This window comes from Ruegeria sp. HKCCD7221, from assembly GCF_013031225.1.
Lineage (GTDB): Bacteria > Pseudomonadota > Alphaproteobacteria > Rhodobacterales > Rhodobacteraceae > Ruegeria.
Genome location: NZ_WPZE01000006.1, coordinates 114,122 through 168,559 on the forward strand (window position 1 = coordinate 114,122; position 54,438 = coordinate 168,559).

Genomic DNA, 54,438 nt, shown 5'->3' on the forward strand with positions numbered 1-54,438 from the left:
TGTTGAACGGGCGATGATCCGTCTGGCGATGCTGGCACGGCCGCGTTAGCGCCCGGTTTCCAGCCACTCGCAAGCCCTGCGACCAGCCCAGCGCCCGGTTGCCAGACATGCCGTTAGCAAATAGCCCCCGGTCGGGGCCTCCCAATCCAGCATTTCACCAGCACAAAACACCCCCGGCAAAGACGTGAGCATAAGCTTGTCATCCACGGCGGCTTTGGCAACGCCTCCGGCTGTCGAGATCGCCTCATCCATGGGGCGCAAACCGGCGTGATGAATGGGTAAGCGTTTGATCGCAGAGATCAATTTCGCGGGCGCAAGAACTTCACCCTTTGTCATTTCGTGGAACAGCGCGACTTTTTGAGGGGGCAGTCGCAGTGATTTCTTCAACCACTGCGACACGGTTGTCTTGGACTTTTTGGCTGAAAGGCGTTCTGTCAGGACCGACGTGTTCAGGTCAGGCGTCAGATCGACAAACAACGAAGCACCTTGGCGCAGGGCTGGGGTCAATGAATACAACCCTCCGCCCTCCAGCCCATTGGCGGAAATCGTGGCCTCTCCCCGACTGGTGGCGTCCCCGGCCACCCATTGAATCGACTTCAGGGCCGCACCGAAATGAGGGCGCATGTGATGACTCCAATCCACCGAAAGGGCCGAATTCGACGGTTCAAACGGGGCAAGTGGAATCCCTTTGGCCGCCAGAATTGGGGCCCACTGCCCGTCAGAGCCCAACCGCGCCCAACTTGCACCGCCCAGTGCCAAAATCGTTGCATCCGAGTTTACGCTTTGTTTGCCGTCGGGGGTTTCGAATACCAGAGCTCCGTCCTCCCATCCGATCCACCTCCAGCGCGTTTTGATCTCAACGCCAGCCGACCCGAGCCGACCCAGCCATGCGCGCAGCAAGGGGGAGGCTTTCATCGCAGTTGGAAACACGCGCCCAGTAGACCCGGTAAACACTTCCTGCCCCAGATCACGGGCCCAGTCCTGAACATGGGTTGCGTCAAATTCGGCCACGATAGGACGCAGCCACCGGGCAGCGGGACCATAGAATTGCATCAGGTCCTCGAATGGCTCATCCTTGGTCAGGTTCAAGCCAGACTTCCCGGCCATCAGGAACTTGCGCGCGACCGATGGCTTGGCCTCGGCCACTAATACGTCATGACCAGCCGCTGCAAGCTCTTGCGCAGCAATCAGGCCAGCGGGCCCTGCCCCGATCACCACTGCCTGTGCCATTCCTGTCCTATTGCCTTCTGCCGAATCCGACGCAACTCTTGCCAAGTTATGTCAGAAATTGATCCAATCTGCCCACTTTGCGACCGTCCGATACCAGATGGGCACGGCAGCCTGCACCATCTGATCCCAAAACTCAAAGGGGGCAAGGGCGGGCCCACCGTTTTACTGCACGTGATCTGCCACAAAGAAATCCACGCAACCCTGACCGAGGGCCAGTTGGCGCGGGAATTCAATACAGTAGAGGCTTTGCGCGCTCATCCAAGGTTGGAAAAATTCCTGACTTGGGTTCGCAAGCGCCCGCCCAGTTTTCGCTCGAAAGTGCCGGGGCGCAGGCGTGCGCGATAGTTATTCGGGCCAAACTTGATCCCCAAACGCGTCCCGTACCGGGGACGAAAGCCCGCTGACCTCAAGCCCGCGATAGTCCGGGGAAGGCGCGAACGTTCCACCGGCAACATGCTGAAACTCCAGAGTGGTATACGGCCTTTTCCACAGCCATTCCCGGTTTTCGACAGCCCATAAATCCGCATTTGGGGGCGTTTCATCCGTGAACGCATAGAAATGCAGGTCAAACCCGTATTGCGCAACATCCTGCATAGACAACAAGCGCATCCCCTGCACGCGGCAAAATGCATCCTCGGCAGCGATATCGCCCGTGCGCAGCGTGATCTGACCAAGACGCGCTTCTGTAAAGGGGTGTGACGAAGTGGCCGCATTTTCAGGCCGATTACCTTCAAAATCCCACTGCAAGAGTTCGATCACGAAGCCCTCGGGGTCTTTGAGATGGCACATGTAACCGATATCCAGAAATTGCTTCGGCTCCGAAACCTCCACCCCCTTTTCACGCAGGAAGGTTGCCGCCAGATCCACATCCGGCAGGGTTATTCCGATCTTCCAATATCGTTGCCCCTGATCGTGGCTGTATTTGCCGCCACCCGGCATCATGACCACGTCGGCGTCAGGGCCGCCGTAGCCGACACGTTGGCACACCCCTTGGCCTTGGACAGTCATGCCAAGAATGTCCCGGTAAAATGCCGACAATCGTTCCGGATCAGACACGCGCAACCGAAGGGCGGATAACCTCATTCGCACAGCCTTGCGATACCCTGCGCGATTCTGAGATCGGCCTGCACACTGTCGGCAACCAGCTCATGCGCCGTTTGCATCAGCAGGTCAGGTTCTACAACGCGATCCACCAGACCAAAGGAATACGCCTCATCCGCAGTTATCTTTTGTCCCGCCATCAAAATCATCTTGGTGCGTGCCGGGCCGATCAATGCCGCCATACGCTTTGGGTCCGAAGGTTGCGGCAGAAATCCAAGCTTCATCACCGGGTAAAAGAACTTGGCCGATGGCACCGCAATACGCAGATCGCAGGCCAGAACCATACCATTGGCACCACCGGCCAATGTGCCGTTCAGTGCAGCGACTGTCAGGCATGGCAAGGCGGCGATGGCACCTGACAAACGCTCCCACAGGTCCGAGGTCGCAAGGCCCGCGCGGGCTTCGTCCAGATCGGCACCGGCGCTGAAAACCTTTCCTGCACCGGTCAGGATCAGGGCGCGAGCCTCAGTCGCATTTTCTGCGATTTCACACAGTTCGGCTAGCATCGCCCCGGTCAATGCATTGGCCTTGCCCGGGTTGTTCAGAGTGACGGTCCACAACCCGTTAGTCTTGGTCAGTTGGATCACGTCAGCCCCACCCTTTGCCGAATGTCTTCGCGCCTAAGCGAAATTTCAGTGCCCAGAAACTCATCCGCATCCTCGGAACACATCCAAAGCAACGCACGGGCAGGCCAATCAGCCGGGATATGATCGCTCCAATCAAGTTGGCTTACCGCGTTGATGCCGCTTGCCTTGATGACGCGCTGCATATCGGTGGCGACGGTTCCGGGCGACAACCCCATCGCGCGGATGCCGTGAATAGCTTCTTCAAGATGCAAGCACTCAGTCAGCATCTTCGCCCCCGCTTTCGAGGCGCAATAATGGCTCCACGCCTCGATAGGGTTTGAAGCCGCGCCTGAGGATACGGTCAGCACAGTGCCGCCACCGGCCGCACGCATCACGGGCAGTGCCGCGCGCATTCCGTAAAAGACCCCCTTCAGGTTGATGTCGATCGCACTGCTCCACGCCGCGACATCGGCGCTGGACATGTGAAAGATCGGGTCAATAACACCTGCATTCCCGATTAAAACGTCCAATCCACCAAACCTGTCCACGCAATCGGCAACGGCTTGTTCCACCTGAGCAAAATCGCTCACGTCGCATTGCAGTGCCAGTGCGTTTTCGCCCAGCGCGTCGGCCAAAGTTGCAATTTCATCGCGGCTGCGCGCGACCAGAGCGACGTTTGCCCCGGCTGCGGCAAAAACACGCCCTGCCTCGGCCCCGATGCCGCGGCTTGCCCCTGTGATCAGTACGGTTTTCCCTTGCATGTGAACCCTGTACCTCCGTTGTTTTTAAATTGTGTGAACCTCTACCGTGCGAAGGGGGAAAGGGTCCACCCCTTGCCCCTTGACGCCCGCCGCCACAGACACGACGATGCGCGCAAGATTTATCAAGAAGGGTTCTATAATGTCCGTTTTTCTTCGCCGTAGCTGCGGCGCAGTATTTGCCTATGCCATTGTGACTCAGGGCGCGCTGGCCGATTTGACCGCGCGGGATGTCTGGAACGACTGGCAGTCCTATCTTACCCAGATGGGATATACCGTGTCCGGCGAACAATCCGTCGACGGAAACGTGACAAGCGTCAGCGACATGAGCATCGCGATGGCTCTGCCAGAGGAAGACGCCACATTCCAGATGCTGGTTCCGCAGATGACCCTTACCGAAAACGGGGACGGGACTGTCAACATCGGTTTCCCCGAAAGCTTCCCCATGACCGTTTCAGGCGAGGGTGAGGGCGAGACTTTCTCGGCCAATATTCTCTACACCCATAGCGGCCTTGAAATGGTTGTATCCGGCGCGCCCGAAGATATGACCTATGACTATTCCGCGGCGTCGCTTGGCATCAAACTGGATGGTGTAGAGGTCAACGGTGAAGAAATGCCAGGCGATATCCTTGGCGCCAATATGGAAATGAACGGCCTGACCGGCAGTTCGCGGATGAAGGTTGGCGAAAACCGTAGTGTTGATCAGACGTTCAAGGCCGCTGGACTGACCTATGGTCTGGTATTCGAAGATCCCGAAAGCGACGAAACCGCAAAGATCGACGGCAACCTCAGCCAGCTTGATTTTGAAGGCACCAGCGTGATCCCGTCCGATTTTGACATGTCGGACCCGCAAGCCTTTTACGACGCCGGGTTCGAGTTTTCGGGCCTGTTCACATACGGCTCTGGCACGACCGCGATGGCGGGCACCAGCGATGGCGAGGCGTTCTCGTTGGGCAGCGAGTCCGAGGGCGGCCGCTTTGCCGCCAGCTTTGACGCACAGCGGCTGGCCTATGACGTTGAACAAAACAGCGCAAAACTGGCCGTGACAACTGCTGACCTTCCTTTCCCGATCGAAATAGCGATGGCCAATGCCGGGCTGAAGTTCGAGTTTCCCATTCAGCAGTCCGAAGAAATCCAGCCCTTTGGATTTGCCATCAACATGACCGATTTCACCATGTCCGACGTGTTGTGGAGCATGTTTGATCCGGCGGGCGCACTTCCGCGCGATCCGGCTACGATTTCGATTGATACGTCGGGCACGGCCAAGGTCTTGACCAACTTCTTCGATCCCGAAGCCGTAGAATCGCTGGAATTCGCCGAAGATGCACCGGGCGAACTGCACTCTCTCAAGATCAACGAACTGCTGATCTCGCTGGTCGGGGCAAAGCTGACGGGTACCGGTGACTTTACCTTCGACAACAGCAACACCGAAGAACTAGGCGGATTGCCTAACCCGACAGGGGCTGCAAACCTGACGCTGACTGGCGCGAATACACTGATCGACAAACTGATCGGCATGGGCCTGATTTCGGACAGCGACGCACTGGGCGCGAGGATGATGATGGGTTTGATGGCTGTTCCCGGTGAAGAACCCGATACGCTGAACTCGAAAATCGAGTTTACCGAAGACGGGCATATCGTGGCCAACGGTCAACGCCTCAAGTAACCATTTGCGAGAGAAGGCCAACCGGCCTTCTCTCGACGCTGCTGCCAGGCTGTCAGATCAAATTGACGGACGAAGGCACAGGCCCGATCCGGCAGGCTGATTTCCATAGTTTCAGGCAATGTGCCGTGATCAGCGACCCTTGGAGCTTCGTCGAAAACCTCACCAGGGTCCAATTTGCACCATAGTTTGAATTCCGGATTCGCCCTTGCCCGGCTTCAGGTCTTGCGAGCGGCGCGGTGCAACGCTAGGTCCAATGTATACAGACCGGAGACCTCATGACCCGAACACCTGAAGACATCAGCCAAGTCCTGTTGGAAACGGCCATAAAAGCCGGAGCCGAAGCAGCAGATACCATCGTGCTTGACGGATCATCGGTCTCGGTCGAGGTCCGTGGCGGGGCGCTGGAACATGCGGAACGGTCGGAAGGTACCGATTTGGGGCTGCGCGTTTTTCTCGGGAAACGCCAAGCTATTGTTTCCAGCTCGGACAGCCGCCCGGAAACCCTGAAGGCTATGGCCGAACGCGCTGTTGCCATGGCGCGTGAAGCACCCGAAGACCCCTATACAGGCCTTGCCCAATCTGACCAGCTTGCAACGGATTGGGACATTGAGGCACTGGAACTCTTTGACCCCACAGCCGAACCTTCTGCCGAAGATCTGATGCAGGACGCGCTGGCGGCCGAGGCAGCGGCGCTTTCCGTTCAGGGCGTTACTCAAGTTTCTGACGCGGCCGCCTCATACAGGACGCATCGCGTCCATCTGGCCGCCACGAACGGGTTTTCCGGCGGCTATGTGCGCAGCAGCCGATCCACATCCTGCGTTGCGATCTCCGGTGAAGGCACCGGGATGGAGCGTGATTACGACGGCGACAGCCGCACGTTCCAGTCAGACCTGCGCAGCCCGACTGATATCGGCCAAAGTGCCGGAGAACGCGCCGTGCAACAGGTCGGCGCCCGCCAACCCGCAACAGGGACGTATCCGGTTCTGTTTGATGAGCGCATTTCGTCATCGCTGATTGGTCATCTTCTGGGGGCCAGCAACGGCGCGGCCATCGCGCGTGGCGCATCCTGGCTGTCCGATCGTCTGGGTGAACAGGTTCTGCCTGACCACCTGTCGCTGATCGAAGACCCGCACCGCCCGCGTATTTCGGGTTCGCGCCCCTTCGATGCCGAAGGTCTGCCCACCCGACGCAGGGCCATCGTTGAAGGCGGCACCCTGACCGGCTGGACCCTTGACCTGTCCAGTGCGCGCAAGCTTGATATGGCATCAACCGGGAACGCCGCGCGGGGCGTGTCCGGCCCACCATCGCCCAGCAACTGGAACCTGAGCCTGACACAAGGGGATCAAAGCCGAGCGGAATTGCTGCGCGACATGGGCACAGGGTTGCTTGTAACTTCAATGATCGGATCGACGATCAACCCGAACACGGGCGACTATTCGCGCGGTGCATCCGGTTTCTGGGTCGAAAACGGCGAGATTGCCTATCCGGTCAACGAATGCACCATCGCAGGCAACTTACGCGATATGCTCAAACGGATCATTCCGGCAAACGACGCGCGGACATACCTGTCCCGTGTGGTTCCGTCCTTGCTGATCGAAGGAATGACACTTGCCGGCAACTGACCTGCCTCTGCTGATTGATGCCGCACTGGAGGCCGGAAAGATCGCCACGCGCTACACGGGCAGTTCTGCGCGGCGCTGGGACAAACCGGATGGCGCAGGACCGGTCACCGAGGCTGATCTGGCCGTCAACGCGATGCTTGAACGGGATCTTCCTGCCGCCCGGCCCGGTTACGGTTGGCTCAGCGAAGAGACCGAGGATTCGCAGGACCGGTTGAGCAAATCCCGCGTGTTCATCATCGACCCGATTGATGGCACACGCAGTTTTGCCGAAGGGTCACGCACATGGGCGCATTCTCTGGCCATTGCCGAAGATGGCGAGGTGACGGCGGCGGTGATCTACCTGCCGCGTCGCGATTTGCTGTATGCGGCCGCCAAGGGACAAGGCGCGACGCTGAACGGCGCGCCGATCCGGGTATCTGGCGTCACTGATTTGAAGTCCGCCGAAATACTGGCTGCAAAACCCAATCTGGACGCACGCCATTGGCTGCACGGTCACCCGCCCGAGTTCCTTCGCAATTATCGGCCTTCGCTGGCCTATCGTCTGGCGCTTGTGGCTCAGGGCCGGTTCGACGGAATGCTGACGCTTCGCCCCAGTTGGGAATGGGATATCGCCGCCGGGGACCTGATCATTCGTGAGGCGGGCGGGGTATGCTCCGACCGTGCTGGACAGCCGTTGCGGTTCAACAACCCCCATCCCCGACTGACCGGAGTTATTGCGGCTGGCACTGCCGTTCACGATCTGCTTTTCGAACAGCTTGACCCGCGGGGCTCGGGGATTATCCCATGAGCAAGCCGCGCTCACTCAGCCTTGCAGCGTATCGCATCCTGTCCTGGGGCGTGCCCAACGCGACAGACGATCCCTATATTCCCAGACCTGATGGTGAGGTGATCTGGATCCACGTCGGAGCACAGGACCGGCAACGCGCGGCCGTCGACTTTTGCCAGCGGTTGCGGCAATCCCGCCCTACACTTTCGATCATCATGTCTGCACCGCCCGAGGCGGATCTTTCCAGATGGGATGCCTGCCCGCATCCGTTGGTTAATCTGCCTGCGGAACAAACCGGTGCGGCCCGCGCTTTTCTGGACCATTGGCGCCCGGATATCGGGCTTTGGATCGGCGGCGGGCTTATGCCCAACCTGATCACCCGCGCATCCGAGCGGGATATTCCGCTGATCCTGATCGAGGCTGAAGTCGACATCAAAGTCGCACGCGGTGGGCGCTGGCTGCCGGACATTACCCGATATACGTTTGACTGTTTCCACACGATCCTTGCGACCACGCCGGACGTCGTGCGCCATATTCGCCGGTTGGGTGTCTCCTCGTCCAAGGCCGAGGTCTCTCCGCCCCTGCATGTCAGCCCCAACCCACGCCCCTGGCCGGAAGACGAGTTGATCGAGATGACGCATGCCTTTTCGGGCCGACCGGTCTGGCTGGCGGCATGGGTTCAGGACAAAGAGTTCATCTCGGTCCTCAGCGCGCATCGTCAGGCCATGCGGATGCTGCCCCGACTGGCGCTTGTCCTTCACGTCGCCGACATTTCCGAAGCCGGTCCGTTGCACAGACGCCTGGAATCCATGGACCTGCGCTGTATTAACTGGGACGATGGCGGAACCATCGAAGACAACACTCAGGTCATCCTGTCGGCAGAGCCTGAAGATCTGGGTCTTTGGCAACGTGTCTCACCTGTGACCTTCATGGCCAGTTCTCTGGAACGCGGCGCGGGCGGACAGGATCCGCTGATCGCGACCGCGCTTGGCTCTGCGGTCATTCACGGCCCATTTGTGCATCGCCATCAGCAACTGTACGATCAATTGGACCGGGCAAATGCGGCACGAACCGTAAAATCCGCGACTGAGCTTGGTGATGCCGTTGTCTCTCTTCTGGCCCCGGATTGCGCAGCGGACATGGCCTTGGCCGGATGGCAGATCGTGACCGAGGGCGCACCCCAGGCAGATCACCTGATCGACATCGTGCAAGATTGTCTGGATCAGCGGAGTTGAGTTGATGCGAGCACCTGACTTCTGGAACACCACCCCTGACAGATTGAACTTGCAAGCGCGGGTTCTGTCACCGCTGGGGCGTATTTATGCAGCCGCCACCGCGCGCCGGGTAGCCTCGGGGCCGGGTCTGAACCCCGGTGTGCCCGTCATTTGCGTCGGTAACCTGAACGCGGGTGGAACGGGCAAAACCCCAACCGTGATCTGGATCATCGAACAGTTGCGCGACGCATGGCACACAACGCATGTGGTTACTCGTGGACATGGGGGCGCGCTGGAAGGCCCGGTTCGGGTTGATCCCGCCAAACATTCCGCCGCCGAAGTTGGTGACGAACCGCTGCTCCTTGCAGCATTTGCAGATGTTTGGGTCGCCAAGGACCGCGCGGCAGGTGCGCGCGCTGCCGCAGCCGAAGGCGCCACGGTCATCGTCCTTGATGACGGGTTTCAAAACCCGTCTGTTGCCAAAGATTTCTCGATCATCGTTGTGGACGCGGAGCGGGGTTTTGGAAACGGCCTGTGTCTTCCTGCTGGCCCCCTTCGGGAACCCGTCGACATTGGCCTGAAACGCGCCGATCTTGTGCTTTCGTTGGGACAGCAAAACGCGCAGAACCAGTTCGCGGATACTTGGGGAAACGCCCTGACCGTACCCCATGCGACCGGCGCGGTTGCCCCTTTGCAAACAGGAATGGACTGGGCCGATACGCCTGTGCTGGCCTTTGCTGGTATTGGCCATCCCGAGAAATTCTTTGCAACCCTTCGCCAGCAGGGTGCCACCCTTTTGCGTGCCGAAGCGTTGGATGATCACCAGCCCTTGACGCCAGCACTAATGACGCGGCTCGAGACTGAGGCGCGCGCGCTTGGAGCGCAGATGGTCACGACAGAGAAGGATGCCGTGCGCCTGCCAGTCGCGTTTCGCAGCAAAGTCATAACCCTGCCGGTGCGCCTGAACGTGAACGAGGGCGACAAAGTCAAGCAATTGCTTCTGCAAGCCGCCCCTTCACCTTGATCTGTGGCCGGTCCAAAGACCGGCCATCCCAAGACTTAGCTTCCCAGCTCGTCTTCGATCAGCTTTTTGAAGTCATCGTAAGACTGGTTGTCGACCTTATTGCCATTCACAAGGAACGACGGGGTTGCCTGGATGCCATCGCGTTCGGCATTTTCCTGATACCAGGCCACCAGCGTCTGCGCGCGTGTTCCGTCCTGAAGGCAGGCTTCCAACTGGTCATTGTCTATACCGGCCAGACGACCGATCTTGCGCAGCTCATCCACGATTTCAGCCGGGCCGCCAGCGCGGGTCCATTCGGGCTGGCCATCATAAATCAGATCGGAAATAGCAAAGAACTTCTCGGGCCCGCCGCAGCGCGCCACCATTGAAGCCCAAAGGCCGTAGCGGTCAAAATACACTTCGCGGTAGATGAACTTGACCTTACCGGTGTCGATAAAGTCTTTCTTCAGTTGCTTGTACGGCCCAGCATGAAAATTTGCACAATGCGGGCAGGTATAGGAAGCGTATTCTATGATCTCCACAGGTGCGTCCTCGGCGCCCAGTGTCATTTCCACGATGGTCGATGTGTCCAGATCAGCCTCTTGCGCTTCGGCGCTGCTGATCAGCGGATAGGCAGAGTTTGAATTGGACAGCGACAGCCAATAGCCGCCAGCGGCTATGGCGACAGCCGCGCAGATTCCGGTTGCAATACGGCTCATGTCATGGCCCTTTCTCAGCGTTTTTGTTTGGTTAATACGTTACGGCCCAGACGTTCAAGGGCTGCGCGCAGATCACCGTCGTTAACATCCCGCGCGGCGCGGTCCGCCTCGGCCGCAATCTCTGGTTCGATCTTGGGTTTTGGCGCTTTCGGCTTGTGGTCGAAACTAGCCTGCCCCTCGGCAAATCCGGTCGGAGCTGTCTGCGTGATACGTACCCGACTGATCGCGTTATAGCCGTAGACAGCGTTCACTTTACCGCGCAATTGTTCCTTTTGCATTTCCAGCATCGGAGCCTGCGGCCCGGTGGTCAGCACAGTCAGCGTGGCCCCCATCCCGCCTTTTCCATAGCCAACCTTCACAGGTCGCGCGATCGCGGCCATGTCCTGACCCACAATTTCGGCCCAATGAGTCAAAAGGCGTGTTACGGCGAACCCCCGGCTTTCACCGGCGTGCCTGATCTGGTCGTTCAGCAATGTCGCGGTGCGTTTGAACCCGCGGGTCGAAGAACGTCTGCGCTGCATCTGGTTTCCAACTCTTGCGCCGCTATTGTAAAGGGCAGGACACTGGGCGCCAGCGAAACCCGACACGGAGATACATAAAACTTGCGTGACTCTGCCGATTTGAACGTAAGCAAGGAATTGCTGGCCTGGTATGACCGCCATGCGCGGGAAATGCCGTGGCGGGTCGGGCCTGCGGACAGGGCTGCGGGGGTGCAGCCCGATCCCTATCGCGTCTGGCTGTCCGAAGTGATGTTGCAGCAAACCACGGTTGCTGCCGTGCGGGACTATTTCCTGCGCTTCACGACCCGCTGGCCATCCGTTCAGGCTCTGGCATCAGCGCCCGACGATCAAGTCATGGCAGAGTGGGCCGGGCTGGGCTATTACGCCCGCGCCCGCAATCTGTTGAAATGCGCGCGCGTGGTGACAGATGATTACGGTGGAACGTTCCCCGACACCTATGACGCCCTGCTGAAACTGCCCGGTATCGGCCCATATACGGCTGCCGCAATCTCGGCGATTGCGTTTGACCGGCCCGAAACTGTGCTCGACGGGAATGTCGAACGCGTCATGTCCCGCCTTTACGATATTCACGATCCCCTGCCGGGTTCAAAACCGGTATTGAAGGAACATGCCACCGTGTTGACGCCCGACAGCAGACCCGGCGACTATGCGCAGGCGGTGATGGATCTGGGGGCAACAATCTGCACGCCAAAGTCCCCGGCTTGCGGCATCTGTCCTTTGCGCGACCCCTGCCAGGCGCGCAGCGCCGGAACTCAGGCTGACCTGCCTCGGAAGATCCCCAAGAAACCGAAACCAACGCGATTCGGGCATATCTATATTGCTCAGGCCGAAAATGGCGACATGCTGATGGAACGGCGTCCGGACAAAGGCCTGTTAGGTGGCATGTTGGGCTGGCCGGGCTCGGACTGGTCCGACGCGCCCGAGAATTCCCCTCCGTTTCCAGCAGAATGGCAGCAGCTATCGGGTGAGGTGCGCCACACGTTCACCCATTTCCACCTGATCCTGCAAATTTGGACCACCCAGCTTCCCCGAGGTTTGCATCCCGAAGACCTGATTGTCGTGGAAAAACATAGGTTTCAACCCAGCGATCTGCCGACCGTCATGCGCAAAGCGCATGACCTTTGGCGCGCACGGTAACCCATTGTGCGGAATACCAGACTAGGACTAATCTTGGCGCAATCGTTCGGAGCCACTCGATGATCGCAGCAGAAACCCTCAGTCGCTGGCAATCTGCCCTCCCGTTCTGGGTATCTTTCCTGCTGATCCCGCTGATCTGGATCACCGCATTTGCGGGCGGATGGTGGGTCTTGCTGGTGCCGCTGTCGACTTGGTGGGCCTTTGCACTATTGGACCGGCTGACGGGGCTTGAGCTGGGGAACGCAGAACCCGACACCTCTGACGCAACCTTGCAATGGTATATCCTGTTGACCAAAGCGTGGGTTCCGGCGCAGTTTCTGACCCTCTATGGCCTGATCTGGTACGCATCGCATACGGATCACCTGTCATCACTGTCAAAAATCGGCCTGTTCTTTGGCATGGGTGTACTTTCAGGCACGATCGGCATCAACTACAGCCACGAACTGATGCACCAGAAGGGCCGAATGGAACGCTGGCTGGGCGACATCCTTTTGGCGATGGTCCTGTATTCTCATTTCCGGTCCGAACACCTGCTGGTCCATCACCGTTATGTCGGCACCCCGCGGGACCCCGTAACCGCGCGCTATAACGAGGGGTTTCACCGGTTCTACCCCCGCGTTTTGTGGCAATGCCTGATGTCGGCGTTTCGCGCCGAAAAGGACAAGCTGACGCGCAAGAGCCGCCCCTGGACCGACCTCGCCAACCCCTTCTGGCGGTATTGGGCATTACAAGGCGGGATGCTGTTGCTGGCATTTCTGATTGGTGGCTGGTCGGGCTTGGCCCTGTTCCTGCTTCAGGCAGGCGTCGCTATCTGGCAGCTTGAGCTGGTCAACTATGTCGAACACTATGGCCTGACGCGCAAACACCTGGGTGATGGAAAATACGAACACGTTCTGCCGCGCCATTCGTGGAACGCATCGCAAAAGGCGTCCAACTGGCTGCTGATCAACCTGCAAAGGCACTCGGATCACCATTACAAACCCAACCGCCGGTTTCCGCTGTTGCAACATCACTCGGAAGACACCGCGCCGCAACTTCCATTTGGCTATCCGGTGATGACGGTCGCCGCGATGGTCCCACCACTTTGGCGCCGGGTCATGAACCCGCGTGTTCGGGCCTGGCGACGGCAATATTATCCAGAAATCACCGATTGGGCGCCCTACAACGCGTCCCGAAATCCTTTGCCAAGGGCCTGACCGCAGCGCGCATCAGCGCGCTGCCGGGCCCAACGAATTTGTTTGCATCTTTGATGCACATGAAATCGGCGGGAGACCGCCCCTATAGCACCCAGACGTCCATCGGCTCCTCGACACCGCGTACTGTCTGGTTTTCGTACTTGGCAAAACCTTCCATCACTTCCGGTAGGTTTTGGCCTTCTTGTTGCAATTGCACGTTTATTGCATCACTCAGAACGGCACGCGCGCCGAACTCGCGGGTCAATGCCTCCAGCTTGGCGGCAACGTTGACCGCATCGCCAATGACGGCGAACTCCAGCCTGTTTGCCCCGATGTCACCCAGTACGACCGAACCATAGTGGACACCAATGCCCACTTGAATTTCGGGCTCACCCTGACGTTTTCGTTCGACGTTCCAACGGTCGACTACACGCACCATGTCGCGGGCGCAGGCCACAGCGTTCGTGGCATCCAGCGGGGTTGGGACCGGAGTTCCAAACGTGGCCATCAACCCGTCGCCCAGATACTTGTCCAATGTCCCATGATGCCGAAAGACCTCGGTCTCCATGCGGGCGTGAAAACCGCGTAGAACTTCGATCACCTCATAAGGGTCCCGCCCGGCGGCGTATTTGGTAAATCCGACAATATCAATGAACAGAACCGCAATGTTTTCCTTACGCACCTGTTTGAGGGGTTCGTCATTCTGGCTTAACTGATCGACGACATTTGGCGAGAAATACCGGGACAGGTTTGCACGCTCTCGCTCCAGACCGGCATTGGTCAACAGCAGTTGATTGAGACGCCGCATCGAGATGCCAAGCGTTACAGCAACCATCATAAACACGATCACCTGTTGAACCCGCTGCGACGGCATAAAGCTGTTGGGGTCAAGCAGTTCAGCCACATCCGGGTAACCTGACAAAGCCTGCGCGACACGTTCACTAATGCCCGGTATCGGGGTCGAGACCCACCACGCAATCACCCATCCCACCGTCCACATCAACGCAGTCCACGACCCGATTGCAACAACCGTGCGCCATGAATAGGCCAGCGTACCTGCGGCCAAAATAATGAAGAAATACTGAAAGTTGTCGAACCGGTACTGCATGGCCAATGGCCGCACGTCATCGCTGAACGGGTTGGGCACGATCATGCCCAAGGTCATGATCACAAGGTCCACGAAGATCAGCAGAAGTTCGGTGCGCGATTGCCCAACCTGACCAGCCCTGCGGATCAACCAGCCGTTTGCGCAAATCAATAGTAGAATGAAATGATACCACATCACTTCCCAATGCGGGTTCAGGAAGATCAGCAATATTCCCGTCAGACCCATGGCGATCCAACGCGCCCTGACCGCCAACTCCAGCCCTTCGCGCTTGTGCCGTTCTAACGCGGCTTCGGTATATTTGTTATCCAGATCGTACTGATCCGGGCGCGTCACAAAAAATCGACTGAACCGAGTTTCGTTTGCTGCGGTGTCCGACATGACTGAAGCTCCTTCGGTGCATTGCACATCCTAGAAGTCTCACATCGAAAGGGGAATGCGAAAAACAAAAGACCCCGCCGAGATCGGCGGGGCAAGGCTTAGTGCCTTGTGTCAGGCCACAGGCACCGGCGGTATTCGTGAAATCAGTTATGCATCTCTGATCGGATCTGCTGACGCAGCACGTCGATCGGTACGGTCTTTCCGTCGCGCTTGAAGCACCAATAGGTCCAGCCGTTGCAGGACGGCGCGTTTTCCAGATGCGCCCCGACCTGATGGATCGAGCCTTTGACGTTGTCGCCCACCAACGTGCCATCGGCGCGGACCTTGGCCTTGTGGCGCTGGTTCATAGAATACAATTCCTCACCCGGGCGTAGCATCCCGCGCTCGACCAACTGGCCGAACGGTACGCGCGGCTCGGCGCGTTTGCTGGTGCTGACCTCCAACGCCTCGCGGTCAAATTTACGGACCTTGGCGATGCGTTTCTCGGCCACCTTGCGATAGCTTTCCTCGCGTTCGATGCCGATAAACTCACGCCCCAACATCTTGGCCACGGCACCAGTCGTCCCCGTGCCGAAGAACGGATCCAGCACCACATCACCGGGATTGGTCGACCCGATCAGAACCCGGTGCAACAGCGATTCCGGCTTTTGCGTCGGATGTGCCTTGTCGCCGTTTTCATCTTTCAGACGTTCATGCCCAGTGCAGATCGGCAGCACCCAGTCGCTGCGCATCTGAACGCCTTCGTTCAGGGCCTTCAGCGCCTCATAATTGAACGTGTATTTCGCGCCCTCGCGCTTGGACGCCCAGATCATCGTCTCATGCGCGTTGGTGAACCGCTTGCCACGGAAATTTGGCATCGGGTTCGACTTGCGCCACACCACGTCGTTCAAAATCCAGTATCCCGCGTCCTGCAGGGCCGAGCCCACACGGAAGATGTTGTGATACGAGCCGATCACCCAGATCGCGCCGTTAGGCTTTAGCAGCCGATGCGCTGCCTTCAGCCAATCGCGTGTGAATTGGTCATAGACCGCAAAGCTGGAAAACTGATCCCAGTGGTCATCAACCGCATCCACCTGACTGTTATCAGGCCGATGTAACTGACCTTTCAACTGCAAATTATAGGGTGGGTCCGCAAAGATCAGGTCAACCGATGCCTCGGGCAGACTGTTCATCACGTCGATGCAGTCCCCGGATAGAATCGTGTTTAAAGGGAGCGCTTTCGCGCCCTTTTTGGTGGTTGTCGTCATTATACTGCCTCAAGTATCCACGGCGCTTTTGCGCTCATTTGGTTGATACAAGGATGAGTCAAAGACGATTCGCCGTCAATTTCTTTTTTGAATCAGCGACTTACGATTTACTCTTGATACAAGATATTGTGTACAGGTTTAAACGAACGTCTATGGTGTGGGGTCACACCAAGATTTTGCAGCGCTTCTCTGTGTTGTTTTGACGGATAACCGGCGTTTGTCTCCCAGCCATAGCCCGGATGCTGTTGCGCCAAATCCACCATCAGTTGATCGCGCCAGTTTTTGGCGATGATCGACGCCGCTGCTATCGACACCGAATGCGCATCGCCTTTGACCACAGCCTCGGCCGGAATCGTCAGACCGCGCGGGATCAAGTTTCCGTCGATCAACAGATAGTCCGGCGGCGGGTCCAACGACGCGACTGCGCGCTCCATCGCCAAGTGCGATGCACGCAAGATGTTGTGTTCGTCGATCTCACCAACACTTGCTTCGGCTATTGCGAACTCAGCCCGCGCGCGTATTTCGGCATCCAGACCGGCACGGCGCTTGGCAGTCAGCTTCTTTGAATCGTTCAGCCCCTCGGGGATGTCATCGGCGTTCAGGATCACCGCCGCAGCAACCACCGGGCCTGCCAACGGACCACGGCCAACCTCATCCACACCCGCGATCCGTTTATAGCCCTGCGCAATGGTGGCTTTTTCCAATTCGTAATCAGGTTTCGCCATGCCTTGGAAAGACCGTGTTTCAAGACCGATCGCAAGCAAAAAGGAGGGGGCAGACTGCGCTGCCCCCTTCCCCGCGGCGCTTCTGTGACGCCGCTCCTGCTCGAACGCGATTACTGGTAAACCACGCGGTATCCTTTTTGGCGTAGGCAGGTAGGCTCATAAGCGCGCTTGACTTTTTTGCCGTTCCAGAAACCGACCTTGCACTCTGGCGGCAGGCTTTTGACATGCTTGTAATGCTTCTTCAGACACCCAGGCCCCAGCAGCGGACGCTTTGCCGAATATCTATCGAATGTGCGCAGGCATTTTTGTGGCAAGTCGTATTTGGCAACACGGCCCGGTAGCGGACGCACAGGATAATAAGAGGGGTCGGGCTTGGCCTTGTAGACAGGTGCCCGGTTTCGGCTGGCGCGCTCTTTGTCTTTCTCTTTGTTGTAGTAGTGGACACCAGCGCCGATCAGCGCGATGGCGGCCAACCCTCCGAGTATATCCCTGGCATCTGCGGCCCGCGCCTGAGACACAGAAACGCCGGTGATGGCAATTGCCGTGGCCACGATCAGAGCAATGAATTTCCGGTGCATGGTATTTGTCCTTTTCCAAGTGCTAGGGCGATCCGGCGCGGTGGCCGTTTTCCTTACCTCAACACTGGTCGCAGCCCTGAAAGACACGCAATAACGGGCGGGTGTTATCAAATATCAGCGCCCCGAAACCCCTTGAGTTATTGAATATCGCGCCGAGCCATGCGCAGGATGCAGCCTATGAAACAGATCTTCTCTTCTCTGGCTGTCTGCGCCCTGATATCGGTCGGTACTGCCGCATCCGCGGCGGGATGCTATGCCGATTACAAGGCCAAACAGGACAATCCTTTGCGCCTGCACTACGGCGTCATGCAGGTATCCGCCTGCGACAAGGGCAAGGCAAAAAAAGAGATCTCGCAACGCCTGCGCGGCTCAGGATGGACCTTGCTGAACGTGATGTCGGTGTTTGGGCCGGATGGGTTGGACAAAAGGAAGGCCAATGCCGGAAAATTCTATCTCCGTTACTGAAGCGCGGCGATCCGGGACACGGCTGGTCGGCGTCGGCATTGCGGCGATCGTTCTGATTCTGATAACCGCCGCCATTTTTCTGTTCTGGACCTTGCCCGACGCCAACGCCTTTAACGCGCGCGTTGAGCGGCTGTTTGTCGAAAGCGACCTGACCTCGCCGGCCGAGATCCGCCTGCTGGAAATTCTCGCACAATCGGGAACAGCCTTTGCGGATACTCTGTCCAGCTACAGGATGGTTATTTTTGTTCTGTTGGTCTTCGCCAGCACCATGCTCGTCACGGCGCTGGTGTTTCTGGTGATGCTCGTGCTGCTGAACCGACGGATGGCGCAGATCGAAAGGACGGGCATTCAGGTGACCTCGTTGCTGATCAGCCGCGAAGAAAACACGGTTTATCTGAACAATATGGACTTCAAACTGACACCTGCCGCGATGGAAACGCTGGCGGTTCTGGCCGAGTCCAGACTGGACGACGAAATGCTGTCCGGCGCCCAGATTGAGGCCGTCATTTCCGGCAAAGACGCCTCGGATTGCGAAGAAGCCGCTGGTGCGACGCGGATCAAGCGGCTGCGTGATGCCTTAGGAAACCAGATGGTCAGTGAGTTGCTGGTCAAGAATATCGCTAAGAAAGGCTATATGTTGTCGATCGACAAAGATGTAATTCAGATGGTCTGACCAAACGGTTCCGCACACTGGTTATCCGGGAAACCGTCATCTCTGCCCCTTGGAAATTCGGGAAAAATGCCCATCATTAGGGAACATGCGCCTCGGAGGTTGATCATGAACGTCCACGCCACACCGCAATCCACAGGGTATCGAATTTCGGTCGAATCGTTGAACGGATCGGTCGCGATCTACCGCGGCGATGTACTTTTGGCCAAAAGCGATAATGCCAAGGTCATGTATGAAACCCGGCTGTCCCCAACAATCTATATCCCCCGCGAGGACGTATGTGTGGATCTTGGAGAAGAGACCGAGTTGCAGACCTTTTGCCCATTCAAAGGAACCGCGACCTATCACGACGTCGTATTGAATGGTCAACGCCTGCAAAACAGTGTCTGGGCCTACGAAGAAGCTTTGCCGGAAAGCAAAGCGATTCAGGGTCATATCGGTTTCCTGTCGTCAGCCTATGACCGGATCGACCTGGGCGAAAATCGACTTCGGGAACCCGATGATGGCAGTATCAGCGGCCCTTTGATTGACTGGCTGATGCGCGGCGCGTCCGAGCTTACGACCTCTGAAGACTTCACCAAGGCGCTGGCCGAGAAGATGCTGGAACACGGGATAGCGATTCAGCGCCTCAGCATTCTGGTCTGGTCGCTACACCCCCTGATCGCAGGTAAACACTATATCTGGGAAAAGGGTGAAGCCGAAATCTCAACCAACGTGCCCACATACGAAATTCACGATCACCCGGCCTATATCAACAGCCCGCTTCGGCATGTTTCGAACGGGCAGGGTGGTGTGCGCCAAAGGCTGAATGACGACAACCCTCACAACAGCTTTCCAATTATGGAGGATTTGCGCGCCAAGGGGGCAACCGACTATGTCGCAATGCCCCTTCCCTTTTCGGACGGCCGCACCAATGTTCTGACGTTGACCTGCGATCATCCCGATGGCTTCACCACTGAAAATCTGGGTTTGGTGTTTGAATGCTCATCGGTCATTGCACGGTTCTACGAAGTCTTCATGCAGCGTGAAAACGCACAGGTTCTGCTAGAGACCTATGTTGGCAAGCGATCGGGCGCACGCGTTCTGGGGGGCGAAATCCGGCGTGGCGATGGTGACGAAATCGACGCGGCCATCATGTTTTGTGATCTTCGCAACTCGACCATCCTGGAAGAGCAGCTTGGGCGAACGGACTATATTGTCCTGCTGAATGATTTTTTCGACACCGTGTCGGACATTGTGCACGATAATGGCGGCGAGGTTCTGAAATTCATCGGCGACGCGGTTCTGGCCGTTTTTCCGGAAGGTGACGATGCGATGACCGCCCGCAGCAACGCGCAGCGTACGGCCGTTGAAATCGTCGAGAAGCTGGGCGATCTGCGTCAGGCGGGCTCTGACCTGCATTGTGACTGTTCTATTGGCGTTGCTTACGGACGTGTGACATACGGCAATGTCGGCTCACGCGAACGGCTGGACTTTACCGTTATTGGGCAGGCCGCAAACATCGCGGCGCGGTTAGGTGAATACGGCAAGACGGTGGATCACCGGATCGTCGTGTCGGCTGACATAGCACCCGCCTGCGCCGACGCCGTGCCATTGGGGGACGTTAAGCTTCACAATGTTTCACGGCCTGTGTCGTCCTTCGCGCTCAGAACTTCGGCGGATGCTGTGCTGAATTCCTGAGCCAGTCGCAGTCCTGCAGCATGGTGGTGTCTGGCCAAAGCGGAAACAACTGAACGGCCCGGCCCTTAAGACGAGCGCGTTGATGAATTCAGCCCCCAAGAAGAATTAACGCAGTTTGTGCGGGTGATATCGTGCTTTGGAGCTGTGCGACCTGGCTTCGCGCCAGAAATTGGTCCGTCAGCCGATTGATCGCCGCCTTATCCGAAAACTGCGCCAGATCATCTGAACCAGTGAGACCTTTTAACCTGTCCTTGAACTCAACAAGCTGTTTGTCGATATCCAACTGAGCAAAGCTTGAAGGAAGGCCAAGCGCTGTTTCCATCATGTTGCGCAATGGCGGCAGGCCCATCAAGTCGAACCATTTGGTGTCAGCCCCACTTTCCTGAACTGCCAATTCCGCCAGAGCATGTTGCGCATACAGTGATATGCGCATTGTCTCATCACGCTCACCCACGGCGACCTCAAACCGTGAGACCAAGTTGTCCTGCGCGATATCTTCCATAAAACTCTGAAGACCGGTTCGGCGAATTTCACCCGGACCCAGACCGAAAGCCTCGGAAAATTCGCGATATCGTTTGTCCGACAACCGATTGGACAGCGCGTCCTCGGCGGATGTGCCGTCAGACAGCACTTTTTGAATGAAAAAACGGTTATTCAGATCACCTTCCAAACCGAAAGCGCCCAGCGCCACCTGCAGCAACCGGCGATCCGAGACCAGATCTTCGGCTGTCAGAACCTTCCCGATGTTTTCCAGAAAGTACCGGGTTTCTCGTTCGTTAACCGCCGACGAAGAAAAGCTTTCTAGCTGAGTGTCGTAGCTAAGTTGAAGAAAGCGTCACCCCACGATGCCCCCGACCGGTACAACAGGTTGAAACGTCATTGCCGGTAAGCCATCAACCGCTCTTCCCTCGGCAGCAGCACGCGAAGAGACTTAAGACACTTGTAATACTGCTCTGCCAGCAGCGTGTCAGTGGCTTCCGAAAGGACCTTGCGGCTGTCTGCATCCGTGAACACCTGGCTCAACTCTTCAACGCGGCGCAATAATTGCTGTCTTGCGTCCTCAGGCTCCATGTCTCCTGACAAGACTAGCTGCGCGGCATAGCATACGCGGCGCACAGGTGTATTGACCTCGTCAGGGTGAATAGCATCGCGCAGGCGCAAGACATTCGCTTGCGGCGTCATAATTGAAAACCGACTGCGCCGATCCCCGTTTTCCAAGACGACTCCGTTGATCAACACCCGCTCTTTTGGGGCGAGTTTCAAAACCAGCCCGCCCATTAAGTTGCCCTCATCTGTCGCAAACCGCGCAGGACGGCCATGTTGATTTCAAGCAACGGATCGACACTTGCCTTCTTTCCCAACACCTGACTGCTGTGCTGCTCTGTGAACTCGGCCAGATAGAAAATCCGCGCGCGCAGTTCGTTCGGAAGAGCATTTTCTGAATCCGCAACGCCGCTAGCCAGAACTGACCACAAACGACGATTTTCATGCAATGCCTGAACAAATCCGCCAAAGTCGGATTTCTGTCGGGCGGCAGCGGCTTTGAGGCGATGTGTGATTTTCGAAATGGCCTCGTATTCGGTATCCCGTGGCGTACGTGTCGGAGCCGCGGTTTGGGCATAGGCGCGGTGTGCCATGGTTTGCGGTGTCACTTGAAATCCTTCCAATAGTCCGTCTTTTGGCAATCAGAGTCGGGGCGCCTTTCTAACGCCCCGACCAGGGTTTTAAGATTAACGGAACAACGACAGGACCGACTGCGGAGCCTGGTTCGCGATCGACAGAGACTGCGTGGCCAACTGCTGTTGAACCTGCAAGGCCTGTAGACGGGCCGAGGTCTCTTCCATGTCGGCGTCCACCAGCGAGCCGATACCGGACTTAAATGAATCTGCCAGATTCGAGATGAACTCTTTCTGGGTTTCAATCCGGCCCTGCGACGAGCCAAAGGCCGCCGAGGCGTCAATAGCGGTGTCGATCAGACCTTCGATGGTGCCCAGAGCAGCGGTTGCGCCCGCTGCGGTGGATACATCGATGCCAGCCAGCGCACCCAGACCGCCGGAACCGGCATTGGCAAACTGGCCACTGACAGTCAGGTCATTGCCACCAGCGTTAGTGAAATCAAGGCTGCCCGGCGTGCCGCTGTCATAGTCCACGGTCAAACCGGTGATGCCCAGATCATCAATCTTGCCTTTCAGGGCAACGGCAACGATATCAGCCGTGGTTGTTGCCGCCGCATCGTCTGCAGTCACGGTGTAAGACACAGTCTGATCGCCGACGGTCAGGCTGACACTGTCCCCGGCAGCAAAGGCCGTGGCGTTTTCTGCAATTTCAATCTGCTCGTTGCCGCCACCATTATCCAGCGCGATAGCTACGGTATCACCGTTTGCAGACGCCCCCGCCGAACTGCCCGAGAAGATGTCATTGGCTGTGTAACCACCAACCGACAGATCCTGTCCAGCTACGGTGATCGACGAGGCGGTCACGGCACCAGTCGAATCGCGGTCCAGCGAGGACAAGATCGAGGCCGAGGCCGCCGATCCGTTGACAAGGTTGAGCCCGTTGAACTGGGCTGCCCCAACAACGGCAGTGATCTGATCGCGCAGGGCGGTCACGTCCGCATTGATTTTGCCGCGATCCACGTTGTCTTCCTGCGCCGCGACTATCTTGCCCTTCATCTGGTTCAGAAGGTCGGTCACAGTTTCCGAGGCATTCCGCGCCACCGCAACGGTCGATTCACCCAGCGCCAGACTGTCCTTGATCGCGTTAAAACCCTTCACATCGGATTCCATGACTTTCGAGATGGCCCAGACTGCCGAATTGTCCTTGGCCGTCGCCACATCTTTACCGGTCGAGATCGCGTTCTGGGTCGTGGCCAGGTTCTTGTTGACCGATTTCAGGGTTTGCAGCGCAACCATAGCGCCGTTGTTGGTCAGAATGGACATAACGTCTTCCTTTTTTCGTATGGGCCCTTTGTGCCCGTGCCAACCCCGCACCACCTGCGGGCTTTAACGTCTTTCTGATCACTGCGATCGGCCGTCCGGCTGTTCGCGCCACCTGCCGTTTCAGGTGCGTCGCCACCATTGCCGCCGATCCCCTAACGGAGTGCTAAGACCCGCAATCCGGAAAATTCGGATTTGAATCAAACCCGACGCTAGGCGCGTTTCTCCGACGTGGCGTTGCTGCGAACCGCAAAACCCTTGCGTTGCCCGTCGGCGCTGTAGGTGCTGAGCTCGTTTCGAATGCGGCGAAGTTCGGCCATACGATCGGCAACGGCCCGAATCCCATCGGCCGCACTGTTAAGAAGCGCCTGATTCCTTTCGACCTTCCTCTGAAGCCGAACAAGTTCATCGCTTTCCCGAACCGGAAACTGGTTGAGCGCGCCAATCAACTTTTCCTTTTCGGGCATCATTTGACTCAACCGATCCAGATCGCCCTGCACAAGCGCGTTCCGCTCAAGATCCAGAACCTCTTCAAGTGAGGTGATCACGTCAGACTCGGATTTACTCGGCATGGGCCTTCTCCATCAGGGACTAGAACAGAACGTCTTGCAGGCCGACCCCACCGGCCTTGGCCAACTGATGCGCCTGCTGCTGAACCAATAAAGTCGAAAACTGGTCCTCACCGGCCCCACCGCCAAAAGACTGGCGACCCTCGCCCAGCCCTGCGGATTTCAGCATCTCGGTCAGAAAAGTTGCCTCAAGCTCAACCGCTGCGGTTTTTAGTCTTTCGACCGAGGACGGGGGCATTGGTTGAGAAACGGGGACAGATACTTTCATCACTTTCTCCGAAATTTGCATCGAACTTTGTCGAACAAAGATGAAAGCGGTTAAAATAAACGTAACTTCCTGCGGTCAGAATTCGGTTCACACAACCGGAGTCGGAGCAAAATGCCCAACCCTCTTTTGACAGCGATCGCCCCGTCCAACGCCAATGCCAAATCCGGCGGATCGTCCACTGATATGCCTGAGCAAAAGGCGGAAAGATCGTTTGAAGCCGTTTTGGAAGAACAGATCATACAACAGGCTGAAGACGCCCATCCTGCTGAAGATCCTGTTCCGGAAACCGGGGAGGACCCGTCGGAAACGGTCGAAGACGACGAGCCGATGGACGCAACACCTAACATCGTGGCCATTCCAGACGTCGCGTCGCGACAGGTTTCATTGCCCGAACCAAAGGGCGAGGTTCAGGGCAAAAGCCTTGCCGTTTGGGCAGCCGACGACCATTCAAACGATTCTGTTTCGGACCAGAAAAACGGGGTGGAAATTCCGTCAGGTGGCCTTTCCAAAGACAGCCCTAAAGTTTCTGCAGATGATCCTGTGACAGAGGTTCAGCCTGTCCGAACGGAAAGCCTAGCGCGTAACGCTCCAGCGTCTGCTGAGGGTAGACTCTTGCACAGCGCAAGGTTTGGTATGCAGCCCACCCCGGACCAAGCCAGGCCCGCACCCGCTGAGTTGCCGAAAACGGATGCTGTTCCCAGCCCTGAGACAGCGGACGGCACACCGCAGGTAAAGGCCCCTTCCGCGCCGGACAAGGCGCAGCAATTGGTCCAAATGCAATTGATGGCAAGGCAGGACACCCAAGCTGAGGCTGAGGTTCCGGACATGGAGGCACCTCAACAGCTAAGGGACAATTCCCCTTTGCAGACTACTCGGGAATCCACCTCAGCCGTGCATGCGCTTGGGGCAAACGTTCGCGCTGAAGTGGCGCGCGCCATTGCCGGGCAGATGGCCGCCGTCATACATACGCGACCTCAGGCCGGGGCGATAGAAATAGCATTGAACCCCGAAGAGCTGGGGCGCGTTTCTATCGTACTGAATGGCCGCGACGATGGCGTCCACCTGACAATCGCGGCCGAGCGCCCGGAAACGCTGGACATCATGCGCCGCCATATTTCCGTTCTTGAGGGAGAGTTCAGGGCCCTTGGTTTCGGCGATCTGTCTTTCGACTTGGGATATTCATCTGATGCCCAACAGAATGGTCAGGACGACATGGCCCAATCGCCATTTGAACCAGAGCGGGAGGCCCCCTCCCCTTCAAATACACAGGTCCCATCGCGCGTTGGTGCGTCTGGGCGCATCGACATAAGGCTTTGACATGATCAAATCGACCACCTCCACCATACAAACCGGCGCTCAGACACCGGCCTCTCAGCCTCAGACAACGGGGTTAGAATCAGATTTTGAGACATTCCTTTTGATGCTGACCACTCAGGCGAAAAACCAGGACCCACTGGAGCCTTTGGATTCATCGGAATACGCGTCGCAACTGGCACAATTTTCAATGGTCGAGCAGCAGGCACAAACCAACGCGTTGCTGTCCGGCCTGTCCGTGTCGATGGGCAATGTCGGGTTGGAACAACTTGCGGGCTGGGTTGGAATGGATGTGCGATCGGCCTCGGCCTTTCAATTTGACGGTGCGCCGGTCAAACTGTTCGCGCAACCCGACGTCGCCGCAAGCTCAGCATCTATCGTGGTTCGGGACGCCAATGGAACGGTCGTCGACCGCGTCCCGGCATCCCCCAGCAATTCCGAGTTCGTGTGGACCGGGACAGACAGCGCTGACAATTCAGTTCCTGCAGGGACCTATTCCGCCACGTTGGAAAGCTATGATGGAGAGGATCTGCTGTCCGAGCAGACAGCATCAGCGTATAACCGCGTCGTCGAAGCACAGGCCGTGGATGACACGCTGTTGCTAACGCTGGAAAGCGGGCAAGTTTTACCCGTCAGCATGGTAAGTGCCGTACGATCTGGAACTTGATCTGACGGCCAAGGCAGGCCAAAGCTTTGCCAGATTCGACTCGCTTACAGAACTGGTGAACCTTCTGCCCGACCAAACCGCCCCACCACGTGATCTTGTTGACCACCTCCGCAGCACGGGCATTGTCTACGCCAGTGCCCGGTTTCAGACATTGTATGGGGGCCGCACCAATCAGGTCTGGAAGGTTCTGGGCGGTGACGGAGACAAAGTGCTGAAACTCTATCGGTCCAAGCTGCGCAACCCGCTGTTTTGCAACGACGCCGAACTGGAAGCCCGATGCCTGAATGCGCTGGAACCGATGGGCTTTGCGCCACGCCTGCGGGCAACGGGCAAACACGACAACGGCCTTTGGGTGTTTTATGATCACGCGCCCGGGTCACCATGGCAGTCAGAAACAACCTGCGTTGCCGCTTTGCTGCGCAAACTGCACATGCTGAACATCTCGATAGACGTGCCCTCAGGGCGCAACGGCAGCGCCGATCTTGCGCATCAGACGCAACAAATTCTGGACATGTGCCGTTCGGATCAAAAGGCACAACTTGCGCGATTGCGCCCTGTCAGCCCGGTGCCTGCAACAAACCACACCTGTTTGGTTCACGGTGACCCGGTTGCCGGAAACATACTGGTGGATGCAACGGGGCTGACGCTCATTGATTGGCAGTGTCCGGCCCGTGGCGATCCCTGCGAGGATATCGCACTGTTCCTGTCGCCCGGGATGCAACAGCTTTATCGCGGTGCCCCGTTGCGCGCAGCCGAAGAGGCGCAGTTCCTGTCTGCCTATGACCAACCTGAGATAACGCACAGATACCGCGAACTACAAAAGTGGTTTGCGTGGCGGATGGCGGCATATTGTCTGTGGCGCGTAGAAAATGGTGCGACCGATTACTCAGCCGCATTGGATTTGGAAATCGCAGCCCTTGGGTAATATCAAATATCGGCAAGCCACATCATTGCATATGCCGGTGGAAGCAAAGCACGCCGCCAGAACCCAAGAGGGAAACGGCCGGGAATTTGGCCAATCACCTCTGGCAGCCCCGCATCCTGCCCCAAGACCAGTCGGGACAGGGCACGCCCGCAATAGGTGCCCATCGCGACACCATTTCCGTGATACGCAAACCCGGCAAATAACCCTGATTGCCCCGGCACCGCCCCGGCAAACGGAGTCAGATCGCGGGACAAACACACCATGCCGGACCACATATGCGTGACGTCGACATGCGCCCATTCGGGGAACATCTTCCGAAAGTCCGATTGAACCTTTTGACGAATTGCAGCTTCGGCCCTGGCCGATGACCGCAAACCACCGCGCATACCGAACAGGAACCTCCGGTCCGGCATAAGACGGAAGTAATGCAACAGGTTGCGCGTATCGTATGACATCTGATCCGTGGTCCAGCCCTGAGCTTGCAACTCACCCTCGGACATTGGGCGCGTCACAAGAACCGTTGACTGGGTGGGCATGTAGCGGCCTGCCATCCAGTTTGGGATATCTTCGCTTGAATATCCGTTGGTGCAGATCAGAACATTTTCAGCGCGCACCCGGCCTGCCGCTGTACGAAGGTCAAAACCGCGCGCGGATTTCTGTTGGGCGTGCACACCAGTTTTCTGAAACAGCTTCGCACCGGACTTAGCTGCCGCTTTCGCAAGTCCGAACAGGTATTTTCTAGGGTTCAGGCCGAAACCGACCGGATTTGTGTATCCGCCATAAAACGCCCCCCCGATGCCAAGCCCGGGAAGGTCCTGAGCCTCGTGCAGCACTCCGGATGCGTCTGCGTTTCGGCGAAGTTTTTCCATTGCACGCGCGGTGTGGGCCAGTTGGGTTTCCCCTTTTGAATGGGTTTCCGCGTTGATCCCGTGGGCGTCCAACAACTCGGCAACAAGGTGAACCGCCTCTGCTTCTGCCGCGTCATAGCGTTCAGCAGCCGGGGCTCCGTAAATCCGCGCCATCGCTTTGTGGCTGAGTTTCGAGCCACCGAGACAGCAAAACCCACCATTCCGGCCTGACGCGCCCCAACCGGGTGTTTCAGCCTCGAGCACGGCAACAGAAACCCCGGCGTTAGCCAGATGCAGGGCCGCAGACAGACCCGTGAACCCTGCCCCGACGATGGCTATGTCAACACTCAGATCGCCCTGCAGGTCCGGCCAATCCGGGGCGGCGATTGTCTCGTCCCACCAACAGCCCTCACGCGGGCCGGAGCCATAGGTGTAATCCGGGAACAGCCGTTTCATTCGGTACGGGCCGCCGCCATCTCATCCTGTTTCTGCCGCATCATGGCGCGTTTTGTGACCAAAGACGCGGTGATGACGCCCACGGTCACAACAGCAATCATCAACGTCGACAGCGCGTTGATCTCGGGGCTGACCCCCAGACGCACGGCCGAGAATATCTTGATCGGCAAGGTTGTCGCCGACGGCCCCGAGGTGAAGGACGCAATCACCAGATCGTCCAGCGACAGGGTAAAGGCCAGCAACCAGCCCGAGATCACGGCAGGCGCAATGATCGGCAACGTCACCAGGCGAAACGCCTGCGCGGGCGAACAACCAAGGTCCAGAGCGGCCTCTTCAAGCGACTGATCGAACGTCACCAAACGCGACGAGACAACGACCGAGACGAAACACATCGAAAATGTCGTATGCGCCAGCACGATGGTCAGGATACCGCGATCCAGTCCGATGCCGATGAACAACAGCAACAGCGATAGGCCCGTGATCACCTCGGGCATGACCAGCGGGGCGTAAATCATGCCGGAAAACAGCGTGCGCCCAAAGAACCGCCCGCCGCGCACCAACACATAGGCCGCGGCGGTACCCAAAACAGTCGCCAGCGTTGACGAAAAGACGGCCACCCGGATCGTGACCCAGGCGGCATCCAGAAATGCCTCGTTCTGGACCAGCTCACCATACCATTTGGTCGAGAATCCGGCCCAGACGGTGACCAGTTTGCTTTCGTTGAAGGAAAAGATGATCAGGATGATCATCGGGATGTAGAGGAACGCAAATCCCAGCGTCAGCGAGACCGCGTTGAACCAGCTTAACCTGTTCATTGCTCGGCCTCCGTCTGTTTCTGCTGGTTGCGCTGGAACAGCACGATCGGGATCACGAGGATCAGCAACAGCACAACGGCCACGGCGCTGGCAACGGGCCAGTCGCGGTTCGAGAAGAACTCCTCCCACAGCACCTTACCGATCATCAGCGTACCCGAACCGCCCAGAAGCGAGGGGATCACGAACTCACCGATCACCGGGATCATGACCAGGAAACAGCCCGCGATGATACCGGGGCGCGACAGTGGGATCGTCACCAGCCAGAATGCCTGCACGCGCGAACAGCCCAAATCTTCAGCGGCCTCGATCAGAGATTCATCCATCCGCTCCAGCGCCGAATAGATCGGCAGGATCATAAACGGCAGATAGGTGTAGACGATCCCGATATAGACCGCAGTCTGCGTGTTCAAAATGGTCAGCGGGGTCGAAATGATGCCCGTCCAAAGCAGAAGCTGGTTCAAGTAACCTTCATTCGACAGGATGCCCATCCACGCGTAAACGCGGATCAGGAATGAGGTCCAGAAGGGCAGGATCACCAGCATCATCAGCGTCGGTCGCCATTCGACCGGCGCGCGGGCCATGCCATAGGCGATGGGATAGCCCACCAGCAGCGTGAAAAACGTGGAAATCACAGCGATCTTGACGCTGGACAGGTACGCCTTCCAATACAGGTCGTCCTCGGTCAGCCAGATGAAGTTCTCAAAGTCCAACTGGCTGAAGAAATCCTTTATCCCCGCCCAGCCCTGCGAAAAGTCCAGAGTCGGTGTATAAGGCGGAATCGCCAACGCGATATCCGACAGCGAGATTTTCAGGACGATGAAGAACGGCACCAGAAACAGCGCTAGCAGCCAGACATAAGGAATGGCGATCAGGAACGCGCGGCGCATCAGTCGGCCAGCAGAACCGCAGCCGTTGCTGTCCAGGACAGCCAGACCGGGTCTTCCCAAGTGAATGAACGGCGTGAGATGCGGCGGGTATTGGCCGTCTGCGCCTTGATGATCGTGCCGTTGGGCAGCTCAACGTGATAGGTGGACAGGTTGCCCAGATAGGCGATGTCATGCACCTTGCCCTGCACAGCGTTGATCGCATCTGCCGGACGGTCGGCGGAAATCGTTACCTTTTCGGGTCGGATCGCCAGATGGCAAGCCTGCCCCTGCGAAAGCCCGTTGGCCGAGGTCGCTGTCAGCGGGGCTTGCCCTTCGGCCCAGTCGATCTGATAGGTATCCTCGCCATTGGCGGAGGCACGGCCCTCGATGATATTCACGTCTCCGATAAAGTCGGCGACATAGACCGAGTTCGGGTTCTCATATATCCGATCCGGGGTAGCGACCTGCATCAGTTTACCCTGATCCATAACGGCCACGCGGCTGGCCACGGTCATGGCCTCTTCCTGGTCGTGGGTCACGATGACAAAGGTGGTGCCGGTCTTTTCCTGAATATCCATCAGTTCAAACTGCGTGTCCTGCCGCAGTTTCTTGTCCAACGCACCCAGCGGTTCGTCCAACAGCAGCAGCTTGGGCGCCTTGGCCAGAGACCGGGCCAGCGCCACCCGCTGCCGCTGCCCGCCCGAGATCTGGTGCGGTTTGCGGCGCGCAAATTGCGTTAGCCGGGTCAGGCGCAGCATTTCCTCGACCCGATCTTCAAGATCGTGCTTGGGCATGTTGTCCCGGCGCAGGCCGAAAGCGATGTTTTCCCAGATGCTGAGGTGTGGAAACAGCGCATAGGACTGGAACATCATGTTCACCGCCCGTTTGTTCGGCGGGATCGGGTCGATATCCTGACCACCCAGCATGATGTGGCCTTCGGTGGGCGTTTCGAACCCCGCCAGCATCCGCATCATCGTGGTCTTGCCGCAGCCTGATGGCCCCAGCAGAGCGAAGAATTCTTTCTCGAAAATATCCAGAGACAGGTTGTCGATCGCCGTAAAGTCGCCAAATCGTTTGGTGACATTCTGGAACTGGATCAAGGGTTTCGCCTGCGGGTCCTCCCACGGCGCAAATACTTCAGAGTTCACTACGGCCCCCGTTCGGCAATCTGGAAAAAGGGCAAGGCGGACATGCCGCCCTGCCTTGGTAAATCGGATCAGGTGCCCGATTTGATCTTGGTCCACAGACGGGTCACGACCCGCTGCGTTTTCGCCGGATAAGGCGTGGTGATGTAGAGGTTCTGCATCGTCGCATCATCCGGATAGATCGCCGGATCACCGATCACGTCTTCCTCAAGGAACTCTTGCGACGCCTGGTTGCCGTTGGCGTAGTACACATAGTTCGACGCCGCAGCCATGTTGTTGGCATCCAGAATAAAGTTCAGGAACTTGTGTGCGCCCTCAGGGTTCGGAGCATCCGCCGGAATCGCCATCTGGTCGAACCACATCAGCGAGCCTTCGGCAAACGGGTGGTATTCGATCTCGACCCCGTTATCGGCCTCGGCCGCACGGTCACGCGCCTGCAGAATGTCACCAGACCAACCCACGGCCACGCAGATATCGCCATTCGCCAACGCATTGATGTATTCCGAGCTGTGGAACTTTTGGATATGCGGGCGGACACTGGTCAGAACTTCTTCGACCTTTTTGATGACGTCCGGATCATGGCTGTCCGGGTCTTCACCCAGATACTGCAAGGTCATCGGGATCATTTCCGCTGGTGCGTCCAGGAAATGCACACCGCACGCAGCCAGCTTTTCCATGTTTTCTGGCTTCAGCACCAGATCCATGCTGTTCAGGGCAACATCGTCGCCCAGCGCCTCTTTGACCTTGGCGACATTCACACCGATACCGGTGGTGCCCCACATGTAGTTGATCGAATAGGCGTTGTTCGGGTCGTATCCGGCGGTGCGTTCCTGAATGACGTCCCACAGATTGCCCGAGTTGGACAGTTGTGACGCGTCCAGTTCCTGAAACGCTCCGGCCTGAATCTGACGCTGAAGGAACGTGCCAGACGGGACAACCACGTCATAGCCCGACCCACCAGCCAGCATTTTGGTCTCCAGCACTTCGTTGCTGTCAAACACGTCGTAGATGAGTGTCAGACCGGTTTCTTCCTCGAATTTCGTCAGAAGCTCTTCGTCGATATAGTCGGACCAGTTATAGACGCGCACTTCTTCGGCGAAGGCTGCCGAAGTCCCCAGTGCGATGGCCGCTGTCATGGTCAGCGTTTTGATTGACATTTTATTCTCCCTGCAAGTGTCCGGGTATTTTCCCGTTTTTTTGGATTTGATCAAGTTTTGCGTTTTCCCCCGATCCCGCGTATGGTTTCACGAGGTCAGGCACCTGGCAAGTCAGCATCATTGGAAACAGGGCAAACCAATTGGATTTGATCAAAAATAAGGCGGTCGGGTCGTCCGGCAGTGGGCCAAAGCGGCCTGCACACGAACAGGTTTATCATTCACTCAGATCGCAGATCATGTATGGCGATCTGGTTCCCGGGCAGCCCGTCACCATTCAGGGGCTGACTGATTCGCTAAACGCCGGAATGACCCCCGTGCGTGAGGCTATCCGGCGGTTGATTTCCGACGGAGCACTGGTGTTCCAAGGAAATCGACGGGTCAGCGTGCCCATGCTGTCAACGCGTGACGTCAAGCAGATGATATATGCAAGAATATCAATAGAATCAGAGCTTTCACGGCAGGCAACGGCCAATCTAACACCTGCGGACGTCGATCATTTGGAACGCATTGATCAACAGTTGGATCAAACAATCGCCGATGGGGATGTCAGCGGCTACCTGCGTTTGAATCATCTGTTTCACGAAACGCTCTATGCTCATGCCGACGCGCCGATTCTCAATGATCTGGCGGAACGCCTGTGGCTCCGGTTCGGGCCGTCCCTGCGTGTGGTCTGTGGCCGATTCGGAACCCAGAGCCTTCCTGACCGCCACAAGGATATTATCCGGGCGCTTCGTGATCAAAACGCCGATCTTGTTGCAAAAGCAACCGCTCAGGACATCGAACAGGGGATGGAGCTCATGGCGGACTCACTTGCGAACGTCTAGATCAGCGCGATTCGATTGACAGGGAAAAATTTGATCATATTGTGATCACCAACCGCTCTTGCAGGAGATTCCCTGATGTCGACCATCACCAATCACATGCCAACCGCCGAATTGCAGGCGCTTGACGCAGCCCATCACATGCATCCGTTTTCAGCCAATGGCGCGCTGGGGAAAGAAGGCGCGCGCGTCATCACCCGTGCCAAGGGCGTCTATCTGACTGACAGTGAAGGCGAAGAAATTCTGGACGCCATGGCGGGCCTGTGGTGCGTAAATATCGGCTATGGCCGCGACGAACTGGCCGAGGTCGCCGCCCGCCAGATGCGAGAGCTGCCCTATTACAACACCTTCTTCAAAACCACACATGTTCCCGCCATTGCGCTGGCCAATAAGCTGGCCGAACTTGCGCCCGGCGACCTGAACCATGTCTTCTTCGCCGCTGGCGGGTCCGAGGCCAACGACACCAATATCCGTCTGGTGCGCACCTATTGGGCCGAAAAAGGCCAACCCGACAAGAACATCATCATCAGCCGCCACAACGCCTATCATGGTTCGTCCGTCGGTTCGGCGTCGCTTGGGGGCATGGCCGGAATGCACGCGCAGGGCGGCATTCCGATCCCGAACATCCACCACATCAACCAGCCGAACTGGTGGGCCGAAGGCGGCGACATGTCGCCCGAAGACTTTGGCCTGGCCCGCGCGCGCGAGCTGGAAGAGGCGATTCTGGAACTGGGTGAAAACCGTGTCGCGGCCTTCATCGCCGAACCCGTGCAGGGCGCGGGCGGTGTAATCGTGGCACCTGACACCTACTGGCCCGAAATCCAGCGTATCTGCGACAAGTACGACATCTTGCTGATCGCGGATGAGGTGATCTGCGGGTTCGGCCGCACCGGCAACTGGTTCGGGTCACAAACCGTGGGTATCCGCCCGCAAATCATGACCATCGCCAAGGGCCTCAGTTCGGGCTACGCGCCCATCGGTGGCTCAATCGTCAACGATGAGATTGCCGAAGTCATCGGCGGAACCGAGTTTAATCACGGCTACACCTATTCCGGCCATCCGGTTGCGGCTGCCGTTGCGCTGGAGAACCTGCGTATCCTTGAAGAGGAAAAGATCGTCGAGCACGTCCGCGACGTCGCCGCGCCATACCTCAAGGAAAAGTGGGAGGCGTTGACCGATCATCCGCTGGTGGGTGAGGCAAAGATCGTTGGCATGATGGCCTCGATTGCCCTGACCCCGGACAAGGCCAGCCGCGCCAAGTTCGCCTCGGCCCCCGGCACAGTAGGCTATATCTGCCGCGATCGTTGTTTTGCCAACAATCTGATCATGCGCCACGTTGGCGACCGTATGATCATTTCGCCGCCGCTGATCCTGACCCCGTCAGAGATTGACGAGATGTTCGTGCGTATCCACAAATCGCTGGATGAGGCACAAACCGACATCATCGAACAGGGTTTGATGAAAGCCGCATCATAAGCGGCATTTGACCTTGTTTGGGAACTGAAACGGGCGGCTCTTTGGAGCCGCCCTTTTTTAACGCATACGTTCCAGAAGTGTCAGGCTGGGATACCCATCGGGCAAAAGCCCTTGTGCCAGTTGATAGGCGCGAACGGCGTTGATCGTATTCGGTCCCGTCCGCCCGTCGATGCCTTGTGTATCGAAACCTGCTTGGGTCAGCCGCGTCTGCAGTTCCTTTTTTTCGGTAAAACTCAGCACGCGGTCGCCGCGCGGCCAACCGGCCTGAAACGGGGCACGTCCGGACAGGCGGTCTGAAAGATGACCGATACCAATCACATATGCATCTGCCCCATTATACGCCTCGATCACGCTGAAATTATCGAAAATCATAAGCGCAACGCCCTGTCCGCCCGCAGGTAGCAGGATCGCGGCCTGCCCATGATCCGCCACGGCTTCGCCATTCATCGCAGTCACACCCCGCGCCGCCCATTCAGATGGCAACAGAGTGTAATCTCGCTTGGCAGTAGAAAAATCGAAATCACCGGGCAGGCGCACCTCAACGCCCCACGGCTGCCCTTTCGTCCAACCATGGCGCGCCAGATAAGACGCGGCAGAGGCCAGCGCATCCGTCGGGTCATCCGACCAGATGTCGCGTCGGCCATCCCTGTCAAAATCCACGGCGTGATCCAGATACGAGGTCGGCATGAACTGCGTATGCCCCATCGCCCCGGCCCAGCTTCCGACCATGTTGTGCGGGCTGACATCCCCGGCCTCAATGATCTGCAACGCGGCAATCAACTGGGTTTCAAAGAACCGCGCGCGACGCGCATCAAACGCAAGCGTGGCCAAAGATCGGATGGTGTGGTCACTTCCCCTGAAGGATCCAAAGGATGTCTCAAGCCCCCAGATCGCGGTCACAACCTCTTTTTCAACGCCATACTGCGCCTCAATCCGGGTCAGCGTATCGCTGTGGCGCTGCAATCCTGCGCGGCCATCCGAAACGCGCCGATCCGAGACCGCCGCGTCCAGATATTCCCATATGGGCTTCGAGAATTCCGCCTGATTGCGGTCCCGTTTGATGACGTCCTTGTCATATGTCAGACCTTCCAGAGACCGGTCCAAAGTCGCAGCGGAAATGCCCTGTTCAAGGGCGCGCTCACGAAAGGCACCCAGCCACGCCTGAAACCGCGCGTTTCCTTCGGTAGACACCCGATACTCCTTGGCTGGTGGTCGAACGACCGGTCGGATCGAGACCGTTACATCAGCCGAAGCCAACTGCAAGATCTGCAACCCATCTGACTTTTCCTGCGATTCCGCCTGCACTATGGATGCCCATAATGCAGCGGTCATGACGCCGCCTATGCATTTACGCATTCCGATTTTTCCTGATTACTGCTCGTCCACAGAATAGCGCAAAACCGCGCTTCGACAAAGCGGTCATGTGTTCTGTTCGCGATCTTTTGCTTCCCGCTCGGCCCGTATCTGGGCCAGCGCCTGCCGCAACATAGGAACGCGATTTGGTCGAAAGCTATCGTCTGTCACAAACATTTCGCGCATACGATCCAAACGAAAGACCCTGAAATCCTGTCTCAGATGGCACCACGACAGCAGAACGCTGGCGCGATCCATATAGACAATACTAAGCGGGTCCACCCTTCGGCGCGTTTCCTCGCCTTTGCCGTCCGTATAGGCAAAATCAATGGTGCGCTCGTCCCATGTGGCCCGCCGCAGATCGGCCACTTCGATTGTCGGCTTGGCCGGGCGTGCAAACCGGGCGGCGGCGAGTACTGCGTGACTTAACCGGTGGGATTGGCGCGGCGGCAAACGACCCTGCAGTTTTCGAAGCGCGTCACTGGCGGCCTCTGCCAGACTCGGATCACCGATCGACTGCACCTCGCGCAGGCCAAGAACCAAGGCTTCCAATTCATCATCGGTAAAGCCCAATGGCGGCAGGGTCGCGTCTTCGATCAGGGTAAACCCGAACCCCGCCTCTCCGTCAATCACAGCGCCCAAACCACGCAGCGCGTCTATGTCACGATGAACGGTACGGGCTGAAACACCCAAATCCTGCGCCAATTGCACCGATGTTTTCGGCGATGGGCCAGAGCGTAAAGCTTGCATCAACTGGAACAGGCGGGCGGTGCGGGACATAGCGCAAGTTACCTTAGTCCTAATGACAGTTTTTGTCATCAGCTCGACGTAACCAAGTGGCGTCCAACCAAGGGAGTTACCAATGTTGACCTTACTGACCTTTCCAGCCGCTTTCGGGTCTTTCAGCGCCAGCCCATTCTGCGTCAAGACGGCCCTAATGCTGCATTACTCGGGCCAACGCTGGCAGCGATCCGACCTGCTGAACCCCAGCAAAATGCCCCACCAAAAGCTGCCCGTCTTGCGCACACCGGACCGTCTTTTGCCCGACAGCGACCTGATCCGGGATTGGCTGGAATCGCAGGGCGCCGATTTCGACAAGGGGCTGACTGACGCGCAAAAGGCGCAGTCCCGCGCCCTGATCCGCATGGCCGAAGAGCATATCTATCACCACATTGTACTAGATCGTTGGGGCAACGATGAGGCATGGCCGATTCTGCGCGACACGTTCTTCACTGAAATCCCAGCGCTGATCCGCAGGCCTGTGACCAGCGCAATTCGCCGGTCGGTGCTCAGGCGTCTGAACGGGGTTGGTGTATCGAGATTCTCAGAGTCCGAACGCCGAGGACGTCTGGAACGCGACCTCGAGTCGATTTCCACGTTGCTTTGGCAATCTCCCTTCCTGATGGGAGACACCCCCACGGCAGCAGATATGAGCGTGGGCCCAATTCTGGCAGCGATGCGCGCAACAACGGTAGAAACGCCGCTGACCCGGCGAATCAAACAAGATACGCTGCTCAGCAGCTATATCGACCGCATAGAACAGGCGATTCCCGTATGATGCCCTTCAAAGACCCTGCCGTCGAAGCCGTGTTCGACGCCTTCCCCCAGAGCACCCGCAAAGGTGCGCTGGCGCTGCGGGATCTGATCTTTGAAACCGCCCAGACGCTGCCCGACACGCACCCCATGCAAGAGGCTCTGCGTTGGGGTCAACCAGCCTATCTTGCGCCCAAAGGGTCAACACTCAGGCTGGGAGGGCACAAGTCTGCCAATTTCGCTTTATTTGTGCATTGCCAGACACGGCTGATCGGCGACTATAACTCGGTCTTTCCCGGCGAAGACCGGCTGGACGGCAATCGCGCGGTCCTGTTCAATCACCCCGGGCAGATCGACGCAAACCGCCATGGTTGGCTGATTGCCAGGGCGCTGACTTATCACGTTACAGAGAAAACCAGATGAATTTGGATCGCTTTTCGCATTCAGCGCAAAGCCAAAAGGCAACTAAAAACGATACGACATATTTCTGAAACGCGTTTTCACCTCTGACGGCGTTTGCGTTCGACCTTGCGCTTGATCTTGTCTTTTTTGCGCTTGTTGCTGGCTGCCTTACGGCGAGCACCACGTTTCGCAAGGCCCCGACCACGCGGCAGGGCCTGATCGTCGATTGAGAGCAGTTCCAACTCAAGCCCGCCCGTGACCGGTGTCGCCGCCGTCAACCGCACCGTGACGCGCTGACCGATGGCGATGATCAGGCCTGTGTCTGATCCCATCAGCGTCCCGGCCTCGCGGTCGAAATGAAAGAACTCGCGCCCCAGGGATCGCACGGGCACCAGCCCATCCGCGCCGGTTTCGTCCATTTTCACAAAAGCCCCGAACCGCGCGATGCCACTTATGCGGCCGGTGAATTCATTGCCCACGCGCTCGCTCAGATAGGCGGCCAGATAGCGGTCGGTGGTGTCGCGCTCGGCCATCATCGAACGGCGCTCGGTATCCGAGATATGGGTGGCGGTCTCATCCAGCCGCGCGATTTCATCCTCGGTCAGCCCATCCTTGCCCCAACCATGTGCCGAGATCAGCGCGCGATGCACGATCAGGTCGGCATAGCGGCGAATAGGCGAGGTGAAATGCGCATAATTCCGCAGCGCCAGCCCGAAATGGCCGAAATTCTCGGGGTTGTAATAGGCTTGCGCCATCGACCGCAGGGTGCTGAGGTTGATCAACTCGGCATCCTCGGTCCCGGCGGCAGCATTCAGCAGCGCATTGAGATGGCGGGTTTGCAGTACCTGCCCTTTGGCCAGGTTCAACCCGGCGGCCTGCGCGGTTTCCCGCAGGCTTTCCAGTTTTTCCGGCGCGGGTTCTTCGTGAACACGGAACAGCAGCGGGCGGCGTTTGGCAATCAGGGTTTCCGCGGCGGCCACGTTGGCGAGGATCATGAATTCCTCGATCAGCTTATGGGCATCCAGCCGTTCGCGGAACGCCACGCTGGTCACTTCGCCCGTGTCGCCAAGTACGATCTGACGTTCCGGCAGATCCAGCTCCAGCGGTTGCCGTTCCGCCCGCGCGGTTTTCAGCGCGGCATAAGCGGCATAGAGCGGTTTCAAAACCGTATCCAGCAAAGGCCCTGTACGGTCATTGGGGGTGCCGTCGATGGCCTCTTGCACCTCGGCATAGTGCAGCGACGCGGCCGAGCGCATCAGCCCCCGCACAAACCGGTGGCCGATCTTGTTGCCTTCGGCGTCGATCTGCATCCGCACCGCGATACAGGCGCGCGGGACGCCTTCGTGCAGCGAGCACAGGTCGCCCGACAGCCGGTCCGGCAACATCGGCACCACGCGGTCTGGGAAATAGCTGGAATTGCCGCGCTTGCGTGCCTCGCGGTCCAGCGCGGTGCCGGGCTGCACATAGGCGGCGACATCAGCGATGGCGACCCAGATTACATGACCGCCGGGGTTCTTAGGATCATCGTCCGCATGCGCATAGCACGCGTCGTCATGATCCCGCGCATCCGAGGGGTCGATGGTCAGCAGCGGCATATCCCGCAGGTCTTCGCGGCCCTTCAGGCCAACGGGCTTGGCCTTGTCCGCCTCGGCGATCACCTTGTCGGGGAAGTCGTCCGGGATGCCGTGCTGGTGGATTGCGATCAGCGACACCGCCTTGGGCGCGGTTGGGTCGCCCAGCCGTTCGACAATGCGCGCACGGGGCAGACCCATGCGGTTCTTGGGGCCGGCCTGTTCCGCCTCGACCAGTTCGCCATCTTTGGCACCCAGCACTGCCCCTTCGGGCACTAGCCATTCGTTTTGGCCGGCTTTGTCGATGGGCACGATCCGCCCGCCTTCGACCCCTTTGCGGAAAATGCCGACGATCTTGCGTGGATTGGTGCCGATGCGACGGATCAGGCGGGCCTCGTAGTTGTGGTCTTCCTCATGCACCACGGTCAGGCGGGCCAAAATCCGGTCGCCCTCGCCCAAGGCAGGGTCGCTGGCGCGGGTTATCAGCAAGACGATGGGCTCGACCCCCTCGCCATGCCATTCCAGCGGACGAGCGAATAGATCGCCATCTGCGTTCGGAGCCTTCACCTGCAACACGCTGACAGGCGGCAGACGATCCGGGTCGCCATAGCTGCGTTTGCGTTTTTCCAAATGGCCCTCGGCCTCAAGCTCGCGCAGGATGCGTTTTAAGTCGATCCGCGCCGCGCCCTTGATCCCAAAGGCTTTGGCGATATCGCGTTTCGAGGTCAGGGTGGGGTTCGCCGAGATCCAGTCAAGGACCTCCTGCTTGGTGGGGATACGACTCATGTATTTGGCGTAACACGGGCGTGCGACGGCGTCATGACCAAAAACGGATCAGGGTTTCAGATCGGCCACCGTGTCAACGTCTCGCAACGGGTTCAGCAGCGCCACGCGCTGACCGGGGACAGAGGACAGCGTGTCCGCCAGTGCATATTCGGTGGACCAGCGCACATTGCGGAACAGGCCGCTGGGCAGCGCGCCGTATCGCTGCGCGCCCACCAGCCAATAGCCACCGTCGTGCGCAGGGCCAAATGCCATCTGCGCCGACCCCAGCGCCTTGAAGGCCCCTGCAATATGAGTACGCGTAATGCCCGGAATATCTGCGCCGATCAGGCAGACCGGCCCCGGCGGCATCCCGCGCAGCATCCGGCCCATCCGATCGCCCAGATCTCCGCGCCCCTGCGCGGCGCGTGGCAGATCAGCAGGCCAGATGGGGCTGATCAGCCCCTCGCGGTCGGGCGCGACTGCCAGCACGATCTGCCAACGCGGGTCGCGCAGGCGTCGGATCAGCGAACGGGTCTGATGGCGAAACCACCACGCTGCCCCGACCATGCCGATATCGCGGCCCAGCCGGGTTTTTACCCGCCCCGGGCGCGGCTCTTTCACCATGATGACCAAACTACGCTGCATGTCAGGCGAAATAGTCCCGCAGGATGCGCGTATAGATCGCCTTGAGCTGTTCGATCTGCGCTACCTCAACGCATTCGTCCACCTGATGCATCGTGCGCCCGACCAGACCGAATTCCACCACCGGGCAGTGGTTCTTCACAAATCGCGCGTCCGAGGTGCCACCAGTGGTCGACAACTCAGGTTTCACGCCCGTTTCCGCCTCAACCGACTTGGCAACAAGATCAGACAAAGGGCCGGGGGGTGTCAGGAAGCTTTCGCCTGAAATCTTGATCCGCAGGTCGATCTCAACCCCGAACGCCTCCGCCACCGCAGCGGCCTCGGCCCGCAGCCAATCGCTGAGGCTGGCCCCGGAATGCAGGTCGTTGAACCGGATGTTCACGGCCCCGCTAGATTGCGCGGGGATCACGTTGGTTGCAGGGTTTCCGGTGTCGATCGTCACAACGGCCAGTGTCGAGGCGTCGAAGTGATCCGTCCCCTGATCCAGTTCGTGACTGGACAGACGATCCATCAACCGCGCCATTGCGGGCATCGGATTCTTGGCCCGGTGCGGATAGGCCGCGTGCCCCTGCACGCCAGTCACGGTGAACCAGATGTTCATGGACCCACGGCGGCCGATCTTCATCATCTCGCCCATCGTATTGGGACAGGTCGGTTCACCCACCAGACAAACCGACATCTTCTCGTCCGCGCGGTCCATATAGTCCAGCAACGCGGTCGTCCCGTGCACGGCGTCACCTTCTTCGTCGCCCGTAATCGTCAGGATCACCGCCCCGTCCGGAGGTGTGTCCCGCACGAAATCAACGGCAGCCGCGGCAAAGGCCGCAACACCGGACTTCATGTCCGTCGTTCCGCGGCCATACATGACACCATCTTTGATCTCGGCCCCGAAGGGCGGCATTGTCCATGCGGCCTCATCCCCAACCGGAACAACGTCGGTGTGACCGTTAAACCCAAAGCTGCGCGCATGTCCTTTCGCGCCCCAACGGGCAAACAGATTGCTGACGCCGCCCCGGTCCACGCGCGTGCACTCGAACCCGGCGTCGGACAGGGTGCGCTCAAGCAAGACAAGAGCACCGCCTTCCTCGGGTGTGACCGAAGGGCAACGGATCAGGTCTGCCGTGAGTTGTACCGGATCTGTCATTTCTCGCCCTTTCTGATTGTGGCTTCGCAGGATCGCGCACAGATTCAACGAATTGAGTGGATTGCCAACCCCTACACCCCCATTTCCCGCGGCTTTTTTGCATAGACCTCAGTTTGATATCTCAATAAAACATGCCCGTTTACCCCAAGACCATCTTGCCGCCTTGTTCAAAACTGAGTTACAGGGCGGCGAAACAGGTAAATTGACGATGAAACGAGTCCTTTTCGCTTTGATCTGCCTGACTTTCGCCGTTCTCGCACAGCAAAGCCAGGCCCAGACGCTGTCGGTCGCAACCGTGACCCGTACCCCATTTTCCTATGTAGAGGATGGGGCACAGACCGGTTTTTCGATGGATCTGCTTGCGGCGCTGTCCGAGTCCCTGAACTGGGACTACGAGATCAACCGAGTCGAGGCTTTTGGCGAAATGCTGGGGTCTGTTCAGGACGGGTCTGCTGATCTGGCCATCGCAAATATTTCGATCACCGCCTCACGCGAAACCCAGATGGATTTCAGCCAACCCATTTTCGAGGCGGGTTTGCAGATCATGGTCCCGTCTGACGCTGTGCGGCGACCGTCACTGCTGCAGGCATTGCTATCGGTCGAGTTGTTTATCGCCATCGGGCTTGCCTTTGCGATCCTTCTGGGTGGCGGCATGCTGATGTGGATATTCGAACGCCGCTCGCAACCCTATTTCGACCGCAAGTTGGACGAAGCATGGTTCCCGTCCTTCTGGTGGGCGCTGAACCTTGTGGTCAATGGCGGGTTCGAGGAACGGATGCCGCGCACCCCGTTTGGTCGGCTGTTGGGTGTTGTTCTGGTCGTATCTTCGCTGTTTATCGTATCCGTTTTCACCGCGCGGATTACCTCTGTGATGACCGTCGACGCCATCAGCGGCAATGTGAATTCGGTCAATGATCTTTACGGAAAGCAGGTTGGCACGATTTCCAATTCAACCGCAGCCAATTTCCTGAACAGGCGCGAGATCGAGTTTGTCGGCTACGACGGGTTGGACCCATTGCTTGACGCCTTCAAGAATGAAGAGCTCGATGCGGTCGTGTTCGATGCCCCGATCCTGGCCTACTTTGCCTCACATGAAGGGCGGCGGATCGCATCGGTCACCGGTGGTGTTTTCCTGCGCGAAAATTACGGGATCGCTTTCCCGACGGGCTCGCCTTTGGTCGAGGACGTCAATCAGGCGCTGCTGTCTCTGCGTGAGGACGGCACCTATGACGAGATTTATCGCAAGTGGTTCGGGGTGCGGAACTAAGGCGGCCTAAGCCGGTTCCTCATCTCCGAAAAACGGTGTCATCTGCGCGACGATAACCGCGTTCTCGTCCAGCGCGCGCTGCATCAAGGCCCGCTCATCAGGATCAATGTCGTGGCCTTGCGCCTCACGCTCGGCCAGAGTGCCATAGCCGGTCACATCCAGAGGCGCCGTGTCCGCCTGCTTCAGGATCGCCACGGTCTCGCGCACCGCCTCGGCCTCATCCACACCACTGGCGAAACACATCAACGCCGCCCCGGTCGCGCCTTCGGGCAGGCCGTCGCCATCCTTGCGACCGATCTGCACAAGCAGGGTGTAAACTTGCTGACGGGACGGTTTCTTTTGCTTTTCCATGCGGGGGCCATAGCCCCGTGCACCTTCCCGGTCAAGCGATTGCGCTGACGCATGCGCGTCGTCATAGTGGCCCCGCCGTTAGTCAAAAAGGTGCTTCATGACATATCCAGATTTCATCACCGATTTTCCCAGCCTCGACGTGCCCTTCCCCGAGGACGTCGTGCAAACCGCCGTGATCCGGTCCGATGCCGGACTGGTGGCGTTTTTCACTTTCCTGAAGGATTTTGAACTGCCCCCGCATTCGCACAAGGCCCAATGGGGAACAGTGATCGAAGGTGAGGTTGAACTGACCATCGGGGATGAAACGCGAACCTACCGCCCCGGCGACAGCTATACGATCCCCACGGGCGTCGAACATGGCGGCAAAATCAAAGCCGGGTCTCGGGTGATCGACGTGTTCGAAGAACCCGACCGCTATCCGGTGAAAGGCTAACAAAAAGGCCGCAGCGCGATGCTGCGGCCCTTTTCCGGCTGGAGCGAGTTTTAATCGCGCAGCAATTCGTTGATCCCTGTTTTCGAGCGGGTCTTTTCATCCACCCGCTTCACGATCACCGCGCAGTACAGGCTGATATTGTTCTTGGACGGCATCGAACCGGCGACAACTACCGAATAGGGTGGCACTTCGCCATACATGACCTCACCGGTTTCGCGGTCGACGATCTTGGTCGACTTGCCGATGAACACGCCCATGCCCAGAACCGAGCCTTCGCGAACGATGCAGCCCTCGACCACTTCCGACCGTGCACCGATAAAGCAGTTGTCTTCGATGATGGTTGGGCCGGCCTGCATCGGTTCCAGCACGCCGCCGATACCCACACCGCCCGATAGATGGACGTACTTGCCGATCTGCGCGCAGGAACCCACTGTGGCCCAGGTATCAACCATGGTGCCCTCGTCCACATAAGCGCCCAGATTCACGAAAGACGGCATCAGCACCACGCCCGGCGCGACATAGGCCGACTTGCGGACGACACAGTTCGGAACGGCGCGGAACCCAGCATCCTTCCACTGGTCCTCGCCCCAACCGGCGAACTTGCTGTCCACCTTGTCCCACCAGCCGCCGTCCTGAGGGCCGCCGGTCTGGATTTCCATATCCTTGATGCGGAAGCCCAGCAAAACCGCTTTCTTGGCCCACTGGTTCACGTGCCAATCACCGCTCTCCAGTTTTTCCGCCACGCGCAATGCGCCGCTGTCCAGTGCGTTCAGCGTATCCTCGATCGCCTCACGCTGCTCTCCCGTGGTGGCGGGGGTAATTGAGTCGCGCGCGTCCCAGGCGGCTTCGATGGCGGCTTCGAGTTGAGCGTTGGACATGGAGGGCTCCCTGCAGAATCTGTTCACGTTGGTCTTGCCTATACGCAAGCAAAGGACTGGCCGCAATGCGACGCAGCAGGCACAGTTTGCGTCCGGTCGGGTCGGTTTCAGCCGCCTAGCGGGTCAGGAGAGATGTTGCCACCGCAGATAAGCACCGCCACCCGCTCTTGCGGATCGGGTTTGTAAGCGCCCGACAGCAGCGCGGCCAAAGCTGTTGCGCCAGCAGGTTCGACAAGAATCCGATGGGCGCGCCACAACACCCTCTGCGCTTCGGCGATAGCCTCGTCCGACACCAGAACCGATGTCATGCCCTGCGCCAGTCCGAAGCAGATCGACCCGATCCGCCGCGCGCCCAGCGCATTGGCCGCTATCCCCGAAACGGTGACATCCACAGGTTCCCCGGCCCTTAACGCGGCATTCAGCGCGCAGGATGTCTCGGGCTCGACCGCCACAACCTTGCGCGCCCCTTGTAGCCATGCCAGCGCACCGGCGATCAGACCGCCGCCTCCGACCGCGACCAGAATAGTGTCCGCCTGCAACCCCTGCGCGTCCCATTCGGCGAAACAGGTGCCCTGACCAGCCACCGTCGTAGGCGCGTCATAAGCGTGTATCTGCATCGCGCCGGTCGCGTCCTCATGCGCCTTTGCCGCCGTCAACGCGTTGGCGTATTCGCCCGACACCACGCTCAAGTCCGCGCCCGTTTGCCGGATCAACGCGATCTTGGACGGTCCGGCCAGTTCGGGCACGAAAATCTTGGCCGGATACCCCAATGTCTGAGCCGCATAAGCCGCCGCTGCCCCGTGATTTCCACCCGACGCGGCCACAACACCGGCCTCGGGGACATCCATGCTGAGCAGCGTGTTGAACACCCCCCGCGCCTTGAAGCTGCCGGTGTGCTGCATATGCTCCAGCTTCATCTCAACCGGATAGTCCAACCCTAGCGCACGGCTTTCCATCACCGGCGTGACCTGTGCGTATCCGGCAATCCGGTCAGCGGCTGCTGAAATTTCGCTCTTCCAATTCATTCTTGTTCTTCCGTGACTGGCACTCTGACCGCGAACCCTATAGCTGTTTTGGAAACACGCAAGCAGGGAAACTTCACCTATGAGAGAAGACCGCCACAGCCCGTTCCGCGACGCGCAGACCGACCGCTCGACCGCGAGCGAGGTGCCGGATACGCCGCAGACCCGCTCGCCCGCCTATCGCCTTGCCTTTGCCGATGATGAATTCCTGTGCCGCGATGAACTGCGCCCGGTTCGCCTGCAACTGGAACTGCTCAAGCCCGAGATGATCATGTCCGAACGCCAGATCACCTCAACCATCGTCATGTTCGGCGGTGCGCGCATTCCGGAACCATCGCAGAAACACACCGCGCGCACCGAAACGCTGGCCGGTCTGTCGCAATATTATGACGAGGCACGCGAGTTTGCCCGGCTGATGACCGAGAAATCGAACCAGACCGGTTGCCGCGAGAATGTGATCGTCACCGGCGGCGGCCCCGGTGTGATGGAGGCTGGCAATCGCGGCGCGCTGGATGCGGGCGGCTGTTCGATCGGTCTGAACATCGTACTGCCGCACGAACAGGCGCCGAATGAATACGTGACACCCGAACTCAGCTTCAACTTCCACTATTTCGCCATCCGTAAAATGCACTTCCTGATGCGCGCCCGCGCCATCACGATCTTCCCCGGCGGGTTCGGCACAATGGATGAGCTGTTTGAATCCCTGACCCTGATTCAAACCGGCCGGATGGATCGCGTGCCCTTCTTGCTGTTTGGCCGTGAATTCTGGGAAAAGGTCATCAACTGGGAGGCGCTGGCCGATGCAGGCACCATATCGGACGAAGATCTTGACCTGTTCCGCTTTGTCGACACCGCGCAAGAGGCGGTCGAGATCATCGAGAACTGGGAACCCGCCCCGCCCCGTGACGACATTCCGGGGCGCTGAATGATGGCCCCAAAACCCGGAGAGATGCTGCACCTCCGCGGCAATGCCCTGAACGCAGGCGACCCTGTGGCGCTGCCCCTCACGCAAAGCAGCATGTACCACCTGCCCGGCGCGCCGGATGGTCTGCCCACCTATGGGCGGGTCGATAACCCAACTTGGGTGCATCTGGAACATGTTCTGGCCCATCTGGAGGACGCGCCGTGCCTTGTGTTCCCATCAGGCATGGCCGCGATCTCGGCGGCGTTCTTTGCCACCATCAAGGCCGGGTCGCGCATCCTGATCCCGTCCGACGGCTATTACGTCACCCGCGTTCTGGCGGATCGGTTCCTGTCGGGTCTGGGCGTGTCCGTTACTGAACGGTCCACTACCAGTTTCACCGAGGGCGGGTTTGACGGGTTCGATGTAGTTTTTGTCGAAAGCCCCTCGAACCCCGGTCTGGACATGATGGACCTGCCCGCAATTGCCCAAGCCGTGCGCGCGGTCGGAGGGATCACGATTGCCGACAACACCACCATGACCCCTCTGGGTCAGCGGCCGCTAGATCTGGGTGTGGATGTGGTTGTCGCGTCAGATACCAAAGCGATGGGTGGGCATTCCGACCTGCTGATGGGCCATGTCGCCAGCCGCAACGCGGAGATCATGGAGCGGGTTGAGGAATGGCGCAAAGTTTCAGGCGCAATCCCCGGCCCGCATGAGGCATGGCTGCTGCATCGCGGGTTGGAAACGCTGGATGTGCGGTTCGACCGGATGTGTGCCTCGGCGCAGGTGCTGGCAGAACGGTTGGCGGATCACCCGGCGGTAAAGTCCATTCGTTATCCCGGCCTGCCCTCTGATCCTGCGCACGCGCTGGCCAAGGCGCAAGTGGCGCGGTTCGGATTCCTGCTGTCGATCACGCTGGACAGCGAAGACAAGGCCGAAACCTTTATCAACGCCTGCCCGATGCTGCGTCCCGCCACATCCTTTGGCGGCGTCCACAGTTCAGCCGAACGCCGCGCGCGGTGGGGCGACGATGTGGACCCGGCCTTCATCCGCCTTTCAGTTGGTTGCGAACCCATCGAAGAACTGTGGCAGGCGATCAATAGCAGCCTGACTGCGCCGTGATTACTTTTTCTTCTGCTCGCGCAGCTCAGTGAACACATAGATCGGCAGCACGATGCTGGCGATCAACGCCCCCAGCCAGACCAGCAAGGTCGCCGCCAGCAGGTTCGAAATTCCGCCAACGGTCAGACCGTTGGTAATCAGGTCGGTCAGCAACAGCCCCACGAATGTCACGATCAGTGCGATACCACCCTTGATCGCGGGGGCGCGCTTTTCACCCAGCTTCAGGATCAGCGGCTCCGCGATCCACTGAACCAGCGTAAAGACGATCACCACAACGATGAACGAGATCGGCCGGATCGCGAATTCGGGCAGCAAAATCGCGGCAAGCAACAACCCGATGGCGTTACCGACCAGCAGGGCCAGAATGGACTTGAGTCTGCGCGTCATTGAGGTCTCCGTCAGCAATCAATTAGAAACATGAAGATATTAGCAGGATTAAGCAATTTAGCGAGGCGTTTCAAAAGCCCCTTCCTTTTGGCCTGTTGAAATCGCATGATAAAACGGAACTATCAAGATCAGACCCCCACCGATGAGAGGTGAGATGAGCGACGATCCTTACTCCGTCCTTGGTGTTGCGAAAGACGCCACCGCTGCCGAAATCAAGAAAGCCTATCGGCGTATCGCCAAGGAATGTCACCCAGACCTGAAACCCGGCGACGCCGAGGCAGAGGCCAAGTTCAAAGCTGCCGCTGCTGCCTATGACCTGCTGAAAGATCCCGACACACGCGCGCGATACGACAATGGCGAGATTGACGCCTCGGGTCAGGAACGCGCCCAGCAGCAATATTACCGCGACTATGCCGAGGCTGCTGGAAACCCCTATCGCGGGCGGGCTGCGGACCCGGACGATATGTCCGACATCTTTGCCGAGTTCATGCGGGGGCGCGGCGGCTTTGGCCAGCGCAGTCAGGACTTTCACGCGCCCGGCCACAATCGCGGCTACAGCCTGCAAATCAGCTTTCTGGATGCCGTGTTCGGGGCAAGTCAGAAGCTGACGCTGCCCGATGGCGACCGGATCGAAGTCAAAATTCCGGCAGGCATAACGGATGGCCAGACGATCCGTTTGCGCGGCAAAGGCGATCCCGGCTTTGGAGAAGGGCCGCCGGGTGATGCTCTGGTCACGGTTTCGGTCGCTCCGCATCCGGTCTTTGACCGTCAGGGGGACGATATCCACATCACTCTGCCCATCTCGATTGATGAGGCCATATTGGGTGGAAAAGTCCCTGCACCAACGATTGATGGTGGCGTCAATGTCAGCGTCCCTGCAGGAACCAGCAGCGGCAAGACGCTGCGGTTGCGTGGCAAGGGAGTCAAAAAACGCGGGTCATCTGAACGGGGCGACCAGTTGATCGAACTGACTGTTGCCCTGCCAGACGAGATAGATGCAGACCTGAAAACTTTCTTCGAAACATGGCGCGAAGCCCACAGCTATGACCCGCGCAAAGGAATGCCGTCATGACACGCACCCTGACCGAAGAGGAACTGATCACAACCGTTGCCCGGCTGACGTCGACCCGGCTGTCCGAATATCTCGCTGCCGAAATCGTCATCCCGGAGCAGACAAACCGGGGATTGGTATATCACACGCTGGATGTGGCGCGGCTGGAACTGGCCTGTGAATTGCACGAGCAGTACGACATGGAGGCTGACGCGCTGGCCATGATGATCTCGTTGATTGACCAGATGCACGGGTTGCGTGCTGAACTGCGCGAGGTTCTGAGCGCGGTCCAAGCCCAGCCCGACCCCGTGCGGCAAACCCTGATCGAAGTAATCGGCGCGGCGCGGTTCGGCCCCAGGTGACTGGTCAGTTACCGACCACGTATTCCTCGGGCACGAAAAAGGTATAGTCACGATCCGCGACGGCCTCATGACAATCGTGGCAATAGGCGACGTTGTCCGCGCGATCCCCCATGGTGTCGCCAAACAGGGACCCGTCCGGCATGACCATGATATAGCGCCAGTCAGCCGTTTCCGGACTGGTGCCTTCGGCCAGTTTTTCCATGACGAACAACGCACCGGGATGGGTGTTTCCTTCGTCCGTCACGGTCATGCTGTCCTTGGCCAGCACCGACCCGATCGGCAGTTTTTCACCTTCCTGCAAAGTCCCATAATTGTGCGCCATACGGTTTGCATAGCTGTTCACGAACCGCTGCCCATGCGTCGCTGATATATAGGGCGCGTCATTGAACAGAGGCCAGTTCTGGTAATTTCTCAACTGTTCAAACTGCGCTGCCGCATATCCTTGCGCCATTCGCCTTTGCAATGATGTGTAGATTTGCAGCGCTTCTTCCTTTGACAACTCTGCCGGGTTTTCAATCGCCAGATGCGCATCCTCCCCCCCGGACTGAGCCAGCGCCTGACCCGCATCAACAATTGCAAGTGAAAGTGCGGAAATTAAACAAAGTCTTAGTGCTATCAAACGAGAAAACATACTGATCGCCCAAATGGTCAATTCGTTCAGTTGAAAGCCGCGTGCCGTGCAAGAGCAACAATAGCGCTCTTGAACAATCGCGCCATGTCCGGGTGCCTACCTTCACCGCTTTGTGTGCTTGAGTGAAGGCAAATGCCGAGTCTAGATCAGACAAATATATCAAACTACGCATGCAATAGACAGCGTTTGACGCAGAAAATCTGGCAGAGGATGGCGTAAATTTAGGGCTTAGTTCCCGTCCAGGCCCGCTTCTGCTGCGATCTGCTTGCGGGATTTTCTGGCGCGTTCGGTGGCCGATTTCAACTGGCCGCAGGCCGCCATGATGTCTTCACCGCGCGTTTTCCGTATCGGCGACGCGTATCCCGCCTGATAGATGATGTTCGCAAAGGCCCGGATGCGGTTGTTCGAGCTGCGTTTGTAGGGCGCACCGGGCCATTCGTTAAAGGGGATCAGATTTATCTTGGCCGGGATTTTGTGGCGCTTGATATGGTCGATCAGACGATGCGCGTCATCATCACTGTCATTCACGCCATCCAGCATCACATATTCGAACGTGATCCGTTCAGAATTCGACGCATTGGGATAGCTGGCCAAAGCGCCCAGCAATTCCTCAATGTTCCAGCGCTTGTTGATGGGCACCAGTACGTCGCGCGTCTCGTCCGTGGTGGCGTGGAACGAGATCGCCAGCAGGCATCCGATTTCTTCGGCAGTGCGCGCAATCTCAGGCACAACGCCCGAGGTCGACAATGTGATCCGGCGACGTGACAGAGAAATGCCTTCGGGGTCCATGGCGATCTTCATCGCGTCGCGGACATTTTCGAAATTGTAGAGCGGTTCACCCATGCCCATCAGAACGATGTTCGACAGCAGGCGTGTTTCATCCTTGGGCGCGCCGGGGGTGGGCCATTCGTCCAGATCGTCGCGCGCCATCATCACCTGACCGACGATTTCCGCAGCGGTCAGGTTGCGCACCAGTTTCTGCGTGCCAGTGTGGCAGAAGGAACAGGTCAGCGTGCATCCGACCTGAGATGAGATACACAGCGTGCCGCGATCTTCCTCGGGGATATAGACAACCTCGACCTCATGCCCACCGGCGATGCGGCACAGGTATTTGCGGGTGCCGTCTTCGGACACCTGACGGGTCACGACCTCGGGGATTTCGATGACGAAATGCTCGGCCAGTTGGGCGCGATACGCTTTGGCAAGGTTTGTCATCTCGGCGAAATCGCGCTTGCCCCACTGGTAAATCCACTGCCAGATCTGACCGGTGCGCATCTTGGCCTGCTTTTCCGGCGTGCCATGGTCGATCAGCGCCGCGCGCAACTGGTCACGGGTCAGCCCGACAAGGTTCACTTTCCCCTCGGGCAATTTGCGGGGGATCGTCATGACGTCTTGAGTGATCGGCGCTTTGGGCGACATGGGCTATCTCGGCAGATTCTGGCTTGGGATGCGCCTCTATATAGGACCCAGCGCAAAGATCAAAAGGAATCGTACAGATCAATTTGCAAGACGCAGCAGTTCGTCCACGCGCACCCGGCCAAGCTCAACGCGGCAAGAGGTGATGCCGATGCCTGTCCCCGACCCGCCCCCATACGATGCACCCACTGCTTCGCACTGCGCGTCCCTGTATCTTATCCACGCATCTTGCGACGCTTCCAAGGCTGGCTGGACGACAACGCGTTGCGTCACGTCGTCCAGTTCTTTCGCGGACTGCATCGCAATGGCATAACTTGTCTCCAGTGCCAGTTCGACGCGCTGTTCCATGTCGCCGACACATGTTCCGATTTCGACCTGGGAACTAGCGTCCCCACACTCCAAAGCAGGATCCGCCGCTGCGGAGGACGAAAGCAACAAGACGAAAAAAGCAAAACGCATGACCAACCCCCTGAAATCACTGGTGCGGCAATTGCTATAATAGCACGCAATCGGCAGCGACCCCAAACGCGTGTTGGCCGCATCAGCAGGGCTTATGCGGCCGATGCCCTAAGGTTTGTTCGGACTGAGTTGTGCCGCCGAAAGAAGCTCAGACCCCGGCAGGCAGGATATCACAGTCCGAGGCGTCCAATGTTTTCACCGGATCATCCGGGCCGCATTGGTCCCCGGTTGCTGGGTAGGTATCTGCTTCTTTTTCACACGCACCAAGAAACACGGTGGCTGCCATCAACAACGCAGAAAGGGATTTGTTCAGCATCTGCAGGTTCTTTCATCATTACTGAACCGATGAGTTCAGAAAATGAGGCCCCTCGCTTTGATACGGATCAAATTGACGGTCAACACCCGGCATAAGAGAACCCAGCTAAATGACGGGGCGATCTGGCGAACAAACCTATTGGTTGGTGCAGCGCTTTTCTGCGTCTTCAATCGCAGCCGTGAACCCCAGCAACGAGAACGTGTCCTTGGTCTGCGTGCCACGCTCGGACCGGGCCGTCAGGACAGCTTCGGTGCCGCGCTTCATAGCTGCAACCACTTTGAGGTCTTCGCCTTCAGTTGCGGGCCATGCCCATTCGCCTTCGGTGATCAGCTCGAACTTGGTGCCGTCAACGTCCAGGTTAACAGTTGAACCGGCTGCAAAGGGATAGCCGCCGGTGAACGTGACTTGACCCTTCACTTCGGCGTTGGGGCGGTAAAAGACGAACAACAGAATGTCGCTGCGGCGGACCGACACAACACGCCCACCGCGTGTGTTTACCGTTTCTTTCGGGGCGGATACGCTCCAGCATTCCGTGGGATCATCCTCGACGAACACGCTCCAGTCAGTTTTGGCTGCAACGCGATTTGTGCTGGTCGCCTGCTGAGCGGTTGCTGTTGTAGCCATCCCTGCCGCGCAAAGACCCGCGATCACGCGGACAAGCTTTGATCCCATTGTCCAGCCTCCTAGCTCGACCTAATACCTCATACCCACCGAACATGCCTGCGAACCCTGCCTGGTTCGTCTGTGAGTTGCGTAATCCGGTGATTGCCGACATACACACACTAACGCAGGTTTCGCCACAGGCGAAAGGGCGATTGGCAGAATTTTGCGCATGTTACGGAGGGTTCAGATGACGCAGCCGGTACCAATGACAGAACTGTGGCGCGGCCCCTTGCTGGAAAGCCTGCATCTGGGCCACGCGGTGATCTGCGATGACAGCGGCCAGATCGTGCAAAGCTGGGGCGATCCCGACGCGGTGATCTATCCGAGATCCTCGGCCAAGATGATCCAGGGGCTTCCGCTGATTACATCCGGGGCGGCGGCGAAATACGGGCTGAATTCGGAACATCTGGCACTGGCCTGCGCGTCCCACAGCGGGGCGCACATCCACACGGATCGGGTGTCGGCCTGGCTAGATCATTTGGGCCTGACGGAACACGATCTGCGCTGCGGCCCGCAAGAACCGCAAGACATGGCGGCACGCGACGGCTTGATACTGGCGGATGACACACCCTGCCAGGTTCACAACAACTGCTCTGGCAAGCATTGCGGGTTCCTGACCGTGGCCCAGCATATGGGGGCTGGGCCAGAATACCTTGAGATCGACCACCCCGTGCAACAAGCCTGCCTGTCAGCCATCGAAGAAACAACCGGCGAGACCAGCCCGGCCTATGGGATCGACGGTTGCTCGGCCCCCAACTTTGCAACCTCGCTGGCTGGGTTGGCGCGGTCGATGGCATGGTTTGCCAGCGCCGCGGACCGGTCCGATCGCGCCAGCGATGCTGCGGCGCAACTGACGGCTGCGATGATCAAACATCCTGAACTGGTTGCCGGGGAAAGCCGCGCCTGCACCGAATTAATGCGCGCCATGGGTGGCCGTGCAGCTATCAAAACCGGGGCTGAGGCCGTTTTTGTTGCAATACTCCCGGAGAAACGCATGGGGGTCGCGCTGAAGATCACCGACGGCACCACGCGGGCAAGCGAATGTGCCATTGCCGCCATTCTGGTCAGCCTTGGTGTGCTGGAGGCCGATCACCCGGCCACCCGTAAGTTCATGAACGCCATACAATACAGCCGTCGTGGTCTGGAATGCGGGCTAATACGCCCAGCGCCGGGT

At 58.4% G+C, this 54,438-nt stretch carries 61 protein-coding genes (2 of these 61 only partly in view); 26 read left to right on the plus strand and 35 right to left on the minus strand.

Annotated features, from left to right (window positions below):
- A protein-coding gene (gene holA, locus GOX73_RS15130) for a DNA polymerase III subunit delta (protein ID WP_171126364.1) crosses the window boundary here: on the plus strand, positions 1–49 show its end. It extends 980 nt beyond the left edge of the window; 49 of the gene's 1,029 nt are visible here — the last part of the coding sequence; its start codon lies beyond the left edge, outside the window; the stop codon is at positions 47–49.
- Here the strand turns inward: holA and GOX73_RS15135 are convergent.
- Positions 46–1,230: a TIGR03862 family flavoprotein gene (locus tag GOX73_RS15135; protein ID WP_171126365.1), complete on the minus strand. Its 1,185-nt coding sequence runs from the start codon at positions 1,228–1,230 to the stop codon at positions 46–48. The genes holA and GOX73_RS15135 overlap by 4 nt on opposite strands.
- 48 nt (positions 1,231–1,278) lie before the next feature.
- Here GOX73_RS15135 and GOX73_RS20785 point away from each other — a divergent pair, with 48 nt between their 5' ends.
- On the plus strand, positions 1,279–1,575 hold the full coding sequence (locus GOX73_RS20785) for an HNH endonuclease (RefSeq protein WP_254428817.1): 297 nt from the start codon (positions 1,279–1,281) through the stop codon (positions 1,573–1,575).
- Here GOX73_RS20785 and GOX73_RS15140 read toward each other — a convergent pair whose 3' ends face one another.
- From GOX73_RS15140 to GOX73_RS15150, 3 genes are read right to left on the minus strand one after another with little or no spacing between them, the layout of a single operon-like run.
- Entirely contained in the window at positions 1,576–2,313 is a 738-nt protein-coding gene (locus tag GOX73_RS15140; RefSeq protein ID WP_171126366.1) for a VOC family protein, read from the minus strand.
- Positions 2,310–2,918, minus strand: coding sequence for an enoyl-CoA hydratase/isomerase family protein (locus GOX73_RS15145; protein WP_171126367.1), 609 nt, complete (start codon positions 2,916–2,918; stop codon positions 2,310–2,312). Before GOX73_RS15145 ends, GOX73_RS15140 begins: the two co-directional genes overlap by 4 nt.
- The gene (locus tag GOX73_RS15150; RefSeq protein WP_171126368.1) at positions 2,915–3,658 is read right to left on the minus strand and encodes an SDR family oxidoreductase; all 744 of its coding nucleotides are present in this window, start codon (positions 3,656–3,658) and stop codon (positions 2,915–2,917) included. The genes GOX73_RS15145 and GOX73_RS15150 overlap by 4 nt, the downstream gene beginning before the upstream one ends.
- Before the next feature lie 139 nt (positions 3,659–3,797).
- Between GOX73_RS15150 and GOX73_RS15155 the strand changes: the two genes are divergently transcribed.
- The 5 genes from GOX73_RS15155 (at position 3,798) to lpxK (ending at position 9,947) form a co-directional block, all read left to right on the plus strand.
- Complete coding sequence (locus tag GOX73_RS15155; RefSeq protein ID WP_171126369.1) at positions 3,798–5,321, plus strand: DUF2125 domain-containing protein; 1,524 nt, start codon at positions 3,798–3,800, stop codon at positions 5,319–5,321.
- A gap of 275 nt (positions 5,322–5,596) precedes the next feature.
- The gene (locus GOX73_RS15160) at positions 5,597–6,943 is read left to right on the plus strand and encodes a TldD/PmbA family protein (protein WP_171126370.1); all 1,347 of its coding nucleotides are present in this window, start codon (positions 5,597–5,599) and stop codon (positions 6,941–6,943) included.
- Entirely contained in the window at positions 6,930–7,730 is an 801-nt protein-coding gene (locus GOX73_RS15165; RefSeq protein ID WP_171124481.1) for a 3'(2'),5'-bisphosphate nucleotidase CysQ, read from the plus strand. The genes GOX73_RS15160 and GOX73_RS15165 overlap by 14 nt, the downstream gene beginning before the upstream one ends.
- Positions 7,727–8,944, plus strand: a complete 1,218-nt coding sequence (locus GOX73_RS15170; RefSeq protein ID WP_171126371.1) for a 3-deoxy-D-manno-octulosonic acid transferase — start codon at positions 7,727–7,729, stop codon at positions 8,942–8,944. Before GOX73_RS15165 ends, GOX73_RS15170 begins: the two co-directional genes overlap by 4 nt.
- A gap of 4 nt (positions 8,945–8,948) precedes the next feature.
- Positions 8,949–9,947 (plus strand): tetraacyldisaccharide 4'-kinase, encoded by a 999-nt coding sequence (gene lpxK, locus GOX73_RS15175; RefSeq protein ID WP_171126372.1) that lies wholly within the window; start codon positions 8,949–8,951, stop codon positions 9,945–9,947.
- A 35-nt stretch (positions 9,948–9,982) separates the two neighbouring features.
- Here the strand turns inward: lpxK and GOX73_RS15180 are convergent, their stop codons facing one another.
- Both GOX73_RS15180 and GOX73_RS15185 read right to left on the minus strand, forming a co-directional pair.
- A complete protein-coding gene (locus tag GOX73_RS15180; protein WP_171126373.1) occupies positions 9,983–10,645 on the minus strand; it encodes a DsbA family protein in 663 nt (220 codons plus the stop codon).
- Between the two features lie 14 nt (positions 10,646–10,659).
- The gene (locus GOX73_RS15185) at positions 10,660–11,166 is read right to left on the minus strand and encodes a DUF721 domain-containing protein (RefSeq protein ID WP_171126374.1); all 507 of its coding nucleotides are present in this window, start codon (positions 11,164–11,166) and stop codon (positions 10,660–10,662) included.
- Between the two features lie 81 nt (positions 11,167–11,247).
- Between GOX73_RS15185 and mutY the strand changes: the two genes are divergently transcribed.
- Together mutY and GOX73_RS15195 are read left to right on the plus strand one after the other, a co-directional pair.
- Positions 11,248–12,303: an A/G-specific adenine glycosylase gene (gene mutY, locus GOX73_RS15190; protein WP_171126375.1), complete on the plus strand. Its 1,056-nt coding sequence runs from the start codon at positions 11,248–11,250 to the stop codon at positions 12,301–12,303.
- A gap of 59 nt (positions 12,304–12,362) precedes the next feature.
- Positions 12,363–13,499 carry an alkane 1-monooxygenase gene (locus GOX73_RS15195; RefSeq protein ID WP_171126376.1) on the plus strand — a complete coding sequence of 379 codons (1,137 nt, stop codon included), beginning with the start codon at positions 12,363–12,365 and terminating at the stop codon, positions 13,497–13,499.
- Between the two features lie 82 nt (positions 13,500–13,581).
- Here GOX73_RS15195 and GOX73_RS15200 read toward each other — a convergent pair whose 3' ends face one another.
- From GOX73_RS15200 to GOX73_RS15215, 4 genes are all read right to left on the minus strand, one after another.
- Positions 13,582–14,964, minus strand: a complete 1,383-nt coding sequence (locus GOX73_RS15200) for an adenylate/guanylate cyclase domain-containing protein (RefSeq protein ID WP_171126377.1) — start codon at positions 14,962–14,964, stop codon at positions 13,582–13,584.
- A gap of 143 nt (positions 14,965–15,107) precedes the next feature.
- Entirely contained in the window at positions 15,108–16,211 is a 1,104-nt protein-coding gene (locus GOX73_RS15205; RefSeq protein ID WP_171124496.1) for a site-specific DNA-methyltransferase, read from the minus strand.
- A gap of 107 nt (positions 16,212–16,318) precedes the next feature.
- Complete coding sequence (locus GOX73_RS15210; RefSeq protein WP_171126378.1) at positions 16,319–16,936, minus strand: ribonuclease HII; 618 nt, start codon at positions 16,934–16,936, stop codon at positions 16,319–16,321.
- A 110-nt stretch (positions 16,937–17,046) separates the two neighbouring features.
- Positions 17,047–17,514 carry a hypothetical protein gene (locus GOX73_RS15215; RefSeq protein ID WP_171126379.1) on the minus strand — a complete coding sequence of 156 codons (468 nt, stop codon included), beginning with the start codon at positions 17,512–17,514 and terminating at the stop codon, positions 17,047–17,049.
- Between the two features lie 177 nt (positions 17,515–17,691).
- On the opposite strand from GOX73_RS15215, the gene GOX73_RS15220 reads away from it, so the two are divergent.
- The 3 genes from GOX73_RS15220 (at position 17,692) to GOX73_RS15230 (ending at position 20,329) form a co-directional block, all read left to right on the plus strand.
- Positions 17,692–17,979, plus strand: coding sequence for a hypothetical protein (locus GOX73_RS15220; protein WP_171126380.1), 288 nt, complete (start codon positions 17,692–17,694; stop codon positions 17,977–17,979).
- Positions 17,951–18,652, plus strand: a complete 702-nt coding sequence (locus GOX73_RS15225) for a helix-turn-helix domain-containing protein (RefSeq protein ID WP_171126381.1) — start codon at positions 17,951–17,953, stop codon at positions 18,650–18,652. The genes GOX73_RS15220 and GOX73_RS15225 overlap by 29 nt, the downstream gene beginning before the upstream one ends.
- Positions 18,653–18,757: 105 nt before the next feature.
- Positions 18,758–20,329, plus strand: a complete 1,572-nt coding sequence (locus GOX73_RS15230) for a DUF427 domain-containing protein (RefSeq protein ID WP_171126382.1) — start codon at positions 18,758–18,760, stop codon at positions 20,327–20,329.
- 88 nt (positions 20,330–20,417) lie between these two features.
- Here GOX73_RS15230 and GOX73_RS15235 read toward each other — a convergent pair whose 3' ends face one another.
- The 6 genes from GOX73_RS15235 to GOX73_RS15260 all read right to left on the minus strand — a co-directional run bounded on the left by GOX73_RS15235 (position 20,418) and on the right by GOX73_RS15260 (position 24,102).
- Positions 20,418–21,020 (minus strand): DUF1217 domain-containing protein, encoded by a 603-nt coding sequence (locus tag GOX73_RS15235; protein ID WP_371808653.1) that lies wholly within the window; start codon positions 21,018–21,020, stop codon positions 20,418–20,420.
- Positions 21,021–21,205: 185 nt separating this feature from the next.
- Positions 21,206–21,607, minus strand: coding sequence for a flagellar biosynthesis repressor FlbT (gene flbT / locus GOX73_RS15240; protein ID WP_171126383.1), 402 nt, complete (start codon positions 21,605–21,607; stop codon positions 21,206–21,208).
- Positions 21,607–21,981, minus strand: a complete 375-nt coding sequence (flaF, locus tag GOX73_RS15245; RefSeq protein ID WP_171124508.1) for a flagellar biosynthesis regulator FlaF — start codon at positions 21,979–21,981, stop codon at positions 21,607–21,609. The genes flbT and flaF overlap by 1 nt, the downstream gene beginning before the upstream one ends.
- A 78-nt stretch (positions 21,982–22,059) precedes the next feature.
- Positions 22,060–23,268 (minus strand): flagellin, encoded by a 1,209-nt coding sequence (locus GOX73_RS15250; protein WP_171126384.1) that lies wholly within the window; start codon positions 23,266–23,268, stop codon positions 22,060–22,062.
- Positions 23,269–23,477: 209 nt separating this feature from the next.
- Positions 23,478–23,837 (minus strand): flagellar export chaperone FlgN, encoded by a 360-nt coding sequence (locus GOX73_RS15255; protein ID WP_171126385.1) that lies wholly within the window; start codon positions 23,835–23,837, stop codon positions 23,478–23,480.
- Positions 23,838–23,856: 19 nt separating this feature from the next.
- Complete coding sequence (locus tag GOX73_RS15260) at positions 23,857–24,102, minus strand: rod-binding protein (RefSeq protein ID WP_171126386.1); 246 nt, start codon at positions 24,100–24,102, stop codon at positions 23,857–23,859.
- 111 nt (positions 24,103–24,213) lie between these two features.
- Between GOX73_RS15260 and GOX73_RS15265 the strand changes: the two genes are divergently transcribed.
- The 3 genes from GOX73_RS15265 to GOX73_RS15275 are packed head-to-tail and all read left to right on the plus strand — an operon-like array spanning position 24,214 to position 27,008.
- Positions 24,214–25,419, plus strand: a complete 1,206-nt coding sequence (locus tag GOX73_RS15265; protein ID WP_171126387.1) for a flagellar hook-length control protein FliK — start codon at positions 24,214–24,216, stop codon at positions 25,417–25,419.
- Between the two features lies 1 nt (position 25,420).
- Positions 25,421–26,083, plus strand: a complete 663-nt coding sequence (locus GOX73_RS15270; RefSeq protein WP_171126388.1) for a flagellar hook capping FlgD N-terminal domain-containing protein — start codon at positions 25,421–25,423, stop codon at positions 26,081–26,083.
- Entirely contained in the window at positions 26,061–27,008 is a 948-nt protein-coding gene (locus tag GOX73_RS15275) for a phosphotransferase family protein (RefSeq protein WP_371808652.1), read from the plus strand. Before GOX73_RS15270 ends, GOX73_RS15275 begins: the two co-directional genes overlap by 23 nt.
- 2 nt (positions 27,009–27,010) lie before the next feature.
- Here GOX73_RS15275 and GOX73_RS15280 read toward each other — a convergent pair whose 3' ends face one another.
- From GOX73_RS15280 to GOX73_RS15300, 5 genes are all read right to left on the minus strand, one after another.
- Positions 27,011–28,312 carry an FAD-binding oxidoreductase gene (locus tag GOX73_RS15280; RefSeq protein WP_171126389.1) on the minus strand — a complete coding sequence of 434 codons (1,302 nt, stop codon included), beginning with the start codon at positions 28,310–28,312 and terminating at the stop codon, positions 27,011–27,013.
- Positions 28,309–29,127 carry an ABC transporter permease gene (locus GOX73_RS15285; RefSeq protein ID WP_171124520.1) on the minus strand — a complete coding sequence of 273 codons (819 nt, stop codon included), beginning with the start codon at positions 29,125–29,127 and terminating at the stop codon, positions 28,309–28,311. Before GOX73_RS15285 ends, GOX73_RS15280 begins: the two co-directional genes overlap by 4 nt.
- Positions 29,124–30,014 (minus strand): ABC transporter permease subunit, encoded by an 891-nt coding sequence (locus GOX73_RS15290; RefSeq protein ID WP_171124522.1) that lies wholly within the window; start codon positions 30,012–30,014, stop codon positions 29,124–29,126. The genes GOX73_RS15285 and GOX73_RS15290 overlap by 4 nt, the downstream gene beginning before the upstream one ends.
- Positions 30,014–31,141 carry an ABC transporter ATP-binding protein gene (locus GOX73_RS15295; protein ID WP_171126390.1) on the minus strand — a complete coding sequence of 376 codons (1,128 nt, stop codon included), beginning with the start codon at positions 31,139–31,141 and terminating at the stop codon, positions 30,014–30,016. Before GOX73_RS15295 ends, GOX73_RS15290 begins: the two co-directional genes overlap by 1 nt.
- Before the next feature lie 68 nt (positions 31,142–31,209).
- On the minus strand, positions 31,210–32,295 hold the full coding sequence (locus tag GOX73_RS15300) for a polyamine ABC transporter substrate-binding protein (protein ID WP_171124526.1): 1,086 nt from the start codon (positions 32,293–32,295) through the stop codon (positions 31,210–31,212).
- Between the two features lie 140 nt (positions 32,296–32,435).
- Here GOX73_RS15300 and GOX73_RS15305 point away from each other — a divergent pair, with 140 nt between their 5' ends.
- Both GOX73_RS15305 and GOX73_RS15310 read left to right on the plus strand, forming a co-directional pair.
- Complete coding sequence (locus GOX73_RS15305; RefSeq protein WP_171124528.1) at positions 32,436–33,119, plus strand: GntR family transcriptional regulator; 684 nt, start codon at positions 32,436–32,438, stop codon at positions 33,117–33,119.
- Between the two features lie 75 nt (positions 33,120–33,194).
- Entirely contained in the window at positions 33,195–34,592 is a 1,398-nt protein-coding gene (locus GOX73_RS15310; RefSeq protein ID WP_171126391.1) for an aspartate aminotransferase family protein, read from the plus strand.
- A 57-nt stretch (positions 34,593–34,649) separates the two neighbouring features.
- Here GOX73_RS15310 and GOX73_RS15315 read toward each other — a convergent pair whose 3' ends face one another.
- Both GOX73_RS15315 and GOX73_RS15320 read right to left on the minus strand, forming a co-directional pair.
- Complete coding sequence (locus GOX73_RS15315) at positions 34,650–35,924, minus strand: lytic murein transglycosylase (protein ID WP_171126392.1); 1,275 nt, start codon at positions 35,922–35,924, stop codon at positions 34,650–34,652.
- An 87-nt stretch (positions 35,925–36,011) separates the two neighbouring features.
- Positions 36,012–36,725: a YafY family protein gene (locus tag GOX73_RS15320; RefSeq protein ID WP_171126393.1), complete on the minus strand. Its 714-nt coding sequence runs from the start codon at positions 36,723–36,725 to the stop codon at positions 36,012–36,014.
- A gap of 82 nt (positions 36,726–36,807) precedes the next feature.
- Here GOX73_RS15320 and GOX73_RS15325 point away from each other — a divergent pair, with 82 nt between their 5' ends.
- Together GOX73_RS15325 and GOX73_RS15330 are read left to right on the plus strand one after the other, a co-directional pair.
- On the plus strand, positions 36,808–37,503 hold the full coding sequence (locus GOX73_RS15325; RefSeq protein WP_171126394.1) for a glutathione S-transferase family protein: 696 nt from the start codon (positions 36,808–36,810) through the stop codon (positions 37,501–37,503).
- Positions 37,500–37,901 (plus strand): DUF1801 domain-containing protein, encoded by a 402-nt coding sequence (locus GOX73_RS15330; protein WP_171126395.1) that lies wholly within the window; start codon positions 37,500–37,502, stop codon positions 37,899–37,901. The genes GOX73_RS15325 and GOX73_RS15330 overlap by 4 nt, the downstream gene beginning before the upstream one ends.
- 77 nt (positions 37,902–37,978) lie before the next feature.
- On the opposite strand, the gene rnr is transcribed toward GOX73_RS15330, so the two are convergent.
- From rnr to dapE, 3 genes are read right to left on the minus strand one after another with little or no spacing between them, the layout of a single operon-like run.
- Entirely contained in the window at positions 37,979–40,237 is a 2,259-nt protein-coding gene (gene rnr, locus GOX73_RS15335; protein ID WP_171126396.1) for a ribonuclease R, read from the minus strand.
- Between the two features lie 48 nt (positions 40,238–40,285).
- Positions 40,286–40,861: a TIGR04282 family arsenosugar biosynthesis glycosyltransferase gene (locus GOX73_RS15340; protein WP_171126397.1), complete on the minus strand. Its 576-nt coding sequence runs from the start codon at positions 40,859–40,861 to the stop codon at positions 40,286–40,288.
- Position 40,862: 1 nt separating this feature from the next.
- Positions 40,863–42,002: a succinyl-diaminopimelate desuccinylase gene (gene dapE / locus GOX73_RS15345; RefSeq protein WP_171126398.1), complete on the minus strand. Its 1,140-nt coding sequence runs from the start codon at positions 42,000–42,002 to the stop codon at positions 40,863–40,865.
- Positions 42,003–42,210: 208 nt separating this feature from the next.
- Between dapE and GOX73_RS15350 the strand changes: the two genes are divergently transcribed.
- On the plus strand, positions 42,211–43,269 hold the full coding sequence (locus GOX73_RS15350) for a transporter substrate-binding domain-containing protein (protein ID WP_171124546.1): 1,059 nt from the start codon (positions 42,211–42,213) through the stop codon (positions 43,267–43,269).
- 6 nt (positions 43,270–43,275) lie between these two features.
- Here the strand turns inward: GOX73_RS15350 and GOX73_RS15355 are convergent, their stop codons facing one another.
- Positions 43,276–43,620, minus strand: coding sequence for a hypothetical protein (locus GOX73_RS15355; RefSeq protein WP_170388822.1), 345 nt, complete (start codon positions 43,618–43,620; stop codon positions 43,276–43,278).
- A 97-nt stretch (positions 43,621–43,717) separates the two neighbouring features.
- Between GOX73_RS15355 and GOX73_RS15360 the strand changes: the two genes are divergently transcribed.
- Complete coding sequence (locus tag GOX73_RS15360; RefSeq protein ID WP_171124548.1) at positions 43,718–44,053, plus strand: cupin domain-containing protein; 336 nt, start codon at positions 43,718–43,720, stop codon at positions 44,051–44,053.
- A 50-nt stretch (positions 44,054–44,103) separates the two neighbouring features.
- Here the strand turns inward: GOX73_RS15360 and dapD are convergent, their stop codons facing one another.
- Together dapD and GOX73_RS15370 are read right to left on the minus strand one after the other, a co-directional pair.
- Positions 44,104–44,931: a 2,3,4,5-tetrahydropyridine-2,6-dicarboxylate N-succinyltransferase gene (gene dapD / locus GOX73_RS15365; RefSeq protein WP_171126399.1), complete on the minus strand. Its 828-nt coding sequence runs from the start codon at positions 44,929–44,931 to the stop codon at positions 44,104–44,106.
- Between the two features lie 107 nt (positions 44,932–45,038).
- Positions 45,039–45,956 (minus strand): threonine/serine dehydratase, encoded by a 918-nt coding sequence (locus GOX73_RS15370; RefSeq protein ID WP_171126400.1) that lies wholly within the window; start codon positions 45,954–45,956, stop codon positions 45,039–45,041.
- Between the two features lie 79 nt (positions 45,957–46,035).
- Here GOX73_RS15370 and GOX73_RS15375 point away from each other — a divergent pair, with 79 nt between their 5' ends.
- Both GOX73_RS15375 and GOX73_RS15380 read left to right on the plus strand, forming a co-directional pair.
- Positions 46,036–46,878, plus strand: coding sequence for a TIGR00730 family Rossman fold protein (locus GOX73_RS15375; RefSeq protein WP_171124554.1), 843 nt, complete (start codon positions 46,036–46,038; stop codon positions 46,876–46,878).
- Positions 46,879–47,979, plus strand: a complete 1,101-nt coding sequence (locus tag GOX73_RS15380; RefSeq protein WP_171126401.1) for a cystathionine gamma-lyase — start codon at positions 46,879–46,881, stop codon at positions 47,977–47,979.
- On the opposite strand, the gene GOX73_RS15385 is transcribed toward GOX73_RS15380, so the two are convergent.
- Positions 47,980–48,366, minus strand: a complete 387-nt coding sequence (locus tag GOX73_RS15385) for a hypothetical protein (protein ID WP_171124558.1) — start codon at positions 48,364–48,366, stop codon at positions 47,980–47,982.
- Between the two features lie 154 nt (positions 48,367–48,520).
- On the opposite strand from GOX73_RS15385, the gene GOX73_RS15390 reads away from it, so the two are divergent.
- Both GOX73_RS15390 and GOX73_RS15395 read left to right on the plus strand, forming a co-directional pair.
- On the plus strand, positions 48,521–49,438 hold the full coding sequence (locus tag GOX73_RS15390) for a DnaJ C-terminal domain-containing protein (protein WP_171126402.1): 918 nt from the start codon (positions 48,521–48,523) through the stop codon (positions 49,436–49,438).
- Positions 49,435–49,779: a hypothetical protein gene (locus GOX73_RS15395; protein WP_171126403.1), complete on the plus strand. Its 345-nt coding sequence runs from the start codon at positions 49,435–49,437 to the stop codon at positions 49,777–49,779. Before GOX73_RS15390 ends, GOX73_RS15395 begins: the two co-directional genes overlap by 4 nt.
- 4 nt (positions 49,780–49,783) lie before the next feature.
- Here the strand turns inward: GOX73_RS15395 and GOX73_RS15400 are convergent, their stop codons facing one another.
- From GOX73_RS15400 to GOX73_RS15420, 5 genes are all read right to left on the minus strand, one after another.
- The gene (locus GOX73_RS15400) at positions 49,784–50,410 is read right to left on the minus strand and encodes a cytochrome P460 family protein (protein ID WP_171126404.1); all 627 of its coding nucleotides are present in this window, start codon (positions 50,408–50,410) and stop codon (positions 49,784–49,786) included.
- A gap of 228 nt (positions 50,411–50,638) precedes the next feature.
- The gene (gene rlmN, locus GOX73_RS15405) at positions 50,639–51,829 is read right to left on the minus strand and encodes a 23S rRNA (adenine(2503)-C(2))-methyltransferase RlmN (protein ID WP_171126405.1); all 1,191 of its coding nucleotides are present in this window, start codon (positions 51,827–51,829) and stop codon (positions 50,639–50,641) included.
- A 78-nt stretch (positions 51,830–51,907) separates the two neighbouring features.
- Positions 51,908–52,285, minus strand: a complete 378-nt coding sequence (locus GOX73_RS15410) for a lysozyme inhibitor LprI family protein (RefSeq protein WP_171126406.1) — start codon at positions 52,283–52,285, stop codon at positions 51,908–51,910.
- 148 nt (positions 52,286–52,433) lie between these two features.
- Positions 52,434–52,601: a hypothetical protein gene (locus GOX73_RS15415; protein ID WP_171126407.1), complete on the minus strand. Its 168-nt coding sequence runs from the start codon at positions 52,599–52,601 to the stop codon at positions 52,434–52,436.
- Between the two features lie 135 nt (positions 52,602–52,736).
- Positions 52,737–53,273 (minus strand): invasion associated locus B family protein, encoded by a 537-nt coding sequence (locus GOX73_RS15420; RefSeq protein WP_171126408.1) that lies wholly within the window; start codon positions 53,271–53,273, stop codon positions 52,737–52,739.
- Between the two features lie 178 nt (positions 53,274–53,451).
- Between GOX73_RS15420 and GOX73_RS15425 the strand changes: the two genes are divergently transcribed.
- Positions 53,452–54,438 carry the 5' portion of an asparaginase gene (locus GOX73_RS15425; protein WP_171126409.1) on the plus strand. 12 nt of this gene lie beyond the right edge of the window, so only the first 987 of its 999 coding nucleotides appear in the window; its start codon is at positions 53,452–53,454; its stop codon lies off the right edge, out of view.

What these genes read in the sequence shown, in the direction of transcription:
- GOX73_RS15150 (WP_171126368.1), bottom strand. Translation starts at nt 3,658, where the DNA reads ATGCAAGGGAAAACCGTACTGATCACAGGGGCAAGCCGCGGCATCGGG.
- flbT (WP_171126383.1), bottom strand. Translation starts at nt 21,607, where the DNA reads ATGGGCGGGCTGGTTTTGAAACTCGCCCCAAAAGAGCGGGTGTTGATC.
- GOX73_RS15385 (WP_171124558.1), bottom strand. Translation starts at nt 48,366, where the DNA reads ATGACGCGCAGACTCAAGTCCATTCTGGCCCTGCTGGTCGGTAACGCC.
- GOX73_RS15250 (WP_171126384.1), bottom strand. Translation starts at nt 23,268, where the DNA reads ATGTCCATTCTGACCAACAACGGCGCTATGGTTGCGCTGCAAACCCTG.
- GOX73_RS15350 (WP_171124546.1), top strand. Translation starts at nt 42,211, where the DNA reads ATGAAACGAGTCCTTTTCGCTTTGATCTGCCTGACTTTCGCCGTTCTC.
- GOX73_RS15205 (WP_171124496.1), bottom strand. Translation starts at nt 16,211, where the DNA reads ATGACGACAACCACCAAAAAGGGCGCGAAAGCGCTCCCTTTAAACACG.
- GOX73_RS15135 (WP_171126365.1), bottom strand. Translation starts at nt 1,230, where the DNA reads ATGGCACAGGCAGTGGTGATCGGGGCAGGGCCCGCTGGCCTGATTGCT.
- GOX73_RS15170 (WP_171126371.1), top strand. Translation starts at nt 7,727, where the DNA reads ATGAGCAAGCCGCGCTCACTCAGCCTTGCAGCGTATCGCATCCTGTCC.
- GOX73_RS15370 (WP_171126400.1), bottom strand. Translation starts at nt 45,956, where the DNA reads ATGAATTGGAAGAGCGAAATTTCAGCAGCCGCTGACCGGATTGCCGGA.
- GOX73_RS15220 (WP_171126380.1), top strand. Translation starts at nt 17,692, where the DNA reads ATGAAACAGATCTTCTCTTCTCTGGCTGTCTGCGCCCTGATATCGGTC.
- GOX73_RS15280 (WP_171126389.1), bottom strand. Translation starts at nt 28,312, where the DNA reads ATGAAACGGCTGTTCCCGGATTACACCTATGGCTCCGGCCCGCGTGAG.
- GOX73_RS15195 (WP_171126376.1), top strand. Translation starts at nt 12,363, where the DNA reads ATGATCGCAGCAGAAACCCTCAGTCGCTGGCAATCTGCCCTCCCGTTC.
- GOX73_RS15265 (WP_171126387.1), top strand. Translation starts at nt 24,214, where the DNA reads ATGCCCAACCCTCTTTTGACAGCGATCGCCCCGTCCAACGCCAATGCC.
- GOX73_RS15355 (WP_170388822.1), bottom strand. Translation starts at nt 43,620, where the DNA reads ATGGAAAAGCAAAAGAAACCGTCCCGTCAGCAAGTTTACACCCTGCTT.
- GOX73_RS15415 (WP_171126407.1), bottom strand. Translation starts at nt 52,601, where the DNA reads ATGCTGAACAAATCCCTTTCTGCGTTGTTGATGGCAGCCACCGTGTTT.
- GOX73_RS15155 (WP_171126369.1), top strand. Translation starts at nt 3,798, where the DNA reads ATGTCCGTTTTTCTTCGCCGTAGCTGCGGCGCAGTATTTGCCTATGCC.
- GOX73_RS15200 (WP_171126377.1), bottom strand. Translation starts at nt 14,964, where the DNA reads ATGTCGGACACCGCAGCAAACGAAACTCGGTTCAGTCGATTTTTTGTG.
- GOX73_RS15310 (WP_171126391.1), top strand. Translation starts at nt 33,195, where the DNA reads ATGTCGACCATCACCAATCACATGCCAACCGCCGAATTGCAGGCGCTT.
- GOX73_RS15325 (WP_171126394.1), top strand. Translation starts at nt 36,808, where the DNA reads ATGTTGACCTTACTGACCTTTCCAGCCGCTTTCGGGTCTTTCAGCGCC.
- GOX73_RS15270 (WP_171126388.1), top strand. Translation starts at nt 25,421, where the DNA reads ATGATCAAATCGACCACCTCCACCATACAAACCGGCGCTCAGACACCG.
- GOX73_RS15360 (WP_171124548.1), top strand. Translation starts at nt 43,718, where the DNA reads ATGACATATCCAGATTTCATCACCGATTTTCCCAGCCTCGACGTGCCC.
- GOX73_RS15380 (WP_171126401.1), top strand. Translation starts at nt 46,879, where the DNA reads ATGATGGCCCCAAAACCCGGAGAGATGCTGCACCTCCGCGGCAATGCC.
- GOX73_RS15185 (WP_171126374.1), bottom strand. Translation starts at nt 11,166, where the DNA reads ATGCAGCGCAGACGTTCTTCGACCCGCGGGTTCAAACGCACCGCGACA.
- GOX73_RS15260 (WP_171126386.1), bottom strand. Translation starts at nt 24,102, where the DNA reads ATGAAAGTATCTGTCCCCGTTTCTCAACCAATGCCCCCGTCCTCGGTC.
- GOX73_RS15390 (WP_171126402.1), top strand. Translation starts at nt 48,521, where the DNA reads ATGAGCGACGATCCTTACTCCGTCCTTGGTGTTGCGAAAGACGCCACC.
- GOX73_RS15225 (WP_171126381.1), top strand. Translation starts at nt 17,951, where the DNA reads ATGCCGGAAAATTCTATCTCCGTTACTGAAGCGCGGCGATCCGGGACA.
- GOX73_RS15290 (WP_171124522.1), bottom strand. Translation starts at nt 30,014, where the DNA reads ATGCGCCGCGCGTTCCTGATCGCCATTCCTTATGTCTGGCTGCTAGCG.
- GOX73_RS15400 (WP_171126404.1), bottom strand. Translation starts at nt 50,410, where the DNA reads ATGTTTTCTCGTTTGATAGCACTAAGACTTTGTTTAATTTCCGCACTT.
- GOX73_RS15140 (WP_171126366.1), bottom strand. Translation starts at nt 2,313, where the DNA reads ATGAGGTTATCCGCCCTTCGGTTGCGCGTGTCTGATCCGGAACGATTG.
- GOX73_RS15285 (WP_171124520.1), bottom strand. Translation starts at nt 29,127, where the DNA reads ATGAACAGGTTAAGCTGGTTCAACGCGGTCTCGCTGACGCTGGGATTT.
- GOX73_RS15300 (WP_171124526.1), bottom strand. Translation starts at nt 32,295, where the DNA reads ATGTCAATCAAAACGCTGACCATGACAGCGGCCATCGCACTGGGGACT.
- GOX73_RS15375 (WP_171124554.1), top strand. Translation starts at nt 46,036, where the DNA reads ATGAGAGAAGACCGCCACAGCCCGTTCCGCGACGCGCAGACCGACCGC.
- rlmN (WP_171126405.1), bottom strand. Translation starts at nt 51,829, where the DNA reads ATGTCGCCCAAAGCGCCGATCACTCAAGACGTCATGACGATCCCCCGC.
- GOX73_RS15320 (WP_171126393.1), bottom strand. Translation starts at nt 36,725, where the DNA reads ATGTCCCGCACCGCCCGCCTGTTCCAGTTGATGCAAGCTTTACGCTCT.
- GOX73_RS15315 (WP_171126392.1), bottom strand. Translation starts at nt 35,924, where the DNA reads ATGACCGCTGCATTATGGGCATCCATAGTGCAGGCGGAATCGCAGGAA.
- lpxK (WP_171126372.1), top strand. Translation starts at nt 8,949, where the DNA reads ATGCGAGCACCTGACTTCTGGAACACCACCCCTGACAGATTGAACTTG.
- GOX73_RS15215 (WP_171126379.1), bottom strand. Translation starts at nt 17,514, where the DNA reads ATGCACCGGAAATTCATTGCTCTGATCGTGGCCACGGCAATTGCCATC.
- GOX73_RS15160 (WP_171126370.1), top strand. Translation starts at nt 5,597, where the DNA reads ATGACCCGAACACCTGAAGACATCAGCCAAGTCCTGTTGGAAACGGCC.
- GOX73_RS15230 (WP_171126382.1), top strand. Translation starts at nt 18,758, where the DNA reads ATGAACGTCCACGCCACACCGCAATCCACAGGGTATCGAATTTCGGTC.
- dapE (WP_171126398.1), bottom strand. Translation starts at nt 42,002, where the DNA reads ATGACAGATCCGGTACAACTCACGGCAGACCTGATCCGTTGCCCTTCG.
- GOX73_RS15340 (WP_171126397.1), bottom strand. Translation starts at nt 40,861, where the DNA reads ATGCAGCGTAGTTTGGTCATCATGGTGAAAGAGCCGCGCCCGGGGCGG.
- GOX73_RS15330 (WP_171126395.1), top strand. Translation starts at nt 37,500, where the DNA reads ATGATGCCCTTCAAAGACCCTGCCGTCGAAGCCGTGTTCGACGCCTTC.
- GOX73_RS15255 (WP_171126385.1), bottom strand. Translation starts at nt 23,837, where the DNA reads ATGCCGAGTAAATCCGAGTCTGACGTGATCACCTCACTTGAAGAGGTT.
- rnr (WP_171126396.1), bottom strand. Translation starts at nt 40,237, where the DNA reads ATGAGTCGTATCCCCACCAAGCAGGAGGTCCTTGACTGGATCTCGGCG.
- GOX73_RS15210 (WP_171126378.1), bottom strand. Translation starts at nt 16,936, where the DNA reads ATGGCGAAACCTGATTACGAATTGGAAAAAGCCACCATTGCGCAGGGC.
- GOX73_RS15395 (WP_171126403.1), top strand. Translation starts at nt 49,435, where the DNA reads ATGACACGCACCCTGACCGAAGAGGAACTGATCACAACCGTTGCCCGG.
- dapD (WP_171126399.1), bottom strand. Translation starts at nt 44,931, where the DNA reads ATGTCCAACGCTCAACTCGAAGCCGCCATCGAAGCCGCCTGGGACGCG.
- GOX73_RS20785 (WP_254428817.1), top strand. Translation starts at nt 1,279, where the DNA reads ATGTCAGAAATTGATCCAATCTGCCCACTTTGCGACCGTCCGATACCA.
- GOX73_RS15180 (WP_171126373.1), bottom strand. Translation starts at nt 10,645, where the DNA reads ATGAGCCGTATTGCAACCGGAATCTGCGCGGCTGTCGCCATAGCCGCT.
- GOX73_RS15420 (WP_171126408.1), bottom strand. Translation starts at nt 53,273, where the DNA reads ATGGGATCAAAGCTTGTCCGCGTGATCGCGGGTCTTTGCGCGGCAGGG.
- GOX73_RS15410 (WP_171126406.1), bottom strand. Translation starts at nt 52,285, where the DNA reads ATGCGTTTTGCTTTTTTCGTCTTGTTGCTTTCGTCCTCCGCAGCGGCG.